Origin of the sequence: Paenarthrobacter sp. TYUT067, assembly GCF_023656375.1 — a bacterium.
Classification (GTDB): Bacteria; Actinomycetota; Actinomycetes; order Actinomycetales; family Micrococcaceae; genus Arthrobacter.
Window position 1 is genome coordinate 54,572 of the sequence record NZ_JAMOIT010000011.1, and the last position, 56,310, is coordinate 110,881.

Genomic DNA, 56,310 nt, shown 5'->3' on the forward strand with positions numbered 1-56,310 from the left:
CCGGCTCCAGCATCATGCCAGGGTGCCAGTCGAAGGACTCACGGCGGTCCAGGAACACGCAGTCCAGGTTCTCCACAGGCTCGCTCAGCGCGGCCAGGCCCAGGTTGAAAGGCCCGACGCCGATGCCTGCGACGTCGTAGATCTTGCCGTTGTCCTGCGTGCTCATGCTGCAGCCTCCGTAGTGTTCGCCAGCAGCTCGCTGCCCGTCCGGCGGATAAGTTCGATGATTTCCTGGATGTCCCTCAGGCTCGCCTCGGCGTTGAGGAGGGTGAATTTGAGGTAGTGGCGGCCAGCCACCTTGGTGCCGGCAACTACGGCCTCCCCGGAGGCGAAGATCGCGGCGCGAATGGCGGGGTTGAGGGCGTCTGCAGCGTCGTCGTCGAGGGCTGCACCGTCCACCATCGGGCGGTAGCGGAATACCAAGGTGCTCAACTGCGGTGCGGCGGCGAGCTCAAACTCGGCGTCCTCAGCCAGCAAGGTCCCTACCCGGGCGGCGAGGTCGATCGCTTCGTCGAAGAGTGCACCGATTGCATCGGCCCCCATGATCCGCAAGGTCAACCACAGCTTCAGGGCATCGAAGCGGCGGGTGGTCTGAATGCTCTTGTCCACCTGATTAGGAATCTCGGCCTTCGCAGCGCTTTCCGGGTTCAGATAGTCCGCGTAGTACGTGACATGGCCCATCATGGAGCCGTTACGGACCAGGACTGCGCTGGAGCTGACCGGCTGGAAGAAAGTCTTGTGGAAGTCCACGGTGACAGAATCCGCCAGGTGAATCCCCTTCAGGAGGTGCCGGTGACGGCCGGACACGATGAGGCCGCCACCATATGCGCCGTCAACGTGGAGCCAGGAATCGTAGGCACGGACCAGTGCCGCCAGCTCGGAGAGCGGGTCAACCGAACCGAAGTCCGTGGTCCCGGCAGTGGCCACAACCGCCATCGGCATCAGACCGGCGTCGTGCGCTTCTGCCAAAGCAGCCGCGAGCGCGGCGGGGTCCATGCGGTGGTCTTCGGTGGTAGGCACGGCAATCACGGCGTCGAAGCCGAGGCCCAACATGGACGCGGACTTCTGGATGCTGAAGTGGCTGTCCGCGGACGTGAAAATCCGGAGCCGGTCCAGCAGGTGCGGCAGGCGGGCGTCCCCGTTCGTCGCCCGCAGCTTGGCGACCGCGTGATTGCGGGCAATCAGCAGCGCTTGGAAGTTGGACTGGCTGCCACCGGAGGTGAACACGCCGTCAGCCTCGGCGTCGAAGCCGATGCGCTCGGCGGTCCAATCGATGAGGCGGCGCTCGATCATCGTGGCTCCCGCGCTCTGGTCCCACGTGTCCATGGAGGAGTTCACAGCCGAGAGCACCGCTTCGCCAACCAGCGCCGGGATGACCACCGGGCAGTTGAGATGTGCAGCGTAGCGGGAATCGTGGAAGTAGATGGCGTCCTTGAGGTAGAGATCGTCTAGCTCTTCCAGGGCAGCAGCCGTGTCCGGCAGCGGACGCTCAAGGTCCACCGCACCAACTTTCGCCTTCAGTTCAGCATGCCCGACGCCGGTAAACGGCTGGGAGGTCCGCTGGACTTTGGTGGAAACCGCATTGACCCCCTGGAGGACCTGAGCGACGTAACTGGGTGAATTTCGTGCGTTGAACAGCTGGTTTGTGGCAGCGAGGGCCAGTTCCACTTTGGAGCCAAAATCCTGCTCCTGAGCGATCCGCTCTTCGACACTAGGTGACGTCACGTCAGCTTCCTTCCATTGCGTTGGGGCGCTTGTTAGCAAGGTAAGCCTTACTTAGGTAAGCCTTTCCGTCAAACTTTTGTGACCTATTTCGCCTAGAAGGCGGTTTCTCGCGTTTTTCCCGTCCGGGACCGCGTCATTGACTTTCCATCCAGCGACATTGGGTGCAAAATGTGGCTCGCTTTTCGGCCACCCGAAACGTCCACAGCCACCAGCAGCTGCCACCTGCGGCTCGCATCGGGCAGGGAGTAGAGTGCAAGGACTATCGGCAACAAGCGGTTGGGGGACCTCATGCAAGACCACGTTCACGAACGCATCGGTTTCCGCGAAATCGACGAGCACGGCAACGCCATGCCCGCCGTCAGCCCTGACGCGCCCGAACCCGCAGACCCCGCGCATAAACGCGCTTCGCCCAACCCCTTCATCATTGCGCTGTGGGTGCTGGATGCAGGGCTATTGGGCTTCGGGTTCTGGGCCTTGACCGAAGCAGCGGCAGCGATGGCAGGACCAACACAGTTCAACACATCGGCGCAGCTCAGCTTCATGCTGATGTCCTACACCCCGTACGTACTCCTGGGCGGCCTGCTGCTGGCCGCCGCCCTGCTCTTCTGGCACGCAGTGCAGTGGCAACGTAAGAGACCCTCACCAACAAACTCGGTATAACCGACACAGCATGCGGCACCGGGGATGGGTCCCGGCCGCCGCGCACTTTATGCCCTATGCCCTATGCCTTGGAGCGCTTGCGGCGTCCACTGAGGAGCATGAAAAGCCCCAACCCGGTAACCAGCAGACTGATGGGTAGCACCGTGAGGACAGCCCCCGTGCTGGCCAGGAATCCCTCAGGCTGGCCAGGGACATCCGAAGTCCCGGGGGCATTGGCGGCTCCCGCAGGAGTGGTTGCCGGTTCCGGGTCATCCCCGGCCCCGAACGTACCCGATGGAGGATGCTTACCCGATCCCGGATTGGTACCCGCCGCAGGAGACGTACCCTCCGGGGGCGCCGCCCCATCCGGGGAGACCGGAGGAAAAGTCACAGTAACCCGCGCTGGTGGAGTGATCACCGGGAGTTCCCGCGGAGGCGTACCAGTTGCCGTGGCCGAATAGGTGACGTTTCCGGAGTTGGTATCGGCCTGGGTGACCGCATAACGTGCCGTAGCGGTGACAGTTTCACCGGGTAACAGGGTTCCTGCGGCACCGGGCCAGGCGTAGTCCAGATCCGTGAGACCCTGCATCTGATGGGCCACTGCCACAGCCGTCAGTGGCGCACTCCCGGCGTTGTGCAGCGTGAACCTGTACACGATCATCTCGCCCACCCGCGTCGGGTCTCCCAGCGCGGAAGCGTCCCCGGTTATCCCGAACTCCAACGTCGAGATGGTGTTCAGCGTAGTGCCTGTTTCACTCTGCGGCGGCGTGACGGAAGGGCCCACGGGAGGAGTACCCGTGGCGGACGCGCTGCTGACCACGCGGCCGGCGTCGATATCCGCCTGAGTGAGCGTATACGTTGCCGCGGCCGTCACGGATTGTCCGGGGAGAATCACGCCCGGAGTACCCGGCCAGTTGTAGTCCAAGGAGGAAAGGCCAACCAGCGGAGCATCGATCTCCACGTCCTTGAGCGTGACGTTGCCGCTATTGGTCGAGGTGAAGGTGTAGGCGATGACATCGCCCACTTTCGACACCTCAGCATCGGGTTTCCTTGAAGACCCGGTGAACTGCATGGCCGGCGCCATCACCAAGGGAGTGTCTGCAACGCCGGTATGTGGAGTGACAGGCGGACCCGCGGGAGGGTTCCCGGTAGCCCAAGCACTGTTGGCGACGTGGCCGGCGTCGATGTCGGCTTGGGTAATGGCATACGATGCGGTCGCTACCAGCAGCTGGCCGGGAAGAAGCTCCCCCGGAATGCCTGGCCAGTTGTAGGCCATGGCAGAAAGGACAGGCTTCGAATCGTTGATCACTACGTCGGTCAGTGTGACGTTTCCCGTATTCCTTACCGTCAACGAGTACCCGATCCGGTCCCCCACAACTGCAGGAGACCGGACGGCGGAAGCGTCGGCCAGGACAGTGACCTCCATGTCCGGCGCCGAGTCGGCCGTGGTGGTCACCACACAGCTGATGTCGGCACCGGCGACGGGAACGATGGCAAGCCAACCGGGGAAGGCCGCGCCGTTGGGTAGGTCCGGCTGCAGTCCGTGGGCGTCGGCACAAGTGATGTTCTTGTCATAGCCGGACAGGTTTGTGCCCGATTGAGTGAGGTAATACGTGGCGCCCGCTGCGGCAACGTACTGGCCAGTGGTGCCGGAACCCGCAGTGACCGTGGCACCGGACCCCGTGGTGGTGGAGTTCACGCTACTGCCCACCACCGGCCCATCGGCCGAGCCTGCCCGGATTTCAGTGGTGAACTGGTCCGAATTCTGCAGGCGTGTCGCATTCAGAGCCGTGCTCATTTCCAGGCGCGGGGCGCGCACGGTCAGGGCAGCGTTCGCTGGCGGGACCAGGTTGGTGGCCATAGAGGCAGGACCGTCAGCGTACGTTCCCTCTACAGCAGCGGTGACGTCCACCGTGATGGTGCACGACGACATGCCCGGCGCCATATCACCGCCGGTCACGGAAATCGAGGGACTTCCGGCCGCCGCAGTCCGCAGCATCGGGCTGGTCCCCGGCGACTGTTCACACGTCCCGCCGAGGTTGGGGGTAGCGGCCACCACAACTCCGGCGGGGAGGGTGTCCGTGACGAACCAGTCATTCTTAGCTGCCAGTTCATCGGTGTTGGTGACCGTCAGGGTCATTCGGGACGTACCGCCAGGACCCACCAGGGAAGGAGTGAAGGCTTTGTCCAGCTGCGGCGTGACGTCCACAATCTGCGGGAGGTCGAACGCCACATCATTGCCGGCTCCGGTAGTGGTCTCATTCCGGAGTTCCAGACCAAGGGTGGGGTTGATGGTGCCATCCGGGATTCGGTAGGGAACGGATTGCAGCTTGGTGACGTGAACGCTGGCGTGGGTGCTGCTGCCACACGGATCAAGCCCGGCGCTGAGGACTTGCCGCGTCCCATTGATGAGGAGGCTGAAGGTCTGGCTGGCGTGCGCTGCATGGCAGTTCACTTGGGCGAAGTATGCGGACACAGCGTAGTAGTGGCCCGCTATTGCCGGAACAGCGTTCCCCTCCGTACGGAACTGCACACCGGCCGCGATGTTTCCGGCGGCACTGTTGGTGTACTCGGACAACACCTGATTTCCGGCAGCTTGCTCCGGGCTCTGCCCCTGTGCCAAGCCGAGCTCTACGGCCATCTGCTGGACCTGCGCCCAACCGGCCGGCTGGTTCCTGAGGCAACCGGAGTCAGCCGTGGGCAACGGAGTGAAGGAGTTCAGAATCCAGCCGTCGCATTCGCCGCCCGCCGGAGTGTAGGGCGTGTCAGCTACATAGCTTTCATGGGCTGCTGCTGGACCGCCCTGATAGTCCAGGATGCCGATTGCCCCGGCCGTGGCGTCCTCGTTGGAGAAGTCCTCAACGTAGACAGTAGTGCCTGTCTGGGCCGCGCCAGGTGTTCCAGGTGCCGTGGCCCAGGCAGCCTGCACTAAGGCTCCACCCAACCCCAGCGACATCACGGCCGCCATCAAAGCCGTAGCGATCATGCCCGCAAGAAGCTTGCGTGGACGTACGTCCTTCATGGGTTTTCCTCAGTGCGCTCAACCAAATGTTCTTGTCGTTGAAAAATCAATGCATCCAACGGGGGCACCGAAAGCACAGGAGACCCGAACTTAAGGTGAGGGCAGCGGCCGAATCATGACGCGAAAATCCGAAAAACTTTTTGGGAATCCCTCATTTGCCGCGCCAAGGACAAGCCGTCAAGCACAAGCAGTGGGCACAAGTTACCTAGTGATAGGCGTTGGCGAAGGACTTGTTGGCAATGCCTCGGCCGCCAAACTGGTAATTGAGCATCCCTCCGCGGGCACCATCCGGCAGGGCGACGCCAAGCCTGAACGTAAGATCGTGAGCGGCCATTGAGGTCGTGACGCAACGGACTTGACGGGGTTGGGAAGCCGTTCCGGCGCACGTCCACCCAGAGGGAGCAGCAGTCCTGTCCGCCACGAACGTCGCCTGGTCCGGGAGTGTAAAGAACACTTCTCCCGTTGTGGGCGACCCCTCGCCGTCCACCGAGAACTCCACACGGAGCTCCCGTTCCCCGGAACCGGAGCCGGCAGCTGAGGCGAACGTCGCATCGACCGTTTGCGTTTCAGGTGCCGTAGGGCTGGAAGCCGCGGGCGCCGCCGTCGACGACACCGTCCCGGAGTCCACCACCACGGCACTGCGCTTCCCCTCCGCCGGCGGAGTCTCGACGGCGGTGGGTTGCGGCTCGGCGGCCACGGGCGTCTCTGCCGCGGGAACCTGGGCAAGACCCGGTGACACCCCGGTAGCCTCGACCCCCGGCGTTGGGGGTGGCGAAGGCGTTGTAGTTGGCGAGGGTGTTGTGGCTGGAGCTGACGTCGCGTGGACCGGAGGGACTTTCGCACCACCGTCCCCAGCAGCATCGGACTCGGTGGCGGCAGTGGGTTGAAGCAACCATCCGAGGACTCCCACCAGCGCCAGTACTCCCACCACGATCGCCGCCGCCATCTTCCACACGTGGCTGACGCTGCGCGCCGCGATGGTCCCTGGGGTTATGGCTGCTGATCCAAGCGACGCATACGCGGCCGGACTGAAGGCGATGCCCGTCACCAAGGGGAACAGGATGGCCCTCATGCCGCCTTGGACGTCGTTAAGTTCCATCAGCAGGGCAGTGCACTTGGCACAGCCGTCCAGGTGAATCCTGACTCTCTCCGCAGAGGTGCGTCTCAGGGCGTTGCGGGCGTACTTTCCCAATTGGCTGGCGTACTCTTCGCAGCCGTCATCCATCGTCTGGCTGATGTGCTGCTGGAGATAGGCCTGACGCAGTCCTTCCCTCGCCCGGAGGGCCAACGACGAGACGCCATTGGGAGTGAGCCCCACCAGCGGAGCCGCCGCGGCCGGCTTCAGGCCTTCAATGTCCAGGTGCCAGAGTACGGCCTGCCAGCGTTCGGGCAAGGACTTGAACGCCCTGGCCATGATGCTGGACTCGAGGTCGTTGAGGACGGGGTCGCTGTCCAATACAGCGGAATCCAGGACGGCGTCGTCGGCAGCAGTCGGCATTCGTCGGGCCCTGCGGTTCCGGTCGTGAGCCGTGCGGCGCACCACGGTCAGGAGATAGGAACGGAAGAACTCCTTGGGCCCCTTGCCTTCGGTCAGCAACTGGAAGACTGTGGCAAATGACTCAGCAACAACATCGTCGGCGTCACTGGGATTGTCGGTCTGGGCACGAGCCACATATTGGGCAATCTTCAGGTGCCGCTCATAGAGGACGTCGAAGGCTTCCGTAACCCCCTGACGCACCATGGAAATGATGTGGGGATCGCTTTCAGCGGCCATTGCGAGGGCTGAGGAGTCCCCGCCGCCCTTTACCGAAGTTACATGATCCATAAGCAGTAGTGTGACATCAGATTCCGCGTGACTTGAATCGCGCTCGTCATACCTGTAGAGAACTCATGTTTTTGCATTTTTCGCGTCACGATTCCGTACTTGGCAGCACTAGTGAGTCATGACCTTCCCAACCGCCGCACTGAGCCGAGGAAATACCGGCGTCCGGCGCCCCCTCCTGAAGTTGACGCGCGCACTCCACCAAAAGGCCCACCGGCGTCAGGGGGCCGTGGTTCGGGGATTGCCGCACTGCCGCTCCGGACTGCTTGCCCGCAAGAAGAACGCGGGACATGTCGCCTTGGTCTACGGCGCGGACAGGACTTGGGCCATTCCGGGCGATACTGTCATTTTCACGGCATGGATCACCAACGACTCGGGCAGTTACCTGCGGGACATCGCCTTGATACCGCGTTCCTTCACCAACGAGGGCATGGAAGTACTCCACTACACCACTGAACCTGTCCAGCGGGATCTTGAAATCAGCCGCCTGGCCCCTGGCCAATCAGTGATGCGGAGCTTCTCCTACCTGGTCACGGACTCCGATCACCTGCACGGCGGAAGCCTGGTCAGTGCAATGCAGGTCCGGGCCACGTGTCGGGGACAGCTCATCGCCGATGAGCATGACGCCTTGGTCTCCCTCAGCGGAACACCACCGAACTGGCCGTTCCAGACCACCACGGTCCAACGCAAAAAGAGCTAAACGTCTACTCGTTGTTCGGTTGGCCCACAGGCTTCTCAGCAGGCCAATCAACGTCCTGTTCGTAGCCCTCGTGCTTCTTCAAGTACGCGGCAATGTAAGGGCAATGCGGGATGATCCGCTTTCCGGACGCCACCACATCATCCAACGCAAAGTGCGCCAGTACTTTCGCCAGGCCCTGGCCGTTGAACCCCGGCTTCGTCTCAGTGTGAATGAAATCAATATGACCGGGCTTGTCCATGAACTGGGAAATCACGGCCAACTCTCCGTCCACATGTAGCTCATAGCGGTGAAATTTGTCGTTGCGCACTGTGGTGACGCCAGGGCGGAACGACTCTGCCAGTGAATCCGTGTACTCGGTCATGTTTCGAGATTGGCACGTAAATCCGGCTCTGGCAACGTCCGCAACCGCTCCACGGATACTTCCGCGTCCTCCCGCAGCGGCGGTTGCACCACCGGCGTCGGAACCCTTCCGAGAAGAAGGACGGCAAGGGCGAAGCAGGCCGCTCCCCCGCCCAACAGTGCCAGCGTCAAACCGTTCAAGGCGGCATCAGCCACCGGGACTAAAACCACGACGCCGGCCGTCACCACAGCGGAACGCAACGGACCGCGGGCGTGGCTGGCCGCCGTCGGACGGTTCTCCAAGCGACCAAGAAGCCACACCACGGGGACCAACAGGGCTACAACCGAGAAAAAGACGGGTATTCGCGCCCACCACCACTCTGCGGTCCCGGCCGACGGCTTGGGAACATTAGTGAGCAGCAGCAACCCGGACATGCCCACCAGGAGCGGAAGATGCCACAGATAGATGGTCATGGAGTGCCGTCCTGCAACGGCTATGACTGCCTGGATCCAACGGAAGCCGGCGATCGCCCGAAGACCGTGGTGCAGCAACTGGAGTGTTGCGGCTTGGGAAATGCCCAAGAGGAGCAGGCAGAAATTGGGCGGGTTCAGGTTAACCACCATGTTCCCCGGGTACACGGCCACACCGGTCACCACGCCGAGCAAGAGGTTGCTGGAGACGATGGCCCCAACCAGCCAGGTGCGGCTCCTGTGCTCGAAGAAGCCGTCAGCCATCAGAAAGCCCAGGTGTTGGACGGCGCACCAGAGGAAGATCATGTTCGCGAACGCCAGGACGGGAATGGCGCCGCGAAGGGAATCGACTGTAATGATCAGGGCCACCAGGGCGGCGAATGTCTGAAGTGGCGCGCGTTCGTGAAATCGGGCCATCAGGGGAATGCTGAGTTGCGCTGTGAGGTAGGCCGCCAGGAACCAGAGCGGCATGGCGGCGCCGGCGGTCATTAACTGGATGACCTGCGGGTGGACACCCAGCAGCAGCGCGATCCACAGCCCTCCCCACATGATCGCCAGCAAAGCCATGGCCGGACGCACCAAGCGCAGGAGCCGCACCTGGGCGAAGTCGAATCCAGTCCCGCCAAGCGCCTTCAGCCGACGCCATGATTGCAGACCTGTCACACCGCCCAGGACGAAGAACAACGGCACGATCATGAGGCCCCAAGCCACAGGGGTGAACCAACCCTGCTCCATCAGCACGTTAACGGTAGTGACCGTCCCGTCCTTGTGCAGGACCGGGCTGACCATCATGCAGTGCGCGGCCACCACCAGGAGCAGGCAGGTGAACCGGACAAGGTCGATCACCGGGTCCCGTTGCACAGCCGTCGCCTTGCCGGCGGTAGGATTCGCATCCATCTCCATGGCTCCCCTGCAGTGGCACGCATTTGCGTGCTGACTTCATTGTCCGCCCGGTTGAGGTACGGGACCAGCAGGCGGGGCGCCTGTCCCTTCCGGAATATCAGCTACCGCAGAATTGCCTCTGGACGGCTCATGGAAACACCGGCAGGATCAGAGGCATGACTACGTCGATTTTCGTCAACCTGCCCGTCAGCGACCTTGAAGCATCCAAGGCCTTCTACACGGCCCTTGGCTACACCATCAACCCTAATTTCACCGATGACACTGCAGCCTGCGTGGTCTTCAGCGACACCATTTATGCCATGCTCCTGACCCATGCCAAGTTCAGCGAATTCACCAAGCAGCCCATCGCGGACACGCACAACACGACGGCGGCCATTGTCGCCATTTCTGCCGATAGCCGTGAAGACGTGGATGCCTTGGCCGTTAAGGCGCTCGAAGCCGGCGGGTCCGAAACCTACGACGCCCAGGACCTTGGTTTCATGTACAGCCGCGCATTCCGTGACCTGGATGGCCACCACTGGGAAGTCCTGTGGATGGACGGCGCAGCGGCACAATCCGGTCCCCCGGAGTCCTAAGCCCGCGAGTTTTTGTACAGCAGATGCCCTTCAGAAGGCGTTTTCAGGGCACCTGCTGTACAAAAAATCAGGAGGTTGTAACGGCGATGATTCCAAGCACGACGGCGAGCAACGGCGTTGTGCCTTGGAGCGTTGCTGCGCGGAGGTACTTTTTTCCACTGGCGGCGAGGACGAGTGCCGCGAGGAGCATGGAACCACAGCTGCTGAAGACGAGGGTCCAGCCGACCTGGGTTGCACCCATGGCTACTGCGACGATGCCGATCAACGCGCCAATGGCGAGGAACAGATTGTAGAAGCCTTGGTTGTAGGCGAGCGGCTTGGTCGTTTCCGCGTCGGCCTGAGAGGTGATGCTGAACGTTTTCCAGGTCTTGGGCTTGGTCCAGGTAATGGACTCCATGGTGAAGATGTAGACGTGGAGCAGGGCGGCTATCGTCGCAAAAATCAGGGAGGCCAGGATCATGGTTTGATCCTAGCCTCCCTGTGTTCTTGAACTTGGCCCTAGGCGCTGAGCAACTCCAGCGTGGCGCCGGCGAACGTGGCAGCCGAGCCGTTCCAGCGGGCCAGCAAACCCTGCAGATTCTCACCGTCGGCCCGGTGTGCAGCGGTTTCAGCTTCGAGAGTGGACAGGATTCCCGTGCGCAGCTCCGTGTTGAAGTTCACCTTGCCCACCTGCAGAGAAGGGGCCTTCGCGAGCTCATCCGCTGGAATGCCCGACGCACCATGGAGTACCAGCGGCACCTCGGTGTTATCAGCAACTTCCTGCAGCACGTCCCAACGGATGTTCGGCTCGCCCTTGTACTTTCCGTGCACGTTGCCCACCGCGACGGCAAGCAACTGCGCACCCGTCCGCGCTACGAAGTCAGCCACCTGCGCAGGGTTGGTGAGTCCCGCAACGGAAGCACCGGCGTCGTGCGCTGAGTCTTCGGTACCGAAGGCCTTGTCCTCGTCCCCGGCCAGGCCGCCAAGTTCCGCTTCGATCACGACGTCGGAGGCGCCTTGGGCGTCCAGTGCGGCACGGACTTCGCGAACCAGGGCGATGTTGTCCTCGTAGGGCAAGGACGAACCGTCAGCCAGGACCGCGTCCGCGCCGGCGGTTACGGAGTCGAGGATGACCTTGAGGTCCGAGGCATGGTCCAGTTGAACGGAAACCGGGACGCCCGCGGAGTCGGCAAGGCCTCGAAGGGCTGCGATGAGGCGCAGTCCGTTGGGCGTGGACGCAGTCTTTGGAGCGACGAGCAGGATCACGCCCAGCCGGGCTTCCTCCGCCGCCTCAACAACAGCCAACGCGGTGGTGAAGTCGTAGCAGGTGAAGGCCGGAACAGCGGAGCCGGACGCCAGGGCGGAGTTGACCAAGTGGTCGAGTGTGGCGCGCATCAGTGGGCCAGGCCTCCCACCAGGATCCAAGCGACATACGTCAGCGCGAAGCCGGCCAAGCCCAGGATGGTGGTGAGGACGGTCCAGGTCTTGAGGCCGTCGGACACGGTGAGACCGTAGTAGCGGATCACGGTCCAGAAGCCTGCGTCCGTGACGTGGGACAGGCCCAGCGAGCCGAAGCCGATGGCAATCACGATCACGGCGATCTGGGCCGGCGAGTAGCCGCCCTCCATCACAGCGGAGGTGAGCAGGCCGGTGGTGGTCACGATGGCCACTGTGGCCGAACCCTGCGCGGCGCGCAGTGCCAGGGAGATGATGAATCCGAGGACAATCACCGGAAGGCCCAGGCTGTCCAGCGTGTGCGATAGTGCGGCGCCGATGCCCGAGGTGCGGAGGACTTCGCCGAAGACACCGCCTGCAGCAACCACCATGAGGATGGAGGCGATGGGAGGCAGTGCGCCCTCGAAGATCTCGCCGGTCTCCTTGAGGGACCAGTTACGGCGAACGGCCAGCAGGAAGAAGGACAGCGCCACGGCCACCAGGAGCGCGAAGAACGGGTTGCCAATGAACGCAGCCACGCCGTACCAGTAGTTGTCCTTGGGGAGGGTCAGCGTGCCGACGGTGCCGAGGAGGATCTGGACGATCGGAGCGGCGATCAGGAACATGATCAGGCCGGGGCGGGGAGGAGCGATTGCGCGGGCGCCGGGGCCGTCGTGGCCCACGTGGACCAGGGATTCGGAGCCGAACTCTTCCACCTGCTGCTTCACACCGGGGAGGAGCTCGTACTCCTTGCGGTTCATGATGCTGGCAACCCAGTAAGAGAGGAATCCGAGGGGGATGCAGATGATGAGCGAGATCATGGTGATGAGCCCGATGTCCGCGCCGAAGACGCCGGCACCGGCCACGATGCCCGGGTGCGGCGGGACTGCGACGTGGATGGACAGCATGATGCCGGCCATGGGCAGGCCGAACTTGATGGGGTGAACGTTGGCGATCTTGGCGAAGGCGTAGACGATGGGGACCAGAACGATCACGCCAACCTCGAAGAATACCGGGATGGCCACCAGGAAGCCCACGGCCGTCAAAGCGACAGCAACGCGCTTGGCACCGAGCTTCTCCGTGAAGTGCGTGGCCAGTGACTGCACGCCACCGGACACCTCGATCATGCGGCCAAGAATGGCACCGAGGGCGATCAGCAACGCAACCTTGCCCATGGTGCTGCCAACGCCGGTGGTCACCACTGTGAAGATGTCCTTGAGCGGGATCTGGGCTGCGACGCCCACCAGGATGCTGACCGCCAGAAGGGCAACAAAGGCCTGGATCTTGAAGCGGATGATCAGCACCAGCAACAGGGCGATCCCGGCCGCGGCGATGGTCAGCAGAAGCGGTGTTCCCAGCTCCACTGCGGGCTTGATGGCGGGGGCATCAGCCGCCCGAACCATCAGCGAGTTGACGAGGGGGTTCATTGGGGGGTGTCTCCTTTGACATACCAGTCTAGAGAAGACCGGCGGAGGTAGCGACGACGGCGAAGGGGGGACCGCCGTCGTCGCGGGTTCTTGTTGGGGGTGTGGAGTTTTTGTACAGCTAATGCCCTTCTGGGCTGCTCATGAGGGCGTTAGCTGTACAAAAACTCCGGGGTTAGGCGGTGCGCTTGGAGGGCGCAACAACCTTGATGACGGCGGAGTCGTCGGCAGCGGCGAGGCCCTGGGCCTGGCCGAGAAGGTAAAGCTGTTCAGCGGCGGCGGCAACGGGTGCGGCAAGGCCGGCGGCCCGGGTTGCCTTGCCCACGATGCCCATGTCCTTGACGAAGATGTCCAGGCGGCTGAGGACCTCGGCGCCGTCTTCGGTGTAGGCCTCGAGGATGCGCGGCCCGCGGTTGGAAAGCATGAAGGAACCGGCGGCGCCTGCCTCCAGGGCGGCGAGAGTCTTGGCCTGGTCGAGGCCGAGGGCGTCGGCGAGGGCCATGGCTTCTGCGGCGGCGGCAATGTGGACACCGCACAGGAGCTGGTTGACGGTCTTCAGTGCCTGGCCGTCGCCGGGCTTGTCGCCCACGATGCTCAGGGTGGACGCCAGCAGTTCCAGTGCGGGGCGCGCCTTTTCGAGTGCCTCGGGCTCGGCGCCAACAACGATCAGCAGGTCACCTTCGCCGGCACGCTTGGGGCCACCGGAGAGTGGAGCATCAACCAGCGCGACGCCATACTCGGCCAGCTTGGCTACCGTTGCGGGAATCGCTTCGGTGCCAACGGTGCTGCCCAGGATCACCACGGCGCCCGGCTTGAGGACCGGGGCCACGCCGTTTTCGCCGAAGAGGACATCGTTGAGCTGCTCGCCGTTGCGGACGGCCAACAGCAGCGCATCGGCACCTTGGGAAGCTTCGCGGGCGGAGTCGAAGGTCTTGATGCCGGCCGCTGCTGCGAGCTCCAGGCGCGGCTCTGCGATGTCGAAACCGTGGACGGTCAGCTCGGAGGCAAGGCGGGTGGCCATGGGCAGGCCCATGGCGCCGAGGCCCAGGACGGTGATGGTGTAGTTGCTGCTGGTCATGGTGTTCTCCATTGAATGTGTGCTTTTAGAAAGTGGCGCTGAGCTTGCGGGTAACCTGGGTCAGGGACTGGTCGTCACCCACGTTGCCGGCGAAGACGATGTAAGGGATGCCCTTGGCGGGACCGTCCACCGGCTCCCACAGCGAGACGATGCCCGGCAGCATGGGTCCGCGGACAATCGCGTGGCGGATTTCCAGGCCGTGCGCCGCCACGTCCGAGGACGTGATGCCGCCCTTGGCGATGACGAACCGCGGCGGGAAGGTCTTGAGTGTCCGGTTCACCACGGCCACGACGGCGGCCGAAACCGTGCGGGCGATCTTCAGGCTCGCTGCGGCGTCGTCGGTTTTGATGAGCAGGCGGCTGGTGTGGACGATCACGTCGCCCTTGTGAAGGGCGTCGACGACGTCGGACACAACGGTTTCGATGTAGGCGTCGGCTTCTGCTTCGCCCGAGGTTTTGGTTCCGGCAATGAGCTTCTCGACGTCGATCTCGATGATCCGGGCCGAGCTGTGCTGCGCAGTGAGGTCATTGAGTTGCCGGGTGGTGACGCCAACGTGGGAGCCCACCACAATCAATCCACCGGTTGAGGAGGGAGTGTTGCCTGCGAAGGCTTCTTCCGAGGTCAGCGCAGTGCGAATTTCCTGGCCAATGCGGCCCCTGACAAAGGGCGGGCCCACGCGGTAGAGGAGTTTCTTGCCGCGGCGTTCTGCTTCCTCCAAGCCCAGGGCGAGGGCACGGAAGTCGTTCTCGGTGACGATGTCGGCCACGATCGGCGTGGAGTTGGTGGCGGATTCCAGGGCGTCGGCGATCGCTTTGGCGGAGATGGTGGGATCTTGCGCTGACGCTCCGGCGCGGATGATGTTCAGGTCCAGGACAATCACGTCGCTCGCGGGGAACCGGCCCTGCGACTTCTCCTCCACATACTTGGCCATCTCGGAGTTGGCGAAACCGAAACTGGCATCCTTGGCGAATTCGGTCTCAGCCACGGGGGTGAGGGAACCGGCTGTGCCGCGCATGTAGTGGATGCCGCCAATGGTGACGCGGCCGGCGTCGGGGAATGCCGGAACGATCACCACGCCGTCGGTGGGTTCGCCGGTTTCTGCAGCGACGGTGGCGGCGATGACGTCCGGCTCCAGCGGGTAGTGGCCGCGGAGGGTGGAGTCGCTGCGGCTCACGAAGCCCAGCTTCACGTCGCCGGCGGCTGCGGCAGCCAGAGCGTTGCGGACGATTTCCTCGTTGCGCGCTGCGGCTTCGGCCGGGTCAAGGCTGCGGGTGTTGGTGAGGACGTAGACCGCGGGCTTGGTCTGGTTCGCACGGATATGGGTGAACGCCCAGGTGAAGTCCTCCACGTCCCAGCGGGTGAGCACAGCGAGATCCGCAACTGACTGCGTTCCCGTGGGGTCGTCGTCGAGGACCACCAGGATCTTTGGTGCGTCCGCGGCAGACGCCGTCACGGCGTCGGCAACCAACTGAGCAGGAATCTGGACTTCCGCCGGGAAAGCGGCCAGAACGTCGGCTTCAAGGGTCACTATGCACTCCATCGTGGGAAATCTCTGTTGCGGTTTAGTGAATGTAAGATGTCAGACATCTAACATTTGAATTAGTGTGACACACGGCTCCTCACCGCGCAAGGTGCTGCGCATCACTAGGCTGAGAGGATGGCTGGCAGCGCTGTTCCACTCCCCTTCGTGAACGTCCTCACTCCTGCCGTTCCCGCAGGTCAGCCCATTCCGGCAGTCCTGATCCATGGCTGGGCGTCCGGTTCCGTGTATTGGGAACCCCTCGCGAATAAGTTGCTCGACGCCGGCAGGGAAGTCTGGATTCTGGACCTCCCCGGCTACCACCCGGGCGAGTCCCTCCCGCCGGATTTCGAATGGACCTTGGACTCGGCAGCGGCTTCCGTGGCCGCGGCCCTTGATGACCGGGCCAGCGGTCCGGTGCATATGGTGGGACATTCGATGGGTGGCAGTGTTTCGTTGACGCTTGCGGCAGCCCGCCCCGGCCTGGTGGCTTCATTGACCCTTGTGGGCATGGCGCCGGTGCCGCAGAACCAGGGGTTCAAGGAGGTGCTCAGGACCCAGCTGGATCAGGGGTTCTTCGACGCCGGGACCGTAGTGCAGCTCATGAACGCCTGGTATGGAGAGCTGGCCGCAGCAGACATGGCGCGGCTCAGCACAGGGTTCGACACTCCGTTTCGGATTCTGTCCGCCAGCGCGGTGGCGGCCATGACCGGCGTCGAACCTTCAGCGCCTGGGCGCGTCCGCGCGCCACTACTGGTGATCGCCGGTACTGGAGATCGGGTGCGCCCTATCGAGCAAATGCGCGCGTTCGTGGCCGCAAGCCCGGGTCGCCGGTTGGCGGCCATTCGCGGCGCCGGCCACAACGTCCACTGGGAACAGCCCGAACACTGCGCAGAGGCGCTCCTTGAATTTTGGGAAACAAGCTGGCCACCGCCAGCGTAAGATGTCTGACATCCACCCGTCCCGAGGGTAATCCACGGGGACCCGGGCGGTCTGAAGGACAGGAAATGGGGACACATGGCACGCAAGTCATTGGTGGGCGTCGTGGCCGATGAGCTGCTGGACAGGATCATCGCGGGCGAATTTCCGCCCGGAACAGTGGTACCGGGCGAGCTGGAGCTCAGCGCCAAACACGAAGTAAGCCGCATGACAGTGCGCGAGGCCATGAAAACCCTTGAGGCCCAGAGAATCCTCAGCGTTGAACGCGGCCGCGGAACGTTTGTTAACCCCCTCAACCAGTGGGCCTCCTTGGAAGCCGTGTTGCGTGCGGCGTCTGAAGGAACGAAGGACGCGGCGGCTGCGATCCATTTGATTGAACTCCGCCGCATGCTCGAAACCGGCGCCTGCGAACTCGCCGCCGAGCGCATCTCCGATGATGAGCTCGCCGCACTCAGGGACCACGTGGAAAAGATGCAGGCCTCCCACGAAGTCAACGACCTCGCCGGGTTTGTCGAAGCCGACCTCGCCTTTCACGATGTAATTCTCCACGCTTCCGGCAACGTGTTTGTGGCAGTGCTTTTCGAACCCCTGCACAGGGTCCTGGAAGCCCGGCGCGCCGAGACTTCAGCCTTCCCGGAGATCCAGGAACACGCGATCGGGCACCACCGGAAGATCGCCGCAGCTTTGGAATCGCGCAATCCCAACGAGGCCCGTCTCGCGATGGACGCGCACATGCAGCAGACGCTGGACGATCTGAAGACGTACGTTCTGGAGGCGTAGCTGGCACCGGCACTCGCCGCGATGTCTACTATTGTGTCTATAAGTGCACAATAGTAGACATAGGAGGAATCTTGCGCCTGCAGAACCCCTTGACTGCCATCAGCCCGTCGCTGGATATGGGTGCGCTGTACGTCCTTGCGCGGGCTGATGCCGACTTCACCGCCCCCGGCATCTGCAGCCTCCTTCCCGAGCCCAGCTCACTCGCCGGAGTCCGCAAGGCACTCGCCCGCTTGGTCGATCAAGGCATTGTCGTAGAGAAAGTTGCCGGAAGAACTCACATTTTCCGCCTCAATCGTCATCACCTCTTGGCCAAAGCAGTCGAGGAGATGGCCAGCGCAAAAGACCATCTCATCGAGCGCATTCGGACCGAGATCGAGTTGTGGGAATTCGCGCCGATTGTCGTCACGATTTATGGCTCGGCCGCACGTAATGACATGCGAAACGATAGCGACATAGACCTGTTCATCGCCCTTCCGAACGACGTCAACGAGTTGCAGGCCGAAACCAGAATAGCCACTCTGGCCGGCGAAATCAGCGCCTGGACGGGCAACGACACGCGGCCTTTTGTCTTCCTGGAGTCGGAAGTAGCGCCTTCGTCGATTTTCGAGTCCATCATCGATGAGGGCGACACACTTTTCGGCGATGGAACGTGGTTGCGCCGCGTTCTCCGCGCTGGCAGTGGCGCTTAGATGAGGACCACACCGGGAAGCGAAAGTATCCGCCGAGGTCGCTTGAGCAAGGCCGCGCAGTTCCAGCGGGTGGCCATGGATGCCCTCGAACTTGCTGAAGAACACTACGAAGTTGCCGACGCCGTGGCAACCCTCTGCGTCCACGCAGGAATCGCCGCCTCTGACGCCATCTGCATTGCTCGGCTCGGTCACTTCGCGCAGGGCCAGGACCACAATGACGCGGTAGCTCTGCTCAAGTCAGTGGATGGGGGCGCTGTTGGATTATGCTCGCCGATAGCTTTCCGTCATCGGCGCAGGCTCTCGCTGGGTAGCTCTCCGAAGGCCTTCACGTAGAGCGCAGAGAAGCGCCCTTGGTGCGTGAAGCCGCAGAGTTCCGCGATGGCCGTGACACTCTGCTCGCGGGGGCTCGCCTCCAGGAGCATCTCCCGGGCACGGTCCAGCCGGATACTGCGCAGCAACTCCGACGGCGTCGCTCCAGTTTCCGCCCGAAGTGCCGTTTGCAGCGTTCGAACCGAGACACCCAAGCACTCGGCGATGTCCGGCACGGTAAGTTCCTCGAAAGCATGCCGGTCCAACAGCTCGCGGAACTCCCGGACCAGGCGGCTTTCAGATTCCGCGTCCCGGGTCTCATCACCGGGCAACTCCATGGCCATCAGCAGGCGTGACACCATGCTGTCCGCCAGCAGCCCCTGCACAAACGCGGGAGCAGTGGTACGTGGCTGGCTGATCATGTCGTCATGAAGCTCGACGACGGACCTCAAGAACGCGCGGCCGGCGGCACCTGAAAGGTCCATGCCATAGCCCAGATCAACGGTGTCATGGCCATAAAGCTGACCCGCCACCCGCTCAACCGCTGAACGACGCACGTAGACAATGAGGTGCGGACTTCCGCCGTCCCAGCTCATGGAGAAGGGCCGGTGGAGCGGAGGAACAGTGGCCATCCGGGGACCCGACTCCACCGTGCTGGCACCCACCTTCATGGATGCGTGCCCTGCCAACGGGATCTGCACCAGGTGGAAATCCTGCAGGCCCTCGGGCTCAATCCGGACGTCGGCTCCGTAGTCCAGGAACTCGATCCCCACGTCACCCCGGTGCAGGGAGCGCAACTTCATGTCCACCGAGGACTGGTTCGTCAGTGGTGCAAGCTCGTGGCTGCAGAACAGTTCGGCGATCCTGGCGTGTGCCTCGTCCACGTCAGTGGTGGCCATGGTTGGGCGACCCCGGAGCACATCACGGGGAAGAATCCTCACCATCCGCCACCTACTTCACAGGGTCTTGTGCAGCTTTTCGCTTATCGGACGATCCTCGCGCCAACTGGATATTCCGGAGTCCAACAGCTGTCTAGAGTCGCTTTTGAGACAAGTATGACGCAGCTCACAGCACCATAACAGCGACGGAAGCGGGGTGAGGACCAGTGAAGAACATCAAGGTGGTACATGACCGCAGAGACGAATGGGACAGGAGCCACTTCGAACTCTGGGCGGCGGAGCTTCGGGCCAGGGAAACCCACCTCACTTCCGCGGCATGGGTGGGTTGGCACGAGGAAGAGGAAGAACCTGCGTAATTCGGATGATCACTGCGCCAAGTGGATATTCCGCCGGAGAAGGGCAACCTAGAGTCACTTCAAGAGTGAATATGACGCACGTCATATTTACGTAACACAGCACGCGAGGGAAAGGGTTCGGCAGATGTCAGCACTCGAAGGCAGGACGGCAATCGTCACCGGTGGGGCCACCAAGGTGGGGCAAGGCGTGGTGACCTCATTGCGCGACGCCGGAGCCACGGTGGTGGTTGCGGATATAGCTCCCGACGGCGACACCCTCACCAAAGCACTCGGGGAAGGAATTCACTATTCCCACACGGACATCACCGACGATGCCGCAGTCAGCGAACTGGTGGAGGAAACCGTGGCCCTCTACGGCGGGCTCGGCGTCCTGGTAAACCTCGCCTGTACCTACAAGGACGACGGCGCAGCCTCCGGGCGAGCCGACTGGCTCGAAGCACTCAACGTCAATCTGGTCAGCGCCGTGGTGGCGAGCAATGCGGCCCGACCCTACCTCAAGGCGTCCGGCCACGGTGCCATCATCAACTTCACCTCCATTTCCAGCTCGGTGGCCCAGACCGGCCGATGGCTCTATCCGGCCAGCAAAGCAGCCCTGGTTCAGGTGACCCGCAGCATGGCCGTGGACTTCGCAGAAGACGGCATCCGCGTGAATTCCGTCAGCCCCGGCTGGGTCTGGAGCAACATCATGGACTCCCTCAGCAACGGGAACCTCCAAAAGACAGACTCGGTTGCGGCCCCCTTCCACGCCCTCAAGCGGGTCGGCCGCCCGCACGAGGTGGGTGACGTCGTCGCTTTCCTCGCCAGTGACCAAGCAAGTTTCGTCACCGGTGCCGATTGGGCCGTTGACGGCGGCTATTCCGCCTTGGGACCGGAACGAGCCGAAGAGGCTATTCCCCTGCTCGCAGCAAACTAACGCCAAGCTTCACAACAACCTCCACCAAAGAGAAAGGCAACGCCATGACGCAACGCCACATCACCATCGTCGGGGCCGGCCAGTCCGGGCTTCAGCTGGGCATCGGACTCCTGGACGCCGGCTACCAGGTGACCACCATCTCCAACCGCACGTCCGAGGAAATTGCTGGCGGCAAAGTAGCCTCCAGCCAATGCATCTTCCACAACGCACTTGAGAACGAGCGGGCCCTCGGCCTGGACTTCTGGCCCGATGCTCCCACCGTGGACGGCATCTCCTTCACCATCCCCCACCCCGAGCTGCCGGGTGAGAAGGCGATCAGCTGGGCCTCACGACTGGACAACCACGCCAAGTCCATCGATCAGCGGGTGAAGTTCCCCAAGTTCATGGAAGAATTCACAGCCCGCGGCGGCGAGCTGGTCTTCGAAGATGCCGGTGTGGCTGAGCTGGAAAAGTACACGCAGACCTCGGACCTGGTGATCGTGGCGGCCGGCAAGGGTGAGATAGCCCAACTGTTCACCCGCGACGCCGAACGCAGCACCTACGATGCCCCGCAGCGCGCCCTGGCCTTGACCTATGTGACGGGCCTGAAACCCCGCGAAGAGTACTCGGCGGTCTCGTTCAACCTCATTCCGGGCGTGGGCGAGTACTTCGTGTTCCCCGCACTGACCACCACCGGTCCTTGCGAAATCATGGTCTTCGAAGGCGTACCCGGCGGCCCGATGGACACGTGGAAGGGGCTCAGCCCGGAGGAACACCTGGAGAACTCCAAGAACATCCTCTCGAAGTTCCTGCCGTGGGAAGCCGAGCGTGCCACGAATGTGGAACTGACCGATCCCAACGGCGTCCTTCAAGGCCGGTTTGCCCCCACCGTCCGCCACCCGATTGCCACACTGCCTAGCGGCAGGCAGGTACTGGGCCTGGCCGACGTCGTGGTGTTGAACGATCCCATCACCGGGCAGGGCTCCAACAACGCGAGCAAGTGCGCGGCGTCGTATCTGGACAGCATCACCCGGCACGGCAATGGCGCCTACGATGCGAGCTTCATGCAGGCAACCTTCGAGCGCTATTGGGATTACGCGCAGCACGTTGCACACTGGACAAATGCCCTCCTGGCCCCGCCTCCGCCGCATGTCCTGGAGCTGCTGGGTGCTGCGAATAGCGAACCGGACATCGCGCACCGCTTCGCCAACGGCTTCAACCATCCGCCGGAATTCCAGGATTGGTTCATGTACCCGGACAAAGCCTCCAGCTACCTCGCAGACCTTTCCGCCGCCAAAGTTTCGTAGCACAACCCTGCCAATAAGGACTCAACCATGCGAAAAATAGCAATCGTAGGGGCCGGCGAATCCGGCGCCCAGCTGGCATTGGGCCTGCAACGGGACGGCTACGCGGTAACGCTCCTGTCCGACCGGTCCGCAGCCCAGATCCGTACCGGCAAGGTCATGTCCAGCCAGTGCATGTTCTCAACCGCCCTCGACGCTGAAGCCCACATGGGAACGGCGCTCACCGAATTCTACGAATCCGGATCCGTCCCTGGCATCACCTCCATCCGGCTACGCGTGGATGCTGATGAACCCATCGAGTGGGAAGCACCCCTGGACGGCCCCGCCCGGTCCATTGACCAGCGCATCAAGAGTGCCCTCTGGATCGAGACGTTTGTTGCAGCCGGTGGCGACTTCCGCATTGAGAAGGTCACCCCGAGGATGCTCGAAGAACTCGCCCATGACTACGAACTGGTCATTGTCAGCACCGGCAAGGGCGAAATCGGCCAAATCTTCCCGCGGGATAAGGCAAAATCGCCCTTCGACCGGCCGCAAAGGGTTCTGGCGCTGAACTACGTCACGTCCGACGGCGGGGCTTCCGCCGGCTCGTCCGCAGCAGGTACCGACGGCGGGGGCGACGCCATCCGCATGTCCATGGTCCCCGGCGTCGGGGAGTTCTTCACGTTCCCGGGCCTGACCGTCTCCGGCCCGTGCCGCATGATGGTGTTCGAAGGCGTGGTGGGCGGCCCCATGGACCGCTGGACCGACGTCGGGACCCCCGAAGAGCAGCTCGAGCGTTCGCTGGAAATCCTGCGCGAGCATTTCCCGCACGAGGCCGAAAACTTCGCCGACGCGGAGCTGACCGATAGCGGTGCCACGCTCCTGGGACGCATCACGCCCACGGTGAGGTCCGCCGTCGGGGAGCTCCGCAACGGCAAGTTGGTGTTCGGGCTGGGTGACGCCGTGGTCCTCAATGATCCCCTCACCGGGCAGGGCTCCAACAACGCGACCCTGGCTGCGAAGTACTACCTTGACGCGATTGTTCGCCGCGGCCAGCAAGCTTTTGACCGCCCATGGATGGAGCGGACGTTTGACGAATTCTGGCGCGGCTGGGGGCAATGGGCCGTGGAATGGACCAACGATCTCCTGAAGCCGCGGCGTGATCACCAGAGGACGCTCCTCCGTGAGGCCGCTGACCATCCGGCCCTGGCAGCAAGCATCGTGAGCGGTTTTGATGACCCCCGGACGTCGTACCCTTGGTGGTTCGACTCCGCAGCTGCCGCGGACTTCATGCAGGCCAAGAAAGAAGAGGACACGTCGGTGTTCGATGTCCGTGATTTCCGCAGCGCCCTAGGTCAGTACGCCACGGGCGTCACCGTGGTGACCACTGTGGCGGCGGACGGCCGAAAAGTGGGCATGACCGCCAATTCCTTCACCTCAGTGTCCATGGAGCCGCCGCTGGTGCTCTGGTGCCCCAGCAAACGGGCGCCCAGCCTGGGTGATTTCGAGGACGCAACGCACTTTGCCATCAACATCCTGGCCAGTGACCAGCACGTCCTGTCCCGGCAGTTCGCAACACCTGCCACGGACAAGTTCGTGGGCGCGGAAACCACTGAAGGAATTGCCGGCATTCCGCTGCTGAACGGCGCTGTGGCAACCTTCCAGTGCCGCACCGTTTCGCGACATGACGCCGGCGACCACGTCATCTACGTGGGTGAAGTGGAAAGCTACAAGCACGACGGCGGTGCTCCCCTGGTGTTCCACGGCGGCAAGTACCACGCCACCGCCAGCCATCCGGATTTCTAGCGGCCCTCTTGTGAAAGGTGCGGATATGGACGATTCAGTTGACATGGATGGCTCGATGGAGGTGGCCATCATCGGTTCCGGCATCAATTCCTTGGTGGCGGCGGCAGAGTTGGCCTTGGCCGGGAAGCGCGTGTGCATCATCGAGCACTCTGACCGCCTTGGTGGCTTCATCCATTCCGCCGAGCGGACCCTTCCGGGCTTCATCCACGACTCCTTCTCCTCCTGGCACCCGTTGTTCGTCTCCGGCGGTGCCTACGGGGCGCTGGGCAAGGAGCTGCATGCCAGGGGCCTGGAGTATTCCAACACCTCCGGCCCGGTCACGGCGAGCGTTGCCGCGGACCCGGCCACCGGAGCCCACCGTGTGGTCATCGCGGAGCGGGACCCGGCCACCACGGCTGCTGCGTTCAAGGAACCCGGCGACCAAGCTGCGTATCTGGCAATGCTTGATGATCTGGGCCGCAACGCAGGAACGGTGTTCGGGGCTTTCGGAGCAGAGCTTCGGTCTTTTGGGGAAGTGGCAAAGATTGCTTTGGGGGCCTTACGACGCGGGCGCTTCCAAGGGACGGAAGCCTTCGTCCGCGATTCCGTGATGAGCGGACGAAACTATGTCCGCAGCCGTTTTGATGGCTGGGAAGCGGACCAGCTGTGGTCACCGTGGCTTCTGCACGCAGGGCTCGGCCCGGACCAAGCCACCGGCGGGGTGATGCTCCCGGTGATGGCCATGAGCATGCACAGCTTCGGTCTCCCTGTTGTGAAAGGCGGGGCCTCCAGGTTCGTGGAGGCTTTTGAGTCCTTGCTGCGCGACAACGGGGCACGGATCATGCTGGGCGCGGAGGCTGAGGAGATCCTGGTGGGCTCCGAGCGTTCAGCTAAGGGCGGCTCCGTCACCGGCGTCCGCACGTCGCAGGGTGTGGTTTCCGCCGGAACCGTGCTCGCGAACGTTTCACCCCAGGCCCTCTATACCCGGCTTCTTCGCCAGCCACCGGCCGGTACTGCCGACGCCGCCGAACGCTACCAGAACGGACGCGGGGCCATGCAGATACACCTCGCCTTGGACAAGCCGGTTGAATGGCTCGACCCCAGGCTCAACGGCGTCCCACTGGTTCACATCAGCAATGGCTCGGACAGCACCGGGATTGCTTGCGCCCAAGCCGAAGCCGGACTGTTGCCCAACGAGCCCACGGTGGTGGTGGGCCAACAGTGCGTGCTGGATCCATCGCGGGCTCCGGAAGGCAAAGCCACGCTGTGGCTGCAACTGCAGGAAGTGCCGTTCGCCCCCGTAGGCGACGCTGCGGGCGAGCTGTCCGTTACCAACGGCTGGACTGACGAGCTGAAGCACGGATATCTGGAGCGGGTCCTTGCCCGGTTGGAGCACTTCGCCCCGGGAACCAAGGCAACGGTTCTTGCTTCTGACATCCTTGCCCCCACGGACCTGGTGTCCGCGAACCCCAATGCCGTCAACGGCGACCCCTACGGCGGCTCGGCCGAGCTCTTCCAAAACCTGCTCTGGCGGCCCTTTCCCTCCGCCGCCGGACACCGGACCGCCGTCCAAGGGCTGTGGCACATCGGGGCATCAACTCACCCCGGCCCCGGACTTTCCGGCGGTTCCGGCCACTTGGTGGCCCAAAAACTGACCGCACCGCCCTCACCACTGTCCCGTCTTCAAGCAGCACTTAAACCAAGCAAGCGATAGGAGAACAATGTCTGTTCTGGCCGGGCTCACTGCAGCCCTTTCGGGTGGTTCCGTGGAGATCATCGATCTCACCACACCACTCAGTTCCGAGACCCCCATCCTGAACCTGCCGCAGCCGTTCGCGAACACGGCGGGTTTGTCGGTTTCACCGGTGAGTAATTTCGACGACGCCGGCCCGGCTTGGGCGTGGAACGACGTCACAGTGGGCGAACACGCGGGCACGCACCTGGATGCACCGGTCCACTGGATCACGGGCAAGGACGGCAAGTCCGTGGACCAGATTGAACCACACCGCTTGGTGGGGCCGCTGGTGGTGATCGACAAGACCGCTGAAGCTGCCGCGGATCCGGACTTCCTTCTGGAACCGGAGCACTTTGAACAGTGGCAGCAAGAGCACGGTGCGTTCCCGGAGAACTGTTGGGTCATCTTCCGGACGGGCTGGGCGGCTCGAGGCGCTGACGCTGCGGCTTTCGTCAACGCGGACGACGCCGGACCCCACACTCCCGGAGTCTCCGCCGCGGGTGCCAAGTGGCTTGCCGGTAACGCCTCGATCAGTGGCTTTGGCGTGGAAACCGTGGGCATCGACGCCGGCCAGGCAGGTGGCTTGGATCCGATGTTCCCCGTCCACTCGTACCTGCTCGGCGCGGACAAGTACGGCGTGACCTCGCTGCGGAATGTAGATCGACTTCCTGTCACCGGTGCCACGTTGGTGGTTGCTCCGTTGCCGATCGTGGGCGGCACCGGCAGCCCCAGCCGCGTGTACGCACTGGTGGAAAAGGGCACGGTGGAGCGAGCATGAGCGGGCAAGTGCGGGTTTCCACGTTGGTGGGCAGGACGCTGGCGAAGCTCGGCGTCGGGCACGTTTTCGGCGTGGTGGGCTCCGGCAACTTCGATGTCACCGGCACGCTCATGGCGGAGGGCATTCAGTTCACTGCCACGCGGCATGAGGGCGGGGCGGCGACCATGGCGGACGCGTATTCGCGGATGTCCGGGAAGGTGGGAGTGGTCACCACGCACCAGGGCTGCGGACTGAGCAACGCCATCACCGGCATCGGTGAGGCAGCCAAGAGCCGGACGCCGATGATCGTGCTCACCGCCGACACCCAGGCCGCTGCCATCCGCTCCAACTTCAAGATCGACCAGGACAGCCTGGCCCGCAGCGTCGGCGCGGTGGCCGAACGGATCCACTCCCCCGCCACCGCCGTCGCGGACACCGTCAGGGCGTTCCGGACTGCCGTGAACGAGCGACGCACGGTGGTTTTGAGCCTGCCGCTGGACATCCAAAGTGGCACTGCGGCAGATGAAGTGGGTGCCGTCGTCGTGCCTGAGCCGTTGAAGATCCGCCCGGACACTGGCGCCGTGGAGCAACTGGCCGCACTGATAGCGAAAGCGGAACGGCCCGTGTTCGTTGCCGGACGCGGTGGGCGGGGCGCCCGGGACGAGATCCTGGAGCTGGCACGTCATGCCGGGGCGCTGGTGGCCACCTCGGCAGTGGCGAGCGGGCTGTTCAACGGCGATCCCCACAACCTGGGCATCTCGGGTGGTTTTTCCTCGCCTGCCACGGCGGAGTTCATCAGCGGCGCGGACCTGATCGTGGGGTGGGGCTGTGCGCTGAACATGTGGACCATGCGGCACGGACGGCTGATTTCCGCTGGCACCAAAGTAGTGCAGATCGACGTCGAAGATGCCGCGCTCGGCGCCAACCGGCCCATCTCGCTGGGCGTCTTGGGCGATTCGGCGCTGACGGCTGGGGATGCGTTGGTGGCATTGCGCTCGGTTCAGCCCGAACCTGCGGAAAAGTACCGCACCGAGGCTAACGCACTGGCCATCAAGCAGGGCTCGCGGTGGCGGGACGTTTCCACTGCGGATGTTTCCACTGCGACGTCCATCGATCCCCGCGTCCTCACCCGCGAACTCGACACCCTGCTCCCTGCCGAGAGGATCGTGGCAGTGGATTCGGGCAACTTCATGGGCTACCCCAGCCAATACCTTGCCGTGCCGGACGAGTTCGGATTCTGCTTCACCCAAGCATTCCAGGCAATCGGGCTGGGCCTGTATTCGGCGATCGGCGCTGCCCTCGCCCAACCGCACCGACTGCCCGTTCTCGGCGCGGGTGATGGCGGATTCCTCATGGGAATCAGCGAGCTGGAGACCGCCACGCGACTGAAGCTGCCGCTGGTGTGCATCGTCTACAACGACGCCGCCTATGGAGCCGAGGTCCACCACTTCGCTTCGGGGCACACAGAGGCCGAGCTCGCCAGCGTGGTGTTCCCGGATACGGACATCGCCTCGATTTCCCGTGGATTCGGGGCGGAAGGCGTGACGGTGCGGACCGTGGCGGATCTGGAAGCGATTCGCCCGTGGATCGCCACCTACGAAGCAGGGACGCAGGACCGACCCCTGGTGATCGACGCAAAGATAGCATCCGACGGCGGATCGTGGTGGCTGGCCGAAGCATTCCAAGGCCACTAAGACGGGAGCACTGTTCTACCTGAGTGTGGCGGTGCTACATGGGTGGGCCGGTGCTACTTGGGCGGGGCGGTGCTCCCGCGCACTACCAGTTCCGTTGCCACCTCAAGGGCCGCTGAAGAAGCGAGTCCATGCTGTTCGATCTGCTCCGTGAGCATGCCCACGGCCATGGACGCCAACTGCGCGAGCGGCTGCCGGACTGTGGTGAGCGGCGGTGACGTGAGGGCTGCCTGGGCGATGTCGTCGAATCCCACAATGCTGAGGTCGCCGGGGATTTTCAGGGACCGCTGCCCGGCGGCGTTCATCACGCCGAGGGCCTGCAGGTCGCTGCCCGTGAAAATTGCGGTGGGCCGCTCCGGCAGGTCCAGGAGCTCACCGCCCAGGCGAAGCCCGGACTCGATACTGAAATCGCCGTCGCGCACGAACTCGGGAAGTACCGGCAGCCCGGCTTCATGAAGGGCGGCCGCGTAGGCTGCGTAGCGGGCACGCCCATGACCCGGGCTGTGGACGCGGCCGGTAATGATGCCGATGCGCTCATGCCCAAGTTCCAGAAGATGGGACACCGCCCGCAGCGCTCCGGAGAACGAGGCCGGGCTGACGCTGGGAATCTGCAGGCCTTGGGAACCTTCAGGGTCTATGGCAACAGCGGGGATGTTCAGCGTACGCGCCAGCTCTACCAGTGGTGATCCCTGCCGTGGAGCCAACAGCATCACGCCGTCGAGCCGGTTGCCGGAGGGCTCACGCAATTTCTGCCAGTTCCCGGCAGTAGCATTTACGGCCCGCGTGTAGGCCACGGTGTAGCCGAGCCGCGCAGCAGCAGCTTCCACTCCCTCCATGGTTTCCAGGACCCATGGAGAATCAAAGTTGTTCACCACCAATTGCAGCAATCCGGGTTCGGTGGGCGACTGCCGCTTGGTGTAATCAAGGTCCTCCAAGGCCTGCTGAACACGGGCGCGCGTTGCCTCGGAGACGTGGGAGCGGCCGTTCAACACCTTGGAAACAGTGGGGACGGAGACGCCGGCGGCGGCAGCCACGTCTGCGATCTTGGGGCGCGGAGTGGCGGTCAATGGGGCGGTCCTTGAACTCATGGGGATACGGGGGCGGCAACGCGCTGGGCGGCCGCCCGGCGGACCGGCGCAGTGTCCACCCGCACGGGACCAACGATAACACTCCCGCGTTGACGCGAGCCCAAGGGCGACGCCGCGAAAATCCCCAGCTCAGCGCCGATCCAGCGGCCCTCAACAACATCGAAATCCCAGATGGGAATCTGCCACGGATCCGTGGGACCCACCCGCCAGGCAAACGTGGCCTGCGGAGTTTCATCTATGCGGATCTGCAGCTCAATACGCGGCCCCGGAAGGGCCACGGCGCGCCCTATCGGCTGCTCGTGCGGACCTTCGCTGCCGGTTCCGCTACCCAGGACGTAGCCGTCCGGGGTGCGTACGATCCCCAGCCAGGCGTACCGCTGACCCAGAACCACGACGCCGGCCCGGGTACCTGGAGCCACATCGTCCAGTTCCAGGGTGGTGGTGAATGTGGACGGTTCGCCGGGGAGGATCTGGCCCAAGACGTTAGGGAGCTCGCGGAGATTGATGGGATCGTTGGCTTGCGGACGGAGTACCAGATGTCCTCCTCCACAGGTGGACAGCCATTCGTCCCGGGGGTTGGCCTGCCAGTGCCACTGCGGGCCCAGGCCGGGGGACGTGAAGTTGTCACCGGCGGGTGGTGCACAGTTTTCGGGCGAAGTACCGCGCGGGTAGGGGTGGCTCGAAACCGGGGTTCCCGGTCCGCCGTCGTCCGCTGTTTTGCCCATCCACGGCCAGCCGTCTTCACCCCAGCCCATGGGCTGGAGGTGAACCACGCGTCCGTACGGCCCCCGGTCCTGGAAGTGCAGGAACCAGTCTTCGCCCTCAGGAGTAGTGACCCAGGCGCCTTGATGCGGGCCATTCACGGGCGAATCGCCCTGCTCCAGGACGCGCCGTTCCTCGTAAGGTCCGAACGGCGACCGCGAGCGGAAAACCGACTGCCATCCTGTAGCAACGCCTCCCGCCGGCGCGAAAATCCAGTACCAGCCGTCGCGCTGATAGAACTTGGGCCCCTCCAGGGTTGAGAAGCCCGGCAGGTCTTCGCCGTTGATGACGTGGGTTCCATGGTCCAGGAGCCGGGAGGCGTCCGGGCTCATCCGGTGCACAGTGAGCCGGTTCTTGACTCCGATGCGGCTCTTGGCCCAACCGTGGACCAAGTATGCGCTGCCGTCGTCATCCCACAGGGGGCAGGGGTCGATGAGTCCACGTCCGGGATAGAGGAGATGGGGTGCGCTCCACGGTCCTTCCGCCTTCTCTGCGCTGAGCACGAAAATGCCGTGGTCCGGATCCGGATAGAAGATCCAGAACTTGCCATCATGGTGACGCAGCGCCGGAGCCCACACGCCACTTCCGTGCCTCACCAGCGAATAGTGGCTGGATTGTGGGAGCTCCCGGAGCGCATGCCCGGCGTGCTCCCAGTCCACCAGGTTCCGCGACCGCAATACCGGCAGGCCGGGAACCCTGTTGAAGCTGGAGGCGACGAGGTAATAGGTGCCGTCAACCTGTACCGCGTCAGGATCCGGCCAGTCACCGTTGAGGATGGGGTTGTTGTAGACGGGGGTGCGGTGTCGGGTTGTCATGGTGTCCTGTCGGGTGAGCTGCTGAAGTGGTGGAGAAGGAGTTCCTCGACATGCTGGGGGCTGGTTAGGGAGCCGTCGTGGACCACTGCGTGGAGACTGAGCTTGAGCGGATTGCCCCGGTCCACTGTTGCCGGGTGGTCCCACGCGACGGCCGGACCCGCGCCTACATAGCCGTCAGTGCGCACAAACCAAGGGCGCAACGCGGAGGTGTCTTGAGCGAGGATGACACTGACGTTTTGGCCCTCATGCCGGGTTTCCATCGCGAGCCAAGGGGAAAGTGATCCATGGGCTATGCCCGTCCCTGTTCCTCCTGAACACAGCACTTTGGCCGGGACATCACCCGACGGGAAGCGCCAGAATATGCCGCCGTAGCCAGCGCCGCTACGCCCTTTAACGGCAGACGACGACACGGACAACTGCTCCACGTCACCGGCAGGCTGAAGCAGGGATTCGAACGCAAGGCTCCACGTGTTTGCGGCAGGGTGCTCTTGGTATCGGTAGCTCCGCCCCTCCACAGCCAACGGGTCTCCGCTCTTGTCCAGCCACACCACCGTCCCCTTCCCCAGCCCCTCCAGGGACAGCCATTCCGCGAGCACTTGACGTCCGTGGTTGGGAAGGATTGCCGGGCCATTTTCGGTGAATGTGGATCCACCCCAGAAGTTGGTTCCGTTCAGGTCCGAGAAAGAGAGCGACAGACCGAGGTGGTGCGGGTGATCAACTGGACCAGCTTCCGTCACCGCCACTCCGGCCAGAGTCCGTACAGGGTGGAGGTACGGCCTGGGAGACAGCACGGTTGCCAGATCGCCGCCGGTGTTCATCTCCAGCACGGTTGCGCCGTTGAGTTGGAAGCTTCCCATTCGACCTCCTTGTGATGGGTTCCGCTGCGTGGGAATCAGCATAAACAGACCAGAAAGAGTTCGGCAACTACTTATGAAAGTTTCTTTGAACTATTTTCCGATATTGAGTTGTGATGTGTTGACAGTCACAGCCATTCGTTGCTAGAAATCGTTTACTCAGTAATTTTCACCTCACTCTTGGGTCGCTGTGATGGTCTAAGCAATGCTTCCCACGCCCGTACACCGGAAAGTTTCCGTCCAAATATTCAGCGAGTTTGTATCCACGCCCGAAGATCGGGCACCAGAAAGGCGTCATTCAATGAAGAAGACAGCAAGCACTCCTATCCCGCGCAGGCTGGTCCTGGGCGCCGCGGTGGTCGCGGCCGGGTTGGCCCTGAGCGCCTGCGGAGGAGGTGGCGCAACCTCCTCCGGAAGCGGCGGCAACGTGGAACTGAACTTCGTCTTCTGGGGCGATGCCAACCGGGCCAAGATGACGGAAGCTGCACTGCGGATCTTCGAAAAGAAGAACCCGGGAATCACCGTTAAAACCGAATACCAGGACAGTGCCCCTTACGCAGACAAACTGGCCACCCGATTCGCAGGCGGCAACCCGCCTGACGTCCTGGCGATGGCCAACCGCAGCCTCTTGGAGTACGCCCAGCGCGGCACCCTCGCCGACCTCAAGTCCTTCCCCGAGCTGAACCTGGACAAGGTTCCGGAAACCACGCTGAGTCGCGGCGAGGTTGACGGCAAGCTCTACGGTCTCGCCACCGGAGTAACCACCATCGGCATGGTGGTCAACAAGACCATCACGGACCAGGCCGGCGTCACCATCCCGGACGACAAAACCTGGAGCTGGGAGGACTACGCCAAGTTCGCCACCGAAGTCACGCAGAAAACCGGCGGAAAAGTCTACGGAGCTGGCTACGACGTCGCCACGGAAACAGGACCCATCATGCTCGCGCGCCAACGCGGCGAGGATTTCTACACCAAGGACAACAAGCTCGGCGTCAGCGAGAAGACCATCGAGGACTGGTTCCAGTACAGCGTGGACCTCCGCAAAGCCGGCGGCTATCCGCCCGCAGGATTCTTCGAGCAAATTGGCGGCTCGCCGGCGCAGTCCTACCTCGCGAAGGGCACGGTGGCTTCGCAGATCATCCCCATCAACAACTTCCGCGGTTACAACGAGGCCGTGGAGGGCGAAGTGGTCTTGCTCCGCATTCCAGGTGAAACCACGGGCGAGCGCCGCGGTTACTCCGCAGATCCCACCATGCTGTGGTCCATCGCTGCCAAGTCCAAGCATCCCAAGGAGGCCGCCAAGCTGGTGGACTTCCTGACGAACGACGCTGAAGGTGCCGCCGAAGTCCTCACGCAGCGCGGTGTCCCCATCAACCCTGAGGTGGCGGACGCCATCACGCCCAAGCTGAGCGCTGACGATAAGACGTTTGTGGACATGATGGCCTCCATTCAGGAAGACGATCTGCCACCTGCCTACGTGTATCCCAAGGGCGCAAGTGTTGTAGCCGACACTCTCAAACAGCTCACCACTGAAGTGGAGTTCGGGCGCGTCAGTCCCGCCGATGCCGCGAAGACCTTCATGGAGAAGAGCAATGCAGCAATCAACAAGTAAGCCCGGAGCTATTCACGAGGGGGTCGTGGCGCTATGTCGGTTCTGATCAAACAACCATCTGGCGCCGCCCCGGCCGCAGCCGCAGCGGGCGGTAAGCAGCGCATCCGCCCATCCCGACGTAGGAAGCAGCGCTCCGGGTATCTTTTCCTGCTTCCCTGGTTTCTGGGGATGCTTTTTACCGTCATCCCATTCTTTGCCTCGCTGTACCTCGCCTTCACGGATTACAACCTCTTTACCGAGCCCAACTTTGTGGGGCTGGCGAACTTCCAGGCGATGTTCGAGGACCCCAGGCTCATTCAGTCGCTGAAGGTCACGTTCATCTACACCTTCGTGTCGGTGCCCATATCCCTCGCTGTTGCTTTGCTGGTCGCCTTGGTGCTGAACCGGGGCCTTCAAGGACTTTCGATCTACCGCTCCGTGTACTACCTGCCCTCCCTCTTGGGAGGGAGCGTCGCAATCGTGATGCTGTGGCGTTACATCTTCGGTAACGACGGAATCGTCAACGGGTTCCTGGGATTATTCGGAATCCAGGGCCCGGCGTGGGTGACCGACCCCCAGTTCTCGCTGAGCACCCTCATTGTGCTGAATGTTTGGACCTTCGGCTCCCCCATGGTGATCTTCCTTGCCGGCCTGCGGCAGGTCCCCGGGATGTACTACGAGGCTGCCTCGATTGATGGCGCCTCCAAGTGGCGGCAGTTCCGCAGCATCACTTTGCCACTCATCAGCCCCATTATTTTCTTCAACCTCATCATGCAGCTCATCGGCTCGTTTCAGACGTTCACCCAGGGCTATGTGATGAGCGGGGGTACCGGAGGCCCAGCGGATTCCACGCTGTTTTACAACCTTTACCTGTACCAGAAGGGCTTCACCGAGTTCGAGATGGGGTATGCCTCGGCCATGGCCTGGCTGCTGTTGATGATCATCGCGATTTTCACGGCCATCAATTTCATCGCATCCAAGTTCTGGGTCTTCTACGACAATTAAGGCAACCCCATGGCACTCCTTGATTTACCTCTCAAGCGCAAGCTGGCCAAGCAGGATCAACCCGAAGACGCCCTGACGGGAACCCCGGTTTCCCGCTTCTCACGGCATCTGATTCTCTGCCTGGTGGGGCTGGTGATGCTCTATCCGTTGATGTGGCTGATCTCCAGCTCGATGAAGCCCAGCAACGATATTTTTAGGCAGCTGGGGCTGTGGCCGGAGAACTGGGACTTCTCCAACTACGCCCAGGGCTGGACCGCGCTGGACCAGCCGTTCCACGTTTACCTGATCAACTCCATGATCGTGGTGATTTTCTCCATCGTCGGCAACATCTTCTCCTGCGCACTGGCCGCTTACGCCTTCGCGCGGATGGAGTTCACCGGGCGGAAGCTGTTCTTCGCCCTCATGCTGGGAACACTCATGCTGCCAGGCCACGTTCTTCTGGTTCCGCAGTACATCATCTTCTCCCAGCTCGGCTGGCTGGACACCTACCTGCCGCTGATCGTCCCCAACTTCATGGCCACCAATGCCTTCTTTATCTTCCTCATGGTGCAGTTCATGAAGTCTCTTCCCAAGGAATTGGACGATGCCGCCCAGATTGACGGCTGCGGCCCGTTCCGAACTTTCATCCGCGTCATTCTGCCCCTCTGCGTGCCGGCCATGGCCACCACGGCTATTTTCACGTTCATCTCCACATGGAACGAGTTCTTTGGTCCGCTGCTCTACATCCAGAACCAGGACCTCTACACCGTTCCCTTGGCCCTTCGCGCCTTCATGGACTCGGAAGGACAAAGCATGTGGGGCCCCATGTTCGCCATGTCAGTGGTGTCCATCGCCCCCATCATCGGTTTCTTCATTGCAGGGCAGAAATACCTCATCAACGGAATTGCCACCACCGGCCTTAAGTAGGCCCCTCCCCCAGAGCAACACCAACAAGACAAGACAAAGGAGTTTTGCATGCGCCTGCGACGCCTGCTCGGCGCGGCCACCGCCGTCGTCATTCTTGGAAGCTTTACCGCTGTGCCTGCCAGGGCGGAGCCCATCCACAGCGGCACAGAATCACCGGCGGCACCGGCGGCCCTGTGGAAGCAACGTCCGGACGGTTTCGCGTCCCTTCCCGGCAACGGCCTGGACGGCACCACCGGAGGCCAGGCGGGGAGGCACGTGAGCGTGTCCTCGCTGGAGGAACTCACAGCCTATGCCGCTGCCGAGGAGCCGCTGGTGATCTTCCTCAAGGGCAGCATCATGGCCCAGGATTACGTCAAGATTCCGGTCGCATCGAACAAGAGCTTCATCGGTACGGGCGCGGGCGTGGAGCTGGTCAATGCCGGCTTCAAGCTCATCAACGTGTCCAACGTGATCTTCAGGAACTTCACAGTGCGCGATTCCTACATTCCCGGCGACTGGGACGGCAAACGCCCGGACAACGATCGTGACGGGATCCAACTCGACACCTCACACCATGTCTGGGTGGACCACATGAAGTTCGAGCGCATGGGCGACGGCATGATCGATACCCGCAAAGACTCGGACTACCTGACCTACTCGTGGAACGTGTTCGCGGACAACAACAAGGCCCTGGGCGTTGGCTGGACCAGCAACGCGGTCACCAAAATGACCATCCATCACAACTGGATCCGCAACACTGTCCAGCGGAACTTCAGCCTGGACAATACAGCGGCTGCGCACGTTTACAACAACTACCTGCAGGACATTGGCCAGTACGGAATGATGGGCCGCAACGCCGCCAAGGTGGTCCTGGAGGGCAACTACTTCACCTCGGTTGCCGATCCCGTGGTGGCCAAGGACCCTGCCACGGAAATCGTCAACCGTGACAACGTTTTTGATTCCACCCGCGGCCGCAAGGATAACGTGGGCATCGCGTTCGACCCCACGCAGTTCTATTCATACGCCAAGGACGACTCCTCCAGGGTTCCCGAACTGGTCACCGGCAGTGCCGGACCCCGCGAAAATAAAGCACCCAGCACGACGACGGAGGTCACGGTCGCGCTGGACGGCACCGGCGATTTCGGCAGCGTACAGGCGGCCATCGGTTCGATTCCTGTGGGCAACACACAACCCCGGACCATCACCATCGAGCCCGGCTTCTACCGGGAAGCGGTGAATGTCTGGGCCGACCGGCCCAACGTGACGCTGCAAGGAGCAACAGCCAACCCGGCCGACGTCGTCATTTCCTACGACACCCCTGCAAACGGAGCAAAGTTCTTCGGCGGAACCTGGGGTGCGGCCGGAAGTGCCACCCTCAACGTCCTGGCCGAACACACCACGGTCCGGAACCTCACAGTGGAAAACGCTTATGACGAGGCCGTTCACGGCGGTAGCCAGGCCCTCGCGGTGCGGACGGTGGCAGACAAGGTCACCTTCGACAACACCAGGTTCCTCGGCAACCAGGATACCTACCTCGCTGACACCACCGGCCGTGACGCCACTGCCCGCACCTACCTGAAAAACTGCTACATAGAAGGTGACGTGGACTTCCTTTACGGCCGGGGCACCGCAGTGTTTGAAGGCTGCACCATCCATTCGCTGGACCGCGGCAGCGACACGAACAACGGTTACATCGTGGCACCCAGCACCAAGGACTCCAACCCTTACGGCTTCCTGATCGTGGACAGCACCCTCACTTCGGACGCCGCACCCGGGACCGTCAGCTTGGGACGCCCTTGGTTTGCCAGCAGCGACCCCAACGCGCACCCCATGGCCGTCATCCGGGACTCGAACCTGGGCAGTCACATCGCTAAGCAGGGCTGGTCAGACATGAGTGGGCATGCTTGGACCGAGGGGCGCTTTGCTGAGTTCAACAACACCGGGCCGGGTGCATACATCAACGAGTTCCACCCCCAACTCACTCCGGAAGAGGCCCTGAAATTCACGAAGGACAGGTTCCTCGGTGACTGGACCCCGGCGGCAGGCGCTTGAGATGGCGGACGCACAGAAACCGAACATTCGACGCCGGACCCTCCTAACCGCTGGACTCGCAGCTGGCACTCTGGCCTCCACCGGCCTCTTCAGCCCAGCAGTGGCGGCGCCGGCCACTGATGGTGCCCCATCCGGCGTCGATCCCCACGGTTGGGGCGAAGCCAGGTTGCCGGTGAACCGCGGGAGCGGAGGTTCCTGGACGTCGGCACCCGAGGGTTTCGCCGGCGTCGCAACCCACGGCCGCGACGGCACTACTGGTGGTGCGGGCGGCACGCTGGTCCACGCCAGAACCTCGGAACAACTCCGGGCTTTCGCGAAAAGTGCCGAGCCGCTGGTGGTGATCCTGCACGGCGAACTGGTGTTCGCGGAGTACGAGAAACTGACAGTGACCTCCAACAAGTCCTTCCTCGGCGCAGGCGCAGGGGCCGCAGTAGTCAATGCGGGTTTCAAACTGGTCAATGTCGCCAACGTCGTGTTCAGAAACTTCACGGTCCGGGACTCCTACATCCCCGGGGACTTTGTGGGGAAACGGCCTGACAATGACAGGGACGGGATCCAGGTGGACACCAGCACACACGTCTGGGTGGACCACATGCATTTCACCCGGCTGGGCGACGGCCTGGTGGATATCCGCAAGGACTGCGACAACGTCACGCTGTCCTGGAACGTCTTTTCAGACCACAACAAGGCCCTCGGAGAGGGCTGGACGCAGAACGTGGTCACCCGGGTGACGCTGCATCACAACTGGATCCGGAACACGCACCAGCGCAACGCCAGCCTGGACAATACGGCAGCCTCGCATGTCTACAACAACTATCTGGAGAACATCTCCAGCTACGGCATGCTCGGGCGGAACGCTGCCTTGCTGCTGGTGGAAGGAAACTACTTCCGGGATGTCCGGGACCCGCTTCACCACCAGGGGCCCGGCGGTGCGCTGGTGGCCCGTCATAACGTATTCGAGGAGTGCACCGGGAACACCGGCCAGGAACGGGGCATGGCGTTCGACGTCCCCTACTCCTATGACCTGACGCCCACCAAGGCCGTTCCGGCGCGGGTACGTGCCTTCGGAGGACCGTTGGGCGGGACCGAGCCGGCGCTTCGGGACGTCATCACCGTGGCGTTGGACGGAACGGGCGATTTTGCCAGCATCCGGGCGGCCGTTGGCGCAATCCCTGCGAATAACCCACGAGCTGTCACGGTGCTACTGCAACCGGGAATTTACCACGAGCCCTCGGTTATCTGGGGTGACCTCCGGAACATCACCCTGGCCGGGGCAACGGGAAATGCGGAGGATGTGGTCCTGAGCAACAGCGAAGGCGTTACCTTGCTGGTGGCTGCGGACGGTTCCGCCCTGCGGGACCTCACCGTCACGTCCGACACCCCTCAGCCCGGGCATGTCCTGCTGGTCAGGGGCAGCGGAGTGAGCCGTTCCAACGTGGTGGTGCTGAACGGCACGTCCAACTAAGTAGCAGCAGTGCGCGTTTTGAGCTCTGAGAACGCGCTCTGCTGCTACCTACATGGGTGGCTACGCCTCGACGTCGGTGTTCACGATGTACACGTCGCAGGGAGCACCGTGCGCCACGCTGTTGGCGATGCTGCCCAGGACGCGGCCCAGGCCCTTCATGCGCTTGTTGCCCACCACGATCAGCGAGGCGTTGTTGGTCTCGGCGTAGTTGATCAGGGCGTTGGCCGGAGTGCCGCGGGCTGCGAAGTACTTGATGTTGCCGGCAGGGACGTCCAGCTCTTCGGAGACCTTGCGGGCAACGTATTCCGCGGAGTCGGCCGAGGAAACGGTGATGCGGTCGCTGCCGCTGCCGAATTCTTCGATGCGGTCATCGGAGAAGCCGCTGATCACATGCAGCTCGGCGCCGAGTGCCGTGGCGAGCTTCGCTGCTGCCACTGCTGCGCGCTTGGCCGTCTCGCTGTTGTCAACGCCGACCACAATAACTTCTGACATGAGTACTCCTGGTTGTGGGGATTTGCTGGGTGCTGCTGCAAGAAATCTACACTCGATCTCCCTGCACCGGGATGACCCTTTTGCGCCGGGAGTGTTTACGGCCGGAATCACGGGGTAGGGATAAATCATCGGAACGACTACCCGACCGAAAGGCAACGCCATGAGCGACGAACCGTTTTCCCCGCAGACCGCCATCGTCACAGGATCGGATTCCGGCATAGGAAAGGCCACCGCGGTGGCGTTGGCCAAGGCGGGCATGGATGTGGGGATCACTTGGCACTCGGACCAACAGGGCGCTGAGGAAACTGCGGAGGAGGTCCGCGGTCTGGGCCAGAAAGCAGTGGTGCACCAACTGGACACCAGGGATGCCCGTGGAACGGCCGCAGCAATTGACAGTCTGGCTGAGGAACTTGGCGGCGTGGACGTCTTCGTCAACAACTCCGGAACCGGGGACGGCACCAAGTTCCTGGAGTTGGACTACGACACGTGGATGTCCACGTTGGATACCAACCTCAACGGCGCTTTCGTGGCCATGCAGACGGCAGCAAAGCGCATGGTGAAAGCCGGCCGAGGTGGGCGCATCATCGCGGTCACCAGCGTCCATGAGTTCCAGCCGAGAGTTGGGGCTTCGGCTTATGACGCGTCCAAGCATGGCCTGGGCGGCCTGATTAAGACCATGGCATTGGAACTCGCCCAGTACGGCATCACCGCCAACAACGTGGCACCCGGCGAAATCGCGACTCCCATGACGGGCCAGGAAGACGAGGATCCGAGGCAAAAGGAACGGCCGGGAGTCCCGTTGGGCCGGCCCGGAGATGCCCGAGAAGTCGCCGCCGTCATCGCGTTCCTCGCCTCACCGGCCTCCAGCTATGTCAATGGCGCTTCGTGGCCAGTGGATGGCGGAATGCTGCAGATGGGACCGCAGGCAGGCTCGCACATCACCAGCAACGACTGGCGCGAAAGCTAAGCCTGCACCACCTCTGGCCGCACGGTGATCCGTGGGCTAGTCTGCATGAACGGCCTGCCTGGCGGGCCTGAAATTTCCAAAGATTCGTATGACGTTGATGAGGAGCACCATGGCTGGCCACACCTATAGCGTTTCCGAAATTGTAGGAACTTCCACCGAAGGCGTTGACGACGCGATCAAGAATGGCATCGCAACAGCCTCCCAGACCCTGCGGAACCTGGACTGGTTTGAGGTCAAGGAAATCCGCGGCCACCTTGAGGACGGCGCGGTGGCCGACTGGCAGGTCACCATCAAGCTCGGTTTCCGCCTGGAGCGCTGAACAGCCTAGGCGCTGATCACCTTCTCCACGAGAGACGGCAGTTAATGACAGTCCCGGATTGTCATTAACTGCCGTCTCGGCGTGCGGGCTCGGGTGCGTTGACGGGCTCGGTGCCTACGTCACCCAAGCTGAGCAGCGTTAAAGCGTCCGACGACGGCGAGCCGGCCTTCGCGGAATAGATCCTCAGCATCTGGTCGGGGTCGTCCGGGAGACTCAGCGTCTCAAAGTTCAGTTCGAGGTCGCCGACGATCGGGTGGTGCAACCGCACAGTGCCTGCGGATCTGGAGGCCACCCTGTGCCCGGCCCACCATTGCCGGAAATGCTCGCTGTGCACGGCGAGCTCTCCCACCAGTTGATTGGTTTGGGGATCGTTGGGGTGCCGGCCCACATCCATGCGCAGGGCACCCACAGCTTCAGCGGCCACGGTTTTCCAGTCCCTGAACAGCTGCCCCGCCTGGGGATCCAGGATGATCCAGCGCGTCAGGTTGCGCTCCGGGGCGGGAAGCGATGCGAAATCGGTGAAGAGCAGGTGGGCCATCCGGTTTCCGGCCAGCACATCCGCGCGCCGCCCCAACACCATGGCCGGAACATCACCCACGGCGTCCAGCAACTGCCGGAGTGCTGGCCTCACCTTTTGAACCGGGCCTGGGCTGCCTGCGGAACTTGCGCAGTGCTCCAGCAGGTCCATCATGTGTGCCTGTTCCCCCGCGTCCAGGCGTAGTGCGCGGGCCACAGAGTCGAGGACGGCCTTGGACGGGTGGATGTTGCGGCCCTGCTCCAGACGTGTGTAGTAGTCGGTGCTCACTCCGGAGAGCCGGGCAACCTCTTCGCGGCGGAGTCCGGGTACCCTGCGGGCACCACTGTTCTCCTGCGCTCCGGCGTCCTCGGGCGAGAGGCGGGCACGCATGATTTTGAGGAATTTACCGAACTCGGCGCTTTGACCCATCTGCCCATTCTGCCGTTCGAGGCGTGTGAAAGGCCACCGTTGTGGGTAGGACTACCAGACCTAGGAAAAACAGGATCACGCTGGGTTGCTGACTCTGCCGCCAAAAGTGAATAGGCTCGGTACAGAGCCTCCGAAAACGCTTTCTGGAGTGTCACCACCGTAATCGTTCCGTCGAAGGAGACCGTCATGCCAGAGCTGACATTGAACAACGGCGTCACCATTCCCCAGCTTGGATTCGGCGTCTTCCAAGTACCTGCAGGAGAAACGCAGAAGGTAGTGGAAGACGCCCTGGAAGCCGGCTACCGCCACATCGACACCGCAGCCGCGTACCGCAACGAGGCCGGAGTAGGTGCTGCTGTTGCCGCCTCCGGCATTCGCCGGGAGGAACTTTTCATCACCACCAAGCTCCGCAACGGCGAGCAGGGCGAGGCCTATGACGCCTTCCAACGCAGCCGCGACGCCTTGGGCCTTGAGGTTATTGACCTGTACCTGATCCACTGGCCTGTCCCTTCGCAGGGCCTCTACACGCAGGCGTGGAAGGAGATGGAGAAGCTGCATCAGGACAAGCAGATCCGGGCCATCGGCATTTCCAACTTCCTTCCCGACCACGTGGACGCACTGCTCAAGGAGGCAGAGGTGGTCCCGGCCGTCAACCAGATCGAAGTCCACCCAACGTTCCAGCAGGCCGAACTCGCCACCAAGTGCCGCGACCTGGGCATCGCCGTGGAGGCATACAGCCCGTTGGGCCAAGGCAAGGACCTGAACGCGGAGCAAGTGGCGCTGGTAGCCGCCGCCCACGGCACTACTCCTGCACAGGTGATCCTGGCCTGGCACCTCGCCCAGGGGACCATCGTGATTCCCAAGTCCGCGGACTCCAAGCGGATGCGTGAGAACTTCGGCGCAGCCGATCTCACTCTCACCGAATCGGAGCTGGCAGCTATTACGGCACTGGAGGCGGGCGCGCGCATCGGCTCCGATCCCGCCGTCGCAGCTTTCACCCAGCTCTAAAGCCCCACGAACAAAGCAAAGGACTCAACCACATGCAGTACACCCACCTGGGCCGTTCCGGCCTGAAAGTTTCCCGTCTTTGCCTGGGCACCATGAACTTCGGTCCGCAGACGGAGGAGGCAACGGCACACGCCATCATGGATTCCGCACTGGACTCGGGCATCAATTTCTTTGACACCGCCAACGTGTACGGCGGCACCGAGCACCGCGGCTGGACAGAGGAAATCATCGGCCGCTGGTTCGCCAAGGGCGGCGAGCGCCGCGAGCGTACGGTCCTCGCCACCAAGTTGTACGGCACCATGACGGACCGGCCCAACGAGTCCAAGTTGTCGGCACTCAATATCCGCCGGGCACTGGATGCGAGCCTTAAGCGGCTGCAGACGGACTACATCGACATCTACCAGTTCCACCACATTGATCGCGATACTCCGTGGGACGAGATTTGGCAGGCAATCGAGGTGGGCGTCCAGCAGGGCAAGATCCTCTACTCTGGCAGCAGCAATTTTGCCGGCTGGCACATCGCCCAGGCGCAGGAAGCGGCGCGCCGGCGGAACTACACCGGGCTGGTCAGTGAGCAGTCCATTTACAACCTGTTCCGGCGCGAAGTGGAGCTTGAGGTCATTCCGGCTGCGCAGAACTATGGCCTGGGCCTGATTCCCTGGTCTCCGCTTCAGGGCGGGCTGTTGGGTGGCGTGCTGAAAAAGGAAGAGCAGGGTGTTCGCCGCGCTGAGGGCCGGGCATTGGAGACCCTCAAGAAGCACGAGGAGCAAATCCGCCAGTACGAGGATTTCGCGGACGATCTGGGCCACGCACCCGGGGATGTTGCGTTGGCTTGGCTTCTCCACCAGCCTGCGGTCACGGCTCCGATCGTTGGACCGCGTACCCAGGAGCAGCTGGATGCGGCCATCCGCGCCTTGGACGTCTCCTTGAACGAGGACGCCCTCAAGCGGCTGGATGACATCTTCCCGGGCCACCGCCCCGCCCCCGAAGATTACGCCTGGTGAGCGATTCCGCAAGCAGCCTGCTGCCCGCGGCAGACACCGTCTCACTACGGAACATCCTGTTCATCGGCGGCACGGGAGTCATCAGTGCGGCGGCGGCTGAACGCGCCGTCGCACTGGGCCACCGGCTGACCATCCTCAACAGGGGACGGTCAGCCGGGCGGCCGGTCCCCGACGGGGCGGAAGTGCTCCACGCGGATGTTCGGGATGCCGCCGCTGTACGTGAGGTACTTCAGGGAAGGGAGTTCGACGCCGTTGCGGACTTTATCTCCTACACCCCGGATCAGGCGCGGGCCGGCGTGGAATTGTTCCGTGGGCGGACCGGACAGTACGTCTTCATCAGTTCTGCTTCGGCGTACCAGAAGCCGCCCACAACACTGCCTATCCGGGAATCGACGCCCCTCAAGAACCCGTTCTGGCAGTATTCGCGGGACAAGATCGCCTGCGAGGAGGTGCTGTACGAGGCCTACCGTGAGCTGGACTTCCCGTTGACCGTGGTCCGGCCCTCCCACACCTATGACCGGACCAAGATCGCGATGGTGGGCGGTTGGACCGATATTCACCGGATGCGTGCGGGGATGCCCATCATGGTGCACGGTGATGGCACGTCGCTCTGGACGCTGACTCACAGCCGGGATTTCGCCAAGGCCTTTGTTGGTCTCTTGGGGCGGCCCCAAGCTGTGGGCGAGAGCTACACCATTACCTCGGACGAGTTCCTGCCGTGGAACCAGATTTACCGCCTGTTTGCTCGGGCAGCCGGGGTGGACGAACCGGAGCTGTTCCACGTTTCTTCGGACACGATTGCAGCCCACAGTCCCGAGCTCGGCCCCAACCTGTTGGGTGACCGCTCGCACTCCGTGGTGTTCGACAACTCCAAAATCAAAGCCCTTGTCCCTGATTACCGGGCCACGATTCCGTTCGCGGACGGTGCGCGAGAGATCGTGTCATGGCATGATCAGCATCCTGAGCTGCAGGTGGTTCACGAGGACTATATGGAGCTATGCGATCGGCTTTACGAAAGGAATGTGCGCGCATGACATCTGCCCCGCTCATTGAACTCAACGACGGCCACAAGATCCCCCAACTGGGCCTTGGCACGTGGCCGTTGAATGATGCCCAGGTTGCCGATGCCGTGGTGGAGGCGGTGTCGCACGGCTACCGGCACGTGGACACTGCAAAGAAGTACGGCAATGAGAAGGGCGTGGGCAACGGCATCCGCGCCTGTGGGGTGAGTCGCGAAGAACTCTTCATCACCACAAAATTAGATGGTGAATTCCAGGGTTCCGGAAAGGCCATTGCCGGGCTGGACGGCTGCTTGGAACGCTTGGGCCTGGAGTATGTAGACCTCCTTTTGATCCACTGGCCGCTCCCCCGCCGCGGTGAGTTCGTGTCCACCTGGAAGACCTTTGAGGAGCTGCAGAGCTCGGGCAAAGTGAGATCAATCGGTGTCTCCAACTTCAAGCCGGCCCACCTGGATCAGCTGTTGCGCGAAACGGATGTGGTGCCCGCGGTCAATCAGATCCAGGTCAGCCCCTCCATTCCCCGTACGGCTGCACGGGCTTTCAACCAGTCACATGGCATCATCACCGAGTCCTACAGCCCGCTGGGTGCCAGCAGCGATCTCTTGAATGCTCCCGTGCTGGCCGGCATCGGCGAAAAGTACGGTAAAACACCCGGCCAGGTGGTGCTGCGCTGGCATGTCCAGCAGGGCTTGGTGGCCATCCCCAAGACCTCCAATCCGCAGCGCATGAGGGAGAACCTGGACATCTTCGACTTCGAACTGGACCCCGATGACCTCACCAGGCTTCAAACCCTCGACGCCGGTCCGGACGCCGGCGTGGACTCCGACGTTCAGGGCCACTGACCATGGTTAGCCAGGAAACACTGATCTGGGTTGGTTCGTACACTGCCGACAGGAATGGCAAGGGCGAGGGCATCGCCGCACTTTCGGCTGATGACAATGGCCAGCTGACGTCCCTTGGCCTGGCGGTCCCCGCCAACTCACCATCATTCCTCGCACTGCATCCGACGCTCCCGGTGGTCTACGCCGTCGCCGAGGAAGGTAAGACCGTGCGGGCGTATCGCCGGACCGGCGACGCTGAGTTGGAGGCCTTCGGCGATCCTTGGCCCGCCGGTGAAGCAACGTGCCACGTGGCGGCTGATCCACAGGGACGTTTCATTGTGGCAACGTGCTGGGGCGACGGTCAGGTCATCCTTTACGAACTGGACGACGACGGCGCCATCACCTCGCGCACCAACGCGGCAGCCGCCGTCGATCCCCACTCTGCAACGACTCCGGACGGGGAGCGACCCAGCCGCGCGCACTCAAGCCTGATGCTGCCGGATGGCCGTGTGATGACCACGGACCTGGGACATGACCTGGTGAGGGTGTGGCGGTACGCGCCGGGCGAAGGCCTGCAGTTGGATCATCAGGTGATCCTGCCCAAGGGTTCCGGGCCACGGCACATGGCCCGCCATCACAGCGGAACCGTTGTGGTGGACACCGAATATTCAGTGGAAGTGGCAGCACTTCAGATGGAACCGGACGGTACTTACAGGCTGGCAACCATAGTTACGGCGAGCGCCACGGGTGCCAAAGAAGGCGACGCCGGAGCGGAGATCGCGTTGTCTCCCGACGGCCGTTTCGCGTATGTGGGCGTTCGCGGGTCCAACTCCATTTGCGTGGTGAAGGTATCCAACGGCGGGGCTGAACTGGAGCCCGTCGGGGAGGTACCGTGCGGCGGTGAGTGGCCGCGCCACCACTTGGTCCGCGAAGGCTGGCTGTACGTCGCCAACGAAGGCTCGGACGACGTCGTGAGCTTCAGGCTGGACCCGGCAACCGGACTGCCGGACGGTCCCGTGAGCCGTGTGGAGACGGGCTCTCCCAGCGTTCTGGTCCCCGCCGGTTAACTGACGCCGAGATGGCACTTGATGACAATCATCCGCTCAGACATTGTCATGTTGTGCCATCTCGGCGGGTCTTTTCAGGCTGTCCAGACCTCGACGTCGTCCGTTCCGCAGATGAGCCTGCGGCCGGTCGGTTCGAGGATGACCCAGAGCAGTTCCTGGTGCTTGGAAACATCGTCCACGCGGCCGGTCCCGGCGCCCCACGCGACGTCGTAGATCCATACGGGATCGCCCGCGGCGAGCTCAGTCCACTCGGCCGCCGGCACGTGGCGGTAGTCGGCGGGCCTGTTCAGGATGGTGCTGGTCATGCCGACGCTTCAGCGGCGGTGCGGCGCCGCCAGACGGTGGGTACACCCTGGTGGGCCGGGAGGATGTGGCCTTCCGCGAAAACCTGGACGGCATCCGGATCGGAGTCCGGGCTCCAGAGACCCGACGCCGGGCAGTGGGAACCGGTAGGCATGACGCGGGTGGCTCGTTCGCGCAGGAGGGCGATGCTCTTCATCGTTGAAACTCATCCTTGGGGATAGATCGGGGGTGTTTTGTGAAGCAGATCTCTTCAACCCTATGCAAGTCACACGGGCTTGGTTATGGACGGATGCATAGCGTTTTGGAATGTGGCCATGCAAAGGCACAGTGAAAATCCCGCACGCTTTCGGGTAGAGCGCATGCAAACGCTTCCAGAAAGAGAGTTTTTGCGAGATCCTTCACAATTCGAAATACCCGGAACTCGTGGATTAAGCATACGGAAGCGCTTACAGTTGTGACTTGTCCCACAACATCTATATGCCACAGCACTGTCGCTTAGCGGAAGGTTTCATCACTTGCTATCTCGCAGCTATAGATCCAACGACTGCCCCCAGCGCCCACCACTGAACCGGATCGCCGCCGTCCTCATGACGACGGCGGTACTCACCGCCTCGGCCGTCCTCCCTGCAGGCGCCGCTCCCGTCCCCACGCCCGATCCCGCCGCCCAGCACTCCATCCGCGGCGGTATCAGCGATCAGAACTTCTACTTCGTCATGGCCGACCGCTTCAACAACGGTACAGCCGCCAACGACGACGGCGGGCTGGGTTCCGATCCGATGGTGTCCGGCTTCGATCCCAGCCGTAAGGGGTTCTTCAACGGCGGGGACTTGAAGGGTCTCCAAGACCAGTTGGACTACATCCAGGGGCTGGGCACCAACTCCCTCTGGCTCACACCAAGCTTCAAGAACAAGGCGGTGCAAGGCGACGGCACCCTGGCGAACAGTTCAGCCGGTTACCACGGGTACTGGGTCACGGACTTCACGCAGATCGACCCCCACCTTGGCACCAATGCCGAGCTGAAGACGCTCATTGACGCCGCCCACGCCCGTGGCATGAAGGTGTACTTCGACATCATCACCAACCACACCGCGGACGTCATTCAGTACCAGGAAACCGCCTCGGCGCCCTACATCTCCAAAGAAACCGAGCCTTACCGAACCGCTGCGGGCGAGGTCTTCGATGACCGCGACTACGCGGGAACGCAAGACTTCCCGGCCCTGGATGCCGCCACGTCCTTCCCGTACACACCTGTGGTCCCGGACGCGGAGAAAGAGGTCAAGGTTCCGTCCTGGCTGAACGACCCCACGCTCTATCACAACCGCGGCAACACCAACTTTGCCGGCGAGGACTCCCTTTATGGCGACTTCTTCGGCCTGGACGACCTCTTCACCGAGAACCCCAAAGTGGTCAACGGAATGATGGACGTCTACAAAACCTGGATCCGCGACTTCGGGATCGACGGATTCCGCATCGACACCATGAAGCACGTCAATGACGAGTTCTGGCAGCAGTTCGGACCCCAGGTTCTCAGCTACGCCAAGGAACAGGGCAAGGACGAGTTCTTCATGTTCGGCGAGGTCTTCGATACCTCCAAGAGCATCACATCCAAATTCACCACCAGGAACCAGATGCAGGCCGTGCTGGATTTCGGGTTCCAAGGCGCAGCCCGCAGCTTCGCGTCCCAGAGCAGCAAAGCCACCGGCTTGGCGGACTTCTTCAACGGGGATGACTGGTACACGGACGCCGACTCCAACGTCTACCAACTGCCCACCTTCCTGGGTAACCACGACATGGGCCGCATCGGCACCTTCATCGCCCAGGACAACCCGGGAGCGTCCGACGCCGAACTGGTGGAACGCGACGAGCTCGCCCATGAGCTGATGTACTTCTCGCGCGGCAACCCCGTGATTTACTACGGCGACGAGCAAGGCTTCACCGGGGCCGGCGGAGACCAGGACTCGCGGCAGACCATGTTCGCCAGCAAGGTCCAGGAATATCTGGATGATGATCTCCTGGGGACCAGCTCCACGCACGCCACTGACAACTTCGACACCCAGCACCCGCTGTACAAGAAAATCAGTGAACTCGCGGCCCTCGCAGCTGAACACCCCACGCTCCGAAGCGGTGCCCAGCAAAACCGCTACGCAGCCGACGGCGCCGGCATCTACGCGTTCTCACGCATTGATGCCAAAGAGCAGCGCGAGTACATCGTGGCAGTGAACAACAGCGAGTCAGCCCAGACCGCGGCGATCCCCACATATGAAGCGAAACAGCCGTTCAAACTGGTTTATGGTGACGCCGCCAAGAACGCCAAAACCGGACAGGACGCCACACTGACCGTCACCGTACCGCCGCTTTCCACTGTGGTGTATGAAGCAGCGGGGCGACTGGCCAAGTCCAAGGCGGCGCCCGGCGTCGTGCTTAAGAAGCCGGTCACCGCAGCTGGTGACGCCAGCCGCCTGAAGGTAACGGCCGACGTCGACGGTAACTCGTTCTATGAGGTCACGTTCCAAGCGCGCACGGCTGGTGGCGAGTGGACGGCGATCGGCACGGATGACAACGCCCCCTATCAGGTGTTCCATGACGTGTCGTCCCTGGAGCCGGGGGCCTCGGTGGAGTACCGCGCGGTGGTGTTGGACAACCGCGGGCAGACGTCGGCGAGCGAGCCGAAGAGCGGCGTGGTGGGTGAGCCGACGCAACCTGAAACTGTCACCGTGGCCGGCAGCCTCAACACCGAGTTGGGCTGCACCGAGGACTGGCAGCCCAGTTGCGAACAGGGGCTCATGAGCTACGAGCCGACGCATCGGCTGTGGCAGCTGAGCGTGCCCAACCTTCCCGCGGGAACGTACGAGTTCAAGGCTGCGCTCAACGGCACCTGGGACGAAAACTACGGCGCAGGCGGTGAGCTCGACGGCCCCAACGTGGCGTTCACGCACACAGGCGGCGCCGTCACGTTCCTGTACGACCACGCCACCAATCTCATCAGCGCAGTCACCGCGGGCCAGCAGCCTGCAGCCGTTTCCGTGCCGGGAAGCCTGAACTCCGAGCTCGGTTGCGCTGGCGATTGGATGCCCGATTGCGCCCAGGCCCAGTTGTCCTTGGACGCCGCTGACGGACTCTGGAAGCTCTCCTTGCCCAACCTGGCCGCCGGCAGCTACGAGTTCAAGGCCGCCATCAACGGCTCCTGGGCTGAGAACTACGGCCTGGCCGGAGCCCCCAACGGCAGCAACATCGCGTTGAAGCACGACGGCGGCCCGGTCACCTTCCGGTACGACCCCGCCAGCCACCTGGTGACTGTCCGCTAACCCACCTGTCCGCTAACCCAAGTAAGTAGCAGTTGAGGCCGTTTTGAACGCTCAAAACGGCCTCAACTGCTATTCAGATGGGCTACTTGTAGCTCAGGCTGAGCAGCATGGACTTGAGTTGGGCATACTGGGTGCTGCCCATCCAAGCCTTGGCCGCCTCCGGGGTTGCGAAGGCTGGCTGCTTGGCGGGATCGAACACCGCGTAAGCACTCATGATGCCGTTTGGTACGCGGACCTGGTTGGTCCCGGAGGAACTTACTCCGGCCTTGAGCTCGGAGGACACCCGTACATCCATGATGTACGTCGGAGGTCCATCGGCAGGTCCCGTTCGGGGTGAGGGCATTCCCTCGTAGGGGGGCCCTTCGTAGGGAATGTACTGTGACTGGTTAGAGGAGAAACCGAACTCCACCAGCTCACCCGAGTTGTCGCGAACGCCGGGCACTACAGCCCGGTCCAGAATGGTTCGGTCCACCAAACCAGCAGTCCCATCCGCGTAGTTTCCATTGAACACACGAGCTACCTCTGCCCCAGCGGCATCAAAGACAGTCACAATGCGCGAGGCTTCCGCAGTCCCGGGAGGATCGAATGGTCCTTGGTCCGCCCGGATACTCCAGCCGACCGGATAGGTGAAGGACAAATGCCCGTCCGGGAAGGTATAGGTCTGGCTGGTGGGTGCCTGCACGGGTGGCACCACTGGCGCCGAGGCCACTGCTGGCGGTGTGGTGGGTGCGGGCGGGGTGGTCACCGGCGCGGCCACCGTGGGCGTCGCTGACGGCGTCGCCGAAGGTGTCGCAGTGGGCGTGGGCGTCGGGGTGACGGTAGGCGTGGGCGTGGAGCTTTGGAGTGTCACAGCGGGCAAGGGATTGGAACTGACTGTCTCGAAGCTTGAGGCAACCAGCACCCCCGCAGTCACGGCAGCAGCGCCGAGCAATAGCCCGCCCGCAATCTGGGCTTTGCGGCGCCTGCGCTGTTCCAGGGACGTCACTGCCGCGAGTGGGCTGTTGTCGCTGAACACGGTGGTGCCGGAAAGGATTTTGTGCAGCGCTTCTTCGCCGTTGGGTTCCGCCACGGGATCGATAGTGAGCGGGTCAATCGCTGATATCTGGTTCTTGATCGGATCCATTGTCTTCAGACCCCCATCTTCTGTGTAGTCGAGTTGGCCCCTGCAGGCAGATGTTTCCGGAACGCAGTGCGGGCCCGGTGAAGGCGGACTTTTGCCGCCGATTCGCTGCACTGCAGCACTTTCGCGATGTCGGCAATCCCCAGGTCGTCCCAGTAGGCCATCTGCAAAATGTCGCGGTCCTTTTCCCGCAGTGCTTCCATTGCGTCCTGGACAGCAACATTCTCGGAGTCGCCACCAAAGCGCTGGACCGCCGTCGTCCGCAGCTTTTCCTGCAACGCCAGGCGCCTGTCGCGGCTCCTGTACGCATTTCCCACAAGGTTCCTTGCAACCGTCAGGAGGTACGGAAGGTCCGGGTGTGAGTCATCGCTCCACTTCTGCCATACGACGCGGAAAACGTCGGCCGCGATTTCCTCAGCTACGTCCGCGGATTCAACACGTCGGCAGACGAACTTGAACACGGATGGGTAGCTGTCTTTGTGAATGGCGATGAACGCCAATTCGCGCTCTGAAAGCACGATTGTTCCCCCTGGTAATTAGAGCCCTGAACTGCAGGATACTTGTATAGTTTCCGGCCGGGCTGCCAAGGTTACATGGGTGGCAAGTTTCTTCCGGCGTCCACGATAGATTCGATGCAGCAACCCCGGACCCCGAACGAAGGCGTGAACAGGCAATGGTGGAAATAGGACCCGCAGCGGACTGGGCCCGCAAGCAGGTAGAGCTCAAACGCGTGCCGGTCGCGGTGCTGGGCATTGCCTCAAGCCAAGGCATTGAGGACATTGTGGCGTTTGGTTCCGACGACGGCCGGCAGGCTGCAGTCGATGATCACTTTGCGCTGTTCTCGGTCACCAAACCGATCACGGCCCTGACGGTCATGCGGCAAGTTGAGTTGGGGAAACTCTCGCTTGGCGCCTCGCTGGGTGACGCCCTGCCGGGCTTTGGCACCGGCCGCACGGATACCGTGACGCTTGAGCAGCTTCTCAGCCACCGATCCGGAATCTCAGACCCGGCGCTCGACGGCGGCACTCCCCTCCGCGAAGCCCTCACCGCCGCGGATCAAGCCTTTTACGCCGGATCTCTGGTGCAGTACTGCAACATCGCCTTTGAGGGTGCAGCGGCGATGGCCGAGTGGTCAGGCGGAGTTCCGTTCGAGAACCAGCTCCTGGCTTTGGCCGCCGATACCGGGGCGCACGGGCTCACGTTCAACACGGATTCCAACCCGCACACCGTCCACGGCGCCTACGCAGCTGGCCTTGATATCCAGGCCATGTACAAAAACAGGCATCCAGGAGCCGGGCTCTTTGGAACGGCCGCAGACCTACTTAATCTGGGTTCAGAGCTGCTGGGGGGTTCCGGGAAAACCGTCCGGCCCGCAACTCTTGCCGCCATGCGCCGCCCCCGGACCACAGAGGTTTCGCACATCACCACCCGGCCCCAGCCCCTACGCCACACCGGACTGGGCTTCCAGATGCCCGCCAATGAGTCCGAGCTGTTCGCGCAGGGGATTTATGGGCATCCGGGCTGGTCAGGCACTGAGTGGTGGATGCTCCCCGAGCAGGACCGCTGCGTGGTGTTCCTGACCAACGTGCTGGACACCCCGGACCTTGGTGTGGACACCAACGAGCTTTTCAACGCAGTGGCGGTCTCCTAGCTGATACGGCCCAGACGATCACGAACAGTCCCACCAGGATCAGGCCCGCGTCGCCAAGGTCAATGCTGCCGAGCCACGTGGTCAGCGGATCTTCGAGTTCAAAGGCGGCGTTGATGAAGCCACCCAGTGTGATCACGGAGATGAAGAGCGCAGAAACAGCAGAGATGCCGGTGATCAGGGCGTTGAAGCCGAGCTTGCGCCGCGGGTTGTGAATGGCTGATTTGTACATCCTCATCATGGCCACGCCGTTGGCGGAATCGCACAGGGTCATGGCGGCGGTGAACGCGAGCGGGAGGGCCATCAGGGCGAGGGGCGAGACACCGGCGAGTGACGCCGTCGTGGTGATGACCAGCAGTCCGATGGTGGTGGCGGTGTCAAACCCCAGGCCGAACAGGAAACCGATCACGTAGATGTTCCGCGGCCGCTCCACTTTGGACAGCGGTTTGGCGAGCAGCCGGGCAACAAAGCCTTTCGCTTCAAGGTCTTCGGGCCGCACATCACCTCCCCGCTGTACCTGACGGTACACGCTGGTCGCCCGCACAAACGCGGAGCCGTTGAACAAGCCCATCGCCAGCAGGAACAACCCCGAGACTCCACTGCCGATCAGGCCCAGCACCTTGTTACCGGTGGTGCCGTCCTCCATGAACTGCCCGATCAAGGTGGCACCCGCCACCACCAGCAGCCCGGCGAGGATCACCACGGAGCTGTGACCCAGGCTGAATGCAAAACCCACACTCACGGGGTCTCTGTGCTGCGCCACGAATTTGCGCGTGGAGTTATCTATGGCGGCGATGTGGTCCCAGTCGTAACTGTGCTTGATACCGGCAACGTACGCGGTGATCACCAGCCCGAGCGCCAGCGGCTGCGCGCCACCTGCGGTGCCAACAAGCAACAGCACGACGGCGGCAAGATGCAAAGCGGCTACGGCACCGAAAGTGAACAGCAGCCGGGTCCGCAGGGACAACGTCTCCCGCTCCCGGTACATGGTGGCGAACTCGGTCAGCGCAGTCATCAGTACTTCCTCAGGCTCAAGGGCGCCTGCCCATACCAACGTTCCCGCAGGACGCCGGTGCACGCACCCAGCAATTTGTTGAGTTCCTCAGTGCTGTTGGACAACGATCGCAGCACAAGCCCCGCACTTCCGACAATAGCCGCCGTTAAGGACACCCCGGTATAAGCGTCAAAGTCACGGGCTATCCGGTCCAGTTCATCGGCAAGCCCTTGATCAACCCGCGGATCCACCACCACTAACGAGCCCAGATGGCTGAAGCCCTCCATGAACCCCATCCCGGTCACGTCGTTGAGAGGTGGCCTGATCAGGAGGTTGTCCAGCGCCAACAGCTTCGCACCGTTCTCCCCCTCTACCCAGATCTCGTTGCGCAGCCGCACCTCCTCATACTTGAAGGACGCGCCGTCCGGCGACCACCCCGGCGTGATGACCTCAGCCATGACGAGGCTCGACGTCGGGTGGAGACTGATGCGCGAATTCTGCCGATAGCTCGCCTCCCGGTACGCGATTAACTGATCCGGCATCAACTCCAGCCGCGAGCCCTCCCCCATTTTGATGGTCATCCGCTGCTCAGCGAACGACCCCGGAGTCCTGTACACCTTGGTTGCCGACTGCGTGGTCAGCAACAGCTCAGCCCCCGCCTCAACCTCCACGTCAATAACAAACAGATCAGCCCCAAGATACGCACCCCCGGGATTGACCATGACATAACAAACCTGCCCGGACCCATCCAAGTAATGCGGCCTGAGCACCCTCAAAGCCCCCTCATGAAACTGCCGCGAAGCAACGGACCTACCGCCCCGCACAGAAACCCCAAGCTCCAACCGCCCCCGCACAGCCCGCTCCCCAAAGGCCAACGTGGATTCGGGCCCCAGGTTCCCCCAAGGACTTACGTCGACAGAAGGGACCACTACGTGCGTGCTCATAATCCGCCCACGCAAGGTGACTGGATCGCTGCGGCGGCGAAGCCGGGGATAAGGAGCTGGCCTTTTGTCGCGGCAATGCGGGTGGGGCGATCCGCGAACGCGGATGAAGGGGGCCGCGGCGTGGCGGGCATCGCGGAGCGGGCACGGCCCCCTTCATCCGCGGGCGCCGCCCAAGGTGACCTAACCGCCAACTCGCATCGGTTCATTGGGCCAAGTCGAGCATCAGGACGTCGCGGCGGATCCAGTTCAGGACCTCGTCCAGGCCTTCGTCCGTTTTGAGGTTGGTAAAGCAGAACGGCTTGTTGCCGCGGAACTCTTTGGAGTCCCTCTCCATGACGGCGAGGTCTGCCCCTACGTGGGGTGCCAGGTCTGTTTTGTTGATGATGAAGAGGTCGGATTTGATCATGCCTTGGCCGGCTTTGCGGGGGATTTTTTCGCCTTGGGCTACGTCGATGATGTAGATGGAGAAGTCGACGAGTTCTGGGCTGAAGGTGGCCGAGAGGTTGTCGCCTCCGGATTCGACGAAGATGACTTGCAGGTCAGCATGCCGGGTTTTGAGTTCTTCGATGGCCGCGGTGTTCATGGAGGTGTCTTCGCGGATGGCGGTGTGGGGGCAGCCGCCGGTTTCGACGCCGATGATCCGGTCTTCGGGGAGGATGCCGTTGGCGGCGAGGATTTTGGCGTCTTCGATGGTGTAGATGTCGTTGGTGATGGCGGCCATGGAGATGCCGCGGCTCATGTGCCGGGTGATGCGTTCAACGAGCTGGGTTTTGCCTGCTCCGACGGGCCCGCCGACGCCGATTTTGATGGGTTCTGTCATGTTGTCTGTCCTTTGCACTTGCTAGCTCATGAACATGCGGGCACGTTGCCGTTCGTGCCGCATTTGTGAAATTTCGAGGCCGGGGCTGACGGCCCCAAAGTCGTCCCAGCACAGCTGTGCTACATCCTGGATGGCGGCAGCAACGGCGTCGTGCGCGTCCCGAAGTACCCGCTGCCCGGCGTTCTGTCCGAGCGGTATGGCCCGCACGGCGTTCTGCGTCAGCGAGGTAACGGTGGCAAACAGATAGGCAGACAACGCCGCCTCAAAGGGAACCCCCAAAGACCGCGCAATGACGCCAAAAGCCAGAGGTTGATGCCCCGAGGCCAACCCCGCCCGAACGAGCCCCCGATACTCTTCCAACTCAGCCGACGGGAACACCTCCCCACCAATCTCCAGAAGCCGTCCCCCCATTTTCAAAGAGGCCTCCCGCACTTCCCGAGCCAACAACTGAGCAGACAACACCCCATCCAGCAAGCCAACATCCACCCCCTCATAAAGAAAGCGAACGGCCAACCCCTCGGAATAGGTCAACTGCTGCCCCACAAAAGCACCCAACCACTTCCCAAAAGTGATCTCATCACGAACCAACTCACGATGTATGTAGCTCTCAAACCCCAAAGAATGAGCAAACGCCCCCGTAGGCAAAGCTGAGTCAGTCAACTGTTGAAGAGCAAGCTGATACGAGGTCATGAGTCGCTCCGAATGGTGAGGCGAAAAGCCGGAGCCGCGCCGGATTTTTGGGCCGCGGTGTGGAGGGCATCGCGAAGCGGGCACGGCCCAAAATCCGGGGCGGCGCCCCAACCGCCACCGTCCACGGGCACACGCTTAGTGCGAATGCTCAGCATGGCGAAATGGCACCGGCATGACCCGCTCTTGCCTGTCGTAGGGGACGCCGACGCTCTTCAGATAGTCTTCGACCGTGTGGTCGTACTGGCACACCATGACTTCGGCCCCGTATTCAGACGCAGCGTCGAAGAATTGTGCCTGCAAATGCCGGTTGCCGAGCGAATGTGCCACGACGCCCATTTCGTGGATGCTCCGTGGCCCGATCACCAGGACGTCGGTGGGCAGTACTGAGATGACGATGAGGTTGGTGTCAGTGACGGCAAGGATGTCGCCGTCTCGGAGGTCCCCGGTGCCGCTGGGGAGCCGGATGCCGAGTTCTTTGCCGTGATCGGTGGTGACGCGTTGGATGCGTTTGACGAGGAGGGCGCTGGGCAGCACTACTTTTTCTTTGTGGTGGCCTGTGTAGTCAGCGGGTTGTTCGTGGA

General features: G+C 62.7%; 54 protein-coding genes (2 of these 54 only partly in view). 28 read left to right on the forward strand and 26 right to left on the reverse strand.

Annotated elements, in window-relative coordinates:
- Both MOD31_RS11570 and MOD31_RS11575 read right to left on the reverse strand, forming a co-directional pair.
- Positions 1-166, reverse strand: the beginning of a protein-coding gene (locus tag MOD31_RS11570) for a lysine N(6)-hydroxylase/L-ornithine N(5)-oxygenase family protein (RefSeq protein ID WP_250820668.1). It extends 1,178 nt beyond the left edge of the window; 166 of the gene's 1,344 nt are visible here — the first part of the coding sequence; its start codon is at positions 164-166; its stop codon lies beyond the left edge, outside the window.
- A complete protein-coding gene (locus MOD31_RS11575; protein WP_308196367.1) occupies positions 163-1,725 on the reverse strand; it encodes an aspartate aminotransferase family protein in 1,563 nt (520 codons plus the stop codon). Before MOD31_RS11575 ends, MOD31_RS11570 begins: the two co-directional genes overlap by 4 nt.
- Positions 1,726-2,013: 288 nt before the next feature.
- Here MOD31_RS11575 and MOD31_RS11580 point away from each other — a divergent pair, with 288 nt between their 5' ends.
- Complete coding sequence (locus MOD31_RS11580) at positions 2,014-2,385, forward strand: hypothetical protein (protein WP_142937061.1); 372 nt, start codon at positions 2,014-2,016, stop codon at positions 2,383-2,385.
- Positions 2,386-2,446: 61 nt separating this feature from the next.
- Here MOD31_RS11580 and MOD31_RS11585 read toward each other — a convergent pair whose 3' ends face one another.
- Both MOD31_RS11585 and MOD31_RS11590 read right to left on the reverse strand, forming a co-directional pair.
- Entirely contained in the window at positions 2,447-5,386 is a 2,940-nt protein-coding gene (locus tag MOD31_RS11585; RefSeq protein ID WP_250820669.1) for a hypothetical protein, read from the reverse strand.
- A gap of 205 nt (positions 5,387-5,591) precedes the next feature.
- Positions 5,592-7,211, reverse strand: a complete 1,620-nt coding sequence (locus MOD31_RS11590) for a sigma-70 family RNA polymerase sigma factor (protein WP_250820670.1) — start codon at positions 7,209-7,211, stop codon at positions 5,592-5,594.
- A gap of 118 nt (positions 7,212-7,329) precedes the next feature.
- On the opposite strand from MOD31_RS11590, the gene MOD31_RS11595 reads away from it, so the two are divergent.
- A complete protein-coding gene (locus tag MOD31_RS11595) occupies positions 7,330-7,908 on the forward strand; it encodes a hypothetical protein (RefSeq protein WP_250820671.1) in 579 nt (192 codons plus the stop codon).
- A 4-nt stretch (positions 7,909-7,912) separates the two neighbouring features.
- Here MOD31_RS11595 and MOD31_RS11600 read toward each other — a convergent pair whose 3' ends face one another.
- Both MOD31_RS11600 and MOD31_RS11605 read right to left on the reverse strand, forming a co-directional pair.
- Positions 7,913-8,269, reverse strand: a complete 357-nt coding sequence (locus MOD31_RS11600; protein WP_142937065.1) for a GNAT family N-acetyltransferase — start codon at positions 8,267-8,269, stop codon at positions 7,913-7,915.
- Positions 8,266-9,621 carry an acyltransferase gene (locus tag MOD31_RS11605; protein WP_250820672.1) on the reverse strand — a complete coding sequence of 452 codons (1,356 nt, stop codon included), beginning with the start codon at positions 9,619-9,621 and terminating at the stop codon, positions 8,266-8,268. The genes MOD31_RS11600 and MOD31_RS11605 overlap by 4 nt, the downstream gene beginning before the upstream one ends.
- 155 nt (positions 9,622-9,776) lie before the next feature.
- Between MOD31_RS11605 and MOD31_RS11610 the strand changes: the two genes are divergently transcribed.
- Entirely contained in the window at positions 9,777-10,196 is a 420-nt protein-coding gene (locus MOD31_RS11610; protein ID WP_250820673.1) for a VOC family protein, read from the forward strand.
- Between the two features lie 67 nt (positions 10,197-10,263).
- Here the strand turns inward: MOD31_RS11610 and MOD31_RS11615 are convergent, their stop codons facing one another.
- The 5 genes from MOD31_RS11615 to MOD31_RS11635 all read right to left on the reverse strand — a co-directional run bounded on the left by MOD31_RS11615 (position 10,264) and on the right by MOD31_RS11635 (position 15,639).
- Positions 10,264-10,656: a DUF1304 domain-containing protein gene (locus MOD31_RS11615; RefSeq protein ID WP_142937068.1), complete on the reverse strand. Its 393-nt coding sequence runs from the start codon at positions 10,654-10,656 to the stop codon at positions 10,264-10,266.
- A gap of 38 nt (positions 10,657-10,694) precedes the next feature.
- A complete protein-coding gene (locus MOD31_RS11620; RefSeq protein ID WP_250820674.1) occupies positions 10,695-11,570 on the reverse strand; it encodes a class II fructose-bisphosphate aldolase in 876 nt (291 codons plus the stop codon).
- A complete protein-coding gene (locus MOD31_RS11625) occupies positions 11,570-13,036 on the reverse strand; it encodes a GntP family transporter (RefSeq protein WP_250820675.1) in 1,467 nt (488 codons plus the stop codon). The genes MOD31_RS11620 and MOD31_RS11625 overlap by 1 nt, the downstream gene beginning before the upstream one ends.
- Before the next feature lie 172 nt (positions 13,037-13,208).
- Complete coding sequence (locus tag MOD31_RS11630; RefSeq protein WP_166841055.1) at positions 13,209-14,111, reverse strand: NAD(P)-dependent oxidoreductase; 903 nt, start codon at positions 14,109-14,111, stop codon at positions 13,209-13,211.
- A gap of 25 nt (positions 14,112-14,136) precedes the next feature.
- Complete coding sequence (locus MOD31_RS11635) at positions 14,137-15,639, reverse strand: four-carbon acid sugar kinase family protein (RefSeq protein ID WP_250820676.1); 1,503 nt, start codon at positions 15,637-15,639, stop codon at positions 14,137-14,139.
- A 129-nt stretch (positions 15,640-15,768) separates the two neighbouring features.
- Here MOD31_RS11635 and MOD31_RS11640 point away from each other — a divergent pair, with 129 nt between their 5' ends.
- The 4 genes from MOD31_RS11640 (at position 15,769) to MOD31_RS11655 (ending at position 18,371) form a co-directional block, all read left to right on the forward strand.
- Entirely contained in the window at positions 15,769-16,572 is an 804-nt protein-coding gene (locus tag MOD31_RS11640; protein WP_250820677.1) for an alpha/beta fold hydrolase, read from the forward strand.
- A 75-nt stretch (positions 16,573-16,647) separates the two neighbouring features.
- Entirely contained in the window at positions 16,648-17,349 is a 702-nt protein-coding gene (locus MOD31_RS11645) for a FadR/GntR family transcriptional regulator (protein WP_142937074.1), read from the forward strand.
- A 71-nt stretch (positions 17,350-17,420) separates the two neighbouring features.
- Positions 17,421-18,038 (forward strand): nucleotidyltransferase domain-containing protein, encoded by a 618-nt coding sequence (locus MOD31_RS11650; RefSeq protein WP_250820678.1) that lies wholly within the window; start codon positions 17,421-17,423, stop codon positions 18,036-18,038.
- On the forward strand, positions 18,039-18,371 hold the full coding sequence (locus MOD31_RS11655) for a hypothetical protein (RefSeq protein WP_250820679.1): 333 nt from the start codon (positions 18,039-18,041) through the stop codon (positions 18,369-18,371). It begins immediately after the preceding gene.
- On the opposite strand, the gene MOD31_RS11660 is transcribed toward MOD31_RS11655, so the two are convergent.
- Positions 18,323-19,246: an AraC family transcriptional regulator gene (locus MOD31_RS11660; RefSeq protein ID WP_250820680.1), complete on the reverse strand. Its 924-nt coding sequence runs from the start codon at positions 19,244-19,246 to the stop codon at positions 18,323-18,325. The genes MOD31_RS11655 and MOD31_RS11660 overlap by 49 nt on opposite strands.
- Before the next feature lie 206 nt (positions 19,247-19,452).
- Here MOD31_RS11660 and MOD31_RS11665 point away from each other — a divergent pair, with 206 nt between their 5' ends.
- From MOD31_RS11665 to MOD31_RS11695, 7 genes are all read left to right on the forward strand, one after another.
- Positions 19,453-19,602, forward strand: a complete 150-nt coding sequence (locus tag MOD31_RS11665) for a hypothetical protein (protein WP_165450141.1) — start codon at positions 19,453-19,455, stop codon at positions 19,600-19,602.
- A 124-nt stretch (positions 19,603-19,726) separates the two neighbouring features.
- A complete protein-coding gene (locus tag MOD31_RS11670; RefSeq protein ID WP_166841045.1) occupies positions 19,727-20,515 on the forward strand; it encodes an SDR family oxidoreductase in 789 nt (262 codons plus the stop codon).
- A 44-nt stretch (positions 20,516-20,559) separates the two neighbouring features.
- Entirely contained in the window at positions 20,560-21,801 is a 1,242-nt protein-coding gene (locus MOD31_RS11675; RefSeq protein ID WP_250820681.1) for a styrene monooxygenase/indole monooxygenase family protein, read from the forward strand.
- A gap of 27 nt (positions 21,802-21,828) precedes the next feature.
- The gene (locus MOD31_RS11680; protein WP_250820682.1) at positions 21,829-23,583 is read left to right on the forward strand and encodes a flavin reductase; all 1,755 of its coding nucleotides are present in this window, start codon (positions 21,829-21,831) and stop codon (positions 23,581-23,583) included.
- 25 nt (positions 23,584-23,608) lie between these two features.
- Positions 23,609-25,276 (forward strand): NAD(P)/FAD-dependent oxidoreductase, encoded by a 1,668-nt coding sequence (locus MOD31_RS11685; protein WP_250820683.1) that lies wholly within the window; start codon positions 23,609-23,611, stop codon positions 25,274-25,276.
- A gap of 7 nt (positions 25,277-25,283) precedes the next feature.
- Positions 25,284-26,075 (forward strand): cyclase family protein, encoded by a 792-nt coding sequence (locus MOD31_RS11690; protein WP_250820684.1) that lies wholly within the window; start codon positions 25,284-25,286, stop codon positions 26,073-26,075.
- Entirely contained in the window at positions 26,072-27,748 is a 1,677-nt protein-coding gene (locus tag MOD31_RS11695; RefSeq protein WP_250820685.1) for a thiamine pyrophosphate-binding protein, read from the forward strand. The genes MOD31_RS11690 and MOD31_RS11695 overlap by 4 nt, the downstream gene beginning before the upstream one ends.
- A 53-nt stretch (positions 27,749-27,801) precedes the next feature.
- Here the strand turns inward: MOD31_RS11695 and MOD31_RS11700 are convergent, their stop codons facing one another.
- Genes MOD31_RS11700 through MOD31_RS11710 form a run of 3 tightly spaced genes read right to left on the reverse strand, consistent with a single transcriptional unit; the run spans position 27,802 to position 31,267 of the window.
- A complete protein-coding gene (locus MOD31_RS11700; protein ID WP_250820686.1) occupies positions 27,802-28,812 on the reverse strand; it encodes a LacI family DNA-binding transcriptional regulator in 1,011 nt (336 codons plus the stop codon).
- A 17-nt stretch (positions 28,813-28,829) separates the two neighbouring features.
- On the reverse strand, positions 28,830-30,410 hold the full coding sequence (locus MOD31_RS11705; protein WP_166841033.1) for a glycoside hydrolase 43 family protein: 1,581 nt from the start codon (positions 30,408-30,410) through the stop codon (positions 28,830-28,832).
- Complete coding sequence (locus MOD31_RS11710) at positions 30,407-31,267, reverse strand: PmoA family protein (RefSeq protein ID WP_166841031.1); 861 nt, start codon at positions 31,265-31,267, stop codon at positions 30,407-30,409. The genes MOD31_RS11705 and MOD31_RS11710 overlap by 4 nt, the downstream gene beginning before the upstream one ends.
- A 298-nt stretch (positions 31,268-31,565) precedes the next feature.
- Between MOD31_RS11710 and MOD31_RS11715 the strand changes: the two genes are divergently transcribed.
- From MOD31_RS11715 to MOD31_RS11735, 5 genes are read left to right on the forward strand one after another with little or no spacing between them, the layout of a single operon-like run.
- On the forward strand, positions 31,566-32,876 hold the full coding sequence (locus MOD31_RS11715; protein WP_250820687.1) for an ABC transporter substrate-binding protein: 1,311 nt from the start codon (positions 31,566-31,568) through the stop codon (positions 32,874-32,876).
- A gap of 33 nt (positions 32,877-32,909) precedes the next feature.
- Entirely contained in the window at positions 32,910-33,860 is a 951-nt protein-coding gene (locus MOD31_RS11720; protein WP_166841027.1) for a carbohydrate ABC transporter permease, read from the forward strand.
- Positions 33,861-33,869: 9 nt separating this feature from the next.
- Positions 33,870-34,766 carry a carbohydrate ABC transporter permease gene (locus MOD31_RS11725; RefSeq protein WP_062070981.1) on the forward strand — a complete coding sequence of 299 codons (897 nt, stop codon included), beginning with the start codon at positions 33,870-33,872 and terminating at the stop codon, positions 34,764-34,766.
- Positions 34,767-34,814: 48 nt separating this feature from the next.
- A complete protein-coding gene (locus MOD31_RS11730) occupies positions 34,815-36,797 on the forward strand; it encodes a pectinesterase family protein (protein ID WP_142937088.1) in 1,983 nt (660 codons plus the stop codon).
- Position 36,798: 1 nt separating this feature from the next.
- Positions 36,799-38,262, forward strand: a complete 1,464-nt coding sequence (locus tag MOD31_RS11735) for a right-handed parallel beta-helix repeat-containing protein (protein ID WP_166841023.1) — start codon at positions 36,799-36,801, stop codon at positions 38,260-38,262.
- A 60-nt stretch (positions 38,263-38,322) separates the two neighbouring features.
- Here the strand turns inward: MOD31_RS11735 and MOD31_RS11740 are convergent, their stop codons facing one another.
- On the reverse strand, positions 38,323-38,754 hold the full coding sequence (locus MOD31_RS11740; RefSeq protein WP_011773004.1) for a universal stress protein: 432 nt from the start codon (positions 38,752-38,754) through the stop codon (positions 38,323-38,325).
- Between the two features lie 160 nt (positions 38,755-38,914).
- Between MOD31_RS11740 and MOD31_RS11745 the strand changes: the two genes are divergently transcribed.
- Positions 38,915-39,721 carry an SDR family oxidoreductase gene (locus MOD31_RS11745; protein WP_166841021.1) on the forward strand — a complete coding sequence of 269 codons (807 nt, stop codon included), beginning with the start codon at positions 38,915-38,917 and terminating at the stop codon, positions 39,719-39,721.
- A gap of 109 nt (positions 39,722-39,830) precedes the next feature.
- Positions 39,831-40,040 (forward strand): dodecin, encoded by a 210-nt coding sequence (locus MOD31_RS11750; RefSeq protein ID WP_011773002.1) that lies wholly within the window; start codon positions 39,831-39,833, stop codon positions 40,038-40,040.
- A gap of 64 nt (positions 40,041-40,104) precedes the next feature.
- On the opposite strand, the gene MOD31_RS11755 is transcribed toward MOD31_RS11750, so the two are convergent.
- The gene (locus MOD31_RS11755) at positions 40,105-40,986 is read right to left on the reverse strand and encodes a helix-turn-helix transcriptional regulator (RefSeq protein WP_250820688.1); all 882 of its coding nucleotides are present in this window, start codon (positions 40,984-40,986) and stop codon (positions 40,105-40,107) included.
- A 186-nt stretch (positions 40,987-41,172) separates the two neighbouring features.
- On the opposite strand from MOD31_RS11755, the gene MOD31_RS11760 reads away from it, so the two are divergent.
- From MOD31_RS11760 to MOD31_RS11780, 5 genes are read left to right on the forward strand one after another with little or no spacing between them, the layout of a single operon-like run.
- A complete protein-coding gene (locus tag MOD31_RS11760; RefSeq protein WP_250820689.1) occupies positions 41,173-41,994 on the forward strand; it encodes an aldo/keto reductase in 822 nt (273 codons plus the stop codon).
- Between the two features lie 32 nt (positions 41,995-42,026).
- Entirely contained in the window at positions 42,027-42,998 is a 972-nt protein-coding gene (locus tag MOD31_RS11765; protein WP_166841017.1) for an aldo/keto reductase, read from the forward strand.
- Positions 42,995-44,032, forward strand: coding sequence for an NAD-dependent epimerase/dehydratase family protein (locus tag MOD31_RS11770; protein WP_250820690.1), 1,038 nt, complete (start codon positions 42,995-42,997; stop codon positions 44,030-44,032). The genes MOD31_RS11765 and MOD31_RS11770 overlap by 4 nt, the downstream gene beginning before the upstream one ends.
- A complete protein-coding gene (locus MOD31_RS11775; RefSeq protein WP_142937094.1) occupies positions 44,029-44,859 on the forward strand; it encodes an aldo/keto reductase in 831 nt (276 codons plus the stop codon). The genes MOD31_RS11770 and MOD31_RS11775 overlap by 4 nt, the downstream gene beginning before the upstream one ends.
- Positions 44,860-44,861: 2 nt before the next feature.
- Positions 44,862-45,905, forward strand: a complete 1,044-nt coding sequence (locus MOD31_RS11780) for a beta-propeller fold lactonase family protein (RefSeq protein ID WP_187697069.1) — start codon at positions 44,862-44,864, stop codon at positions 45,903-45,905.
- 74 nt (positions 45,906-45,979) lie between these two features.
- On the opposite strand, the gene MOD31_RS11785 is transcribed toward MOD31_RS11780, so the two are convergent.
- A complete protein-coding gene (locus MOD31_RS11785; protein WP_142937095.1) occupies positions 45,980-46,210 on the reverse strand; it encodes a hypothetical protein in 231 nt (76 codons plus the stop codon).
- Entirely contained in the window at positions 46,207-46,404 is a 198-nt protein-coding gene (locus MOD31_RS11790) for a hypothetical protein (protein WP_142937096.1), read from the reverse strand. The genes MOD31_RS11785 and MOD31_RS11790 overlap by 4 nt, the downstream gene beginning before the upstream one ends.
- Positions 46,405-46,723: 319 nt before the next feature.
- On the opposite strand from MOD31_RS11790, the gene MOD31_RS11795 reads away from it, so the two are divergent.
- Complete coding sequence (locus tag MOD31_RS11795; protein WP_374206988.1) at positions 46,724-49,513, forward strand: alpha-amylase family glycosyl hydrolase; 2,790 nt, start codon at positions 46,724-46,726, stop codon at positions 49,511-49,513.
- An 82-nt stretch (positions 49,514-49,595) separates the two neighbouring features.
- Here MOD31_RS11795 and MOD31_RS11800 read toward each other — a convergent pair whose 3' ends face one another.
- Together MOD31_RS11800 and MOD31_RS11805 are read right to left on the reverse strand one after the other, a co-directional pair.
- Positions 49,596-50,636 carry a hypothetical protein gene (locus MOD31_RS11800; protein ID WP_250820691.1) on the reverse strand — a complete coding sequence of 347 codons (1,041 nt, stop codon included), beginning with the start codon at positions 50,634-50,636 and terminating at the stop codon, positions 49,596-49,598.
- Between the two features lie 5 nt (positions 50,637-50,641).
- Positions 50,642-51,151 (reverse strand): RNA polymerase sigma factor, encoded by a 510-nt coding sequence (locus tag MOD31_RS11805; protein ID WP_142937099.1) that lies wholly within the window; start codon positions 51,149-51,151, stop codon positions 50,642-50,644.
- Between the two features lie 155 nt (positions 51,152-51,306).
- On the opposite strand from MOD31_RS11805, the gene MOD31_RS11810 reads away from it, so the two are divergent.
- The gene (locus MOD31_RS11810; RefSeq protein ID WP_250820692.1) at positions 51,307-52,284 is read left to right on the forward strand and encodes a serine hydrolase; all 978 of its coding nucleotides are present in this window, start codon (positions 51,307-51,309) and stop codon (positions 52,282-52,284) included.
- Here the strand turns inward: MOD31_RS11810 and MOD31_RS11815 are convergent.
- The 5 genes from MOD31_RS11815 to ureE all read right to left on the reverse strand — a co-directional run.
- The gene (locus tag MOD31_RS11815) at positions 52,262-53,296 is read right to left on the reverse strand and encodes a HoxN/HupN/NixA family nickel/cobalt transporter (protein ID WP_250820693.1); all 1,035 of its coding nucleotides are present in this window, start codon (positions 53,294-53,296) and stop codon (positions 52,262-52,264) included. The two genes, MOD31_RS11810 and MOD31_RS11815, sit on opposite strands and share 23 nt — an antisense overlap.
- Positions 53,296-54,219, reverse strand: a complete 924-nt coding sequence (locus MOD31_RS11820; RefSeq protein WP_374206989.1) for an urease accessory protein UreD — start codon at positions 54,217-54,219, stop codon at positions 53,296-53,298. Before MOD31_RS11820 ends, MOD31_RS11815 begins: the two co-directional genes overlap by 1 nt.
- Positions 54,220-54,421: 202 nt before the next feature.
- Complete coding sequence (gene ureG, locus MOD31_RS11825) at positions 54,422-55,039, reverse strand: urease accessory protein UreG (protein WP_250820695.1); 618 nt, start codon at positions 55,037-55,039, stop codon at positions 54,422-54,424.
- Between the two features lie 21 nt (positions 55,040-55,060).
- A complete protein-coding gene (locus MOD31_RS11830; RefSeq protein ID WP_250820696.1) occupies positions 55,061-55,729 on the reverse strand; it encodes an urease accessory protein UreF in 669 nt (222 codons plus the stop codon).
- 135 nt (positions 55,730-55,864) lie between these two features.
- Positions 55,865-56,310: the 3' portion of an urease accessory protein UreE gene (gene ureE, locus MOD31_RS11835; RefSeq protein WP_250820697.1), read on the reverse strand. The gene runs 28 nt beyond the window's last position; 446 of the gene's 474 nt are visible here — the last part of the coding sequence; its start codon lies beyond the right edge, outside the window — the gene reads right to left on this strand; it ends in the stop codon at positions 55,865-55,867.

What these genes read in the sequence shown, in the direction of transcription:
- MOD31_RS11630 (WP_166841055.1), bottom strand. Translation starts at nt 14,111, where the DNA reads ATGACCAGCAGCAACTACACCATCACCGTCCTGGGCCTCGGCGCCATG.
- MOD31_RS11670 (WP_166841045.1), top strand. Translation starts at nt 19,727, where the DNA reads ATGTCAGCACTCGAAGGCAGGACGGCAATCGTCACCGGTGGGGCCACC.
- MOD31_RS11720 (WP_166841027.1), top strand. Translation starts at nt 32,910, where the DNA reads ATGTCGGTTCTGATCAAACAACCATCTGGCGCCGCCCCGGCCGCAGCC.
- MOD31_RS11730 (WP_142937088.1), top strand. Translation starts at nt 34,815, where the DNA reads ATGCGCCTGCGACGCCTGCTCGGCGCGGCCACCGCCGTCGTCATTCTT.
- MOD31_RS11725 (WP_062070981.1), top strand. Translation starts at nt 33,870, where the DNA reads ATGGCACTCCTTGATTTACCTCTCAAGCGCAAGCTGGCCAAGCAGGAT.
- MOD31_RS11760 (WP_250820689.1), top strand. Translation starts at nt 41,173, where the DNA reads ATGCCAGAGCTGACATTGAACAACGGCGTCACCATTCCCCAGCTTGGA.
- MOD31_RS11810 (WP_250820692.1), top strand. Translation starts at nt 51,307, where the DNA reads ATGGTGGAAATAGGACCCGCAGCGGACTGGGCCCGCAAGCAGGTAGAG.
- MOD31_RS11820 (WP_374206989.1), bottom strand. Translation starts at nt 54,219, where the DNA reads ATGAGCACGCACGTAGTGGTCCCTTCTGTCGACGTAAGTCCTTGGGGG.
- MOD31_RS11750 (WP_011773002.1), top strand. Translation starts at nt 39,831, where the DNA reads ATGGCTGGCCACACCTATAGCGTTTCCGAAATTGTAGGAACTTCCACC.
- MOD31_RS11800 (WP_250820691.1), bottom strand. Translation starts at nt 50,636, where the DNA reads ATGGATCCGATCAAGAACCAGATATCAGCGATTGACCCGCTCACTATC.
- MOD31_RS11655 (WP_250820679.1), top strand. Translation starts at nt 18,039, where the DNA reads ATGAGGACCACACCGGGAAGCGAAAGTATCCGCCGAGGTCGCTTGAGC.
- MOD31_RS11595 (WP_250820671.1), top strand. Translation starts at nt 7,330, where the DNA reads ATGACCTTCCCAACCGCCGCACTGAGCCGAGGAAATACCGGCGTCCGG.
- MOD31_RS11660 (WP_250820680.1), bottom strand. Translation starts at nt 19,246, where the DNA reads ATGGCCACCACTGACGTGGACGAGGCACACGCCAGGATCGCCGAACTG.
- ureG (WP_250820695.1), bottom strand. Translation starts at nt 55,039, where the DNA reads ATGACAGAACCCATCAAAATCGGCGTCGGCGGGCCCGTCGGAGCAGGC.
- MOD31_RS11625 (WP_250820675.1), bottom strand. Translation starts at nt 13,036, where the DNA reads ATGAACCCCCTCGTCAACTCGCTGATGGTTCGGGCGGCTGATGCCCCC.
- MOD31_RS11690 (WP_250820684.1), top strand. Translation starts at nt 25,284, where the DNA reads ATGTCTGTTCTGGCCGGGCTCACTGCAGCCCTTTCGGGTGGTTCCGTG.
- MOD31_RS11675 (WP_250820681.1), top strand. Translation starts at nt 20,560, where the DNA reads ATGACGCAACGCCACATCACCATCGTCGGGGCCGGCCAGTCCGGGCTT.
- MOD31_RS11710 (WP_166841031.1), bottom strand. Translation starts at nt 31,267, where the DNA reads ATGGGAAGCTTCCAACTCAACGGCGCAACCGTGCTGGAGATGAACACC.
- MOD31_RS11585 (WP_250820669.1), bottom strand. Translation starts at nt 5,386, where the DNA reads ATGAAGGACGTACGTCCACGCAAGCTTCTTGCGGGCATGATCGCTACG.
- MOD31_RS11580 (WP_142937061.1), top strand. Translation starts at nt 2,014, where the DNA reads ATGCAAGACCACGTTCACGAACGCATCGGTTTCCGCGAAATCGACGAG.
- MOD31_RS11685 (WP_250820683.1), top strand. Translation starts at nt 23,609, where the DNA reads ATGGACGATTCAGTTGACATGGATGGCTCGATGGAGGTGGCCATCATC.
- MOD31_RS11640 (WP_250820677.1), top strand. Translation starts at nt 15,769, where the DNA reads ATGGCTGGCAGCGCTGTTCCACTCCCCTTCGTGAACGTCCTCACTCCT.
- MOD31_RS11715 (WP_250820687.1), top strand. Translation starts at nt 31,566, where the DNA reads ATGAAGAAGACAGCAAGCACTCCTATCCCGCGCAGGCTGGTCCTGGGC.
- MOD31_RS11790 (WP_142937096.1), bottom strand. Translation starts at nt 46,404, where the DNA reads ATGAAGAGCATCGCCCTCCTGCGCGAACGAGCCACCCGCGTCATGCCT.
- MOD31_RS11780 (WP_187697069.1), top strand. Translation starts at nt 44,862, where the DNA reads ATGGTTAGCCAGGAAACACTGATCTGGGTTGGTTCGTACACTGCCGAC.
- MOD31_RS11735 (WP_166841023.1), top strand. Translation starts at nt 36,799, where the DNA reads ATGGCGGACGCACAGAAACCGAACATTCGACGCCGGACCCTCCTAACC.
- MOD31_RS11680 (WP_250820682.1), top strand. Translation starts at nt 21,829, where the DNA reads ATGCGAAAAATAGCAATCGTAGGGGCCGGCGAATCCGGCGCCCAGCTG.
- MOD31_RS11745 (WP_166841021.1), top strand. Translation starts at nt 38,915, where the DNA reads ATGAGCGACGAACCGTTTTCCCCGCAGACCGCCATCGTCACAGGATCG.
- MOD31_RS11765 (WP_166841017.1), top strand. Translation starts at nt 42,027, where the DNA reads ATGCAGTACACCCACCTGGGCCGTTCCGGCCTGAAAGTTTCCCGTCTT.
- MOD31_RS11705 (WP_166841033.1), bottom strand. Translation starts at nt 30,410, where the DNA reads ATGACAACCCGACACCGCACCCCCGTCTACAACAACCCCATCCTCAAC.
- MOD31_RS11740 (WP_011773004.1), bottom strand. Translation starts at nt 38,754, where the DNA reads ATGTCAGAAGTTATTGTGGTCGGCGTTGACAACAGCGAGACGGCCAAG.
- MOD31_RS11755 (WP_250820688.1), bottom strand. Translation starts at nt 40,986, where the DNA reads ATGGGTCAAAGCGCCGAGTTCGGTAAATTCCTCAAAATCATGCGTGCC.
- MOD31_RS11775 (WP_142937094.1), top strand. Translation starts at nt 44,029, where the DNA reads ATGACATCTGCCCCGCTCATTGAACTCAACGACGGCCACAAGATCCCC.
- MOD31_RS11620 (WP_250820674.1), bottom strand. Translation starts at nt 11,570, where the DNA reads ATGCGCGCCACACTCGACCACTTGGTCAACTCCGCCCTGGCGTCCGGC.
- MOD31_RS11785 (WP_142937095.1), bottom strand. Translation starts at nt 46,210, where the DNA reads ATGACCAGCACCATCCTGAACAGGCCCGCCGACTACCGCCACGTGCCG.
- MOD31_RS11590 (WP_250820670.1), bottom strand. Translation starts at nt 7,211, where the DNA reads ATGGATCATGTAACTTCGGTAAAGGGCGGCGGGGACTCCTCAGCCCTC.
- MOD31_RS11600 (WP_142937065.1), bottom strand. Translation starts at nt 8,269, where the DNA reads ATGACCGAGTACACGGATTCACTGGCAGAGTCGTTCCGCCCTGGCGTC.
- MOD31_RS11645 (WP_142937074.1), top strand. Translation starts at nt 16,648, where the DNA reads ATGGCACGCAAGTCATTGGTGGGCGTCGTGGCCGATGAGCTGCTGGAC.
- MOD31_RS11695 (WP_250820685.1), top strand. Translation starts at nt 26,072, where the DNA reads ATGAGCGGGCAAGTGCGGGTTTCCACGTTGGTGGGCAGGACGCTGGCG.
- MOD31_RS11830 (WP_250820696.1), bottom strand. Translation starts at nt 55,729, where the DNA reads ATGACCTCGTATCAGCTTGCTCTTCAACAGTTGACTGACTCAGCTTTG.
- MOD31_RS11815 (WP_250820693.1), bottom strand. Translation starts at nt 53,296, where the DNA reads ATGACTGCGCTGACCGAGTTCGCCACCATGTACCGGGAGCGGGAGACG.
- MOD31_RS11610 (WP_250820673.1), top strand. Translation starts at nt 9,777, where the DNA reads ATGACTACGTCGATTTTCGTCAACCTGCCCGTCAGCGACCTTGAAGCA.
- MOD31_RS11615 (WP_142937068.1), bottom strand. Translation starts at nt 10,656, where the DNA reads ATGATCCTGGCCTCCCTGATTTTTGCGACGATAGCCGCCCTGCTCCAC.
- MOD31_RS11605 (WP_250820672.1), bottom strand. Translation starts at nt 9,621, where the DNA reads ATGGAGATGGATGCGAATCCTACCGCCGGCAAGGCGACGGCTGTGCAA.